We start from the raw sequence: 53,578 nt of genomic DNA on the forward strand, positions 1-53,578 counted from the left end.
ACGGTCGCCGACGGCCCCGGCGGCGGCCTCGTCGGCGCAGCGCTCCAGGGCGTATTCGAGCGGGGCACGCAGGGCGCGGAGCGCGGGGTGGCAGTGCGCGGCGAGTTCGGCGGCGGCGAGGAAGAGGTGGTGACGGCCGCGCAGATGGGCGCGCTCGTGCGCGAACAGGGCCTCGCGCTCGGCCGGTTCGAGGGCGCGGAGCATGCCGGTGGTGACGACGATGCGGCCGGGTCGGCCGGGCAGCGCGTAGGCGTCCGGGCACGCGTCCCGCAGTACGGCGAGCTCGCCGGTACCGGGGGCGAGGCGGCGGTGGGCGGCGCGCAGCTCCGCGACCTGGCGGCGGGCGGTGCGGATCAGGGCGACGCCGGAAAGGGCGAGCAGTACGGTGGCCGCGCAGGCGGCGGGGAGCGCGATCGCGGCGGGCACCTCGCGCAGCGGCGTCACCAGGTTGCCCAGGGACGCGACGAACCGCAGCCGCAGCGCCCCGGCCAGGGCCAGCAGCCCGAGCGCGGCCGTCGAGCAGGCGGCCAGACCGGTGGAGGCGGCGGCGAGCAGCCAGGCGGCCGGGCGGGGCGGCAGCGCCTCGGCGAGCCGCCGTGCGACCGGCACGGCCAGGAACGGCACAAGCAGCGGAATCCACACCGCGAAGATCATCCCCGTTCACCGCCCGACCGCGCCCGGTCCGAAGCCCCGCGCCGACTCGATGACGAACCCGATTCGCGGGCACCCTCCATCGCCTCGGCCGCCTCCCCGTCGAGCAGGGTGCGCAGCAGTTGCTCGTCCTCGTCGCTGAGCTGGGAGACGAAGCGGGCCAGGACCGTCGAGCGGTCCTCCTCCTTCGCGAGCTCCGTGTGCATCCGGCGGGCGGTCAGGCCCGGCGAGTCCTCGGTCGGGGTGTAGGCGTAGCCGCGGCCGGAGCGGTTCCGGGTGACGGCGCCCTTCTCGTACAGCCGGGTGAGGATCGTCGTCACCGTGGTGCGGGCGAGGCTGCCGCCGAGCGCTCCCTGGACCTCTCCGGGCGTGAGCGGCCCGTCGGCGGCCCAGAGTGCGGCCAGCACGCCCGCCTCCAGCTCTCCGGCCGGGCGCCGTGCGTCACCGCCCTCGCGACCTGCGAACCCTCCGGTCCCGTCCATGACCCCCATGGGAACGTTCCTCCTGCATCATTCGTCTACAGTTCCGTAGACCGTCTACAACACTGTAGTCAGTCGGGCCCGCGCCACTCATGGCCCGCAGACCATTATGGGAGGGCCCACCGCCATGGCCGTACCCCTGTTCACCGCCGCCCCGCAGGCCGTGAACGTTCTCGACGCCGGCTCCCTGCTGTCGGCGTTCGGCGCGATCGGCATCGCCGTCGTGCTGTTCGCCGAGACCGGGATGCTCGTCGGCTTCTTCCTGCCCGGCGACTCGCTGCTGTTCACGGCCGGGCTGCTGTGCGTCCCGGGCAAGGACGGACCGGTGTCGCTGTCGCTGCCGCAGGTCCTGATCGCCGCGGTCGCCGGCGCCCTGATCGGGGCACAGGCCGGGTTCTGGATCGGCCGCCGGGGCGGTCGCGCGCTGCTCACCCGCAGCAGGTCGAAGAAGCTGCACGAGGGCGCGGACCGCGCCGAGGAGCTGCTCGCCAAGTACGGCCATGCGAAGGCGATCGTGCTGGCCCGCTTCGTGCCCATCGTCCGTACCGTGCTCAATCCGCTCGCGGGCGCGCTCGGCGTCCCGACCAGGGTCTTCACGCTCTGGCAGGTGGCGGGCGGCACGGTGTGGACGGTCGGCCTGGTGCTCGGCGGCTACGCGCTGGGCTCCTCCATCCCGAACGTCGACCGCTATCTGCTGCCGCTCGTCGCGCTGGTGGTCGCCGTCTCTCTCACCCCGATCGCCCTGGAAATTCTGCGCGCCCGCCGCGCTCGCACCACCGAGGACGCCAGCTGATGCACTTCGACAACGGCCTGTACACCTGGATCACCGAGCGGGCGCAGGACGCCCCGGGCTGGGTCGACACCACCATCCGCCTCTGGTCGGACTACGGTCTGGGGCTCTTCGCGGTCCTGATGGTCCTCGTCTGGTGGCGCGCCCGGCGCGACGGCGGCGCCCGGCTCGCGATGGCGCTCGCGGCCCCGCTCGTGGTGGTCGCGGCGTACGTCGCCAACGATGTGTTCAAGATGATCGTCCATGAGCAGCGGCCATGTCAGACTCTGCACGTGGTGACCGTCGAGGCCTGTCCGCCCCTTGGCGACTGGTCCTTCCCCAGCAACCACGCCGCGATCGCGGCCGCCGCCGCCGTGGCCGTGCTGCTCGCCGACCGGGCGCTGGCCTGGATCGCGGTGCCCGCAGCCCTGCTGATGGCCGCCTCCCGGGTCTGGATCGGTGCGCACTACCCGCACGACATCGCCGTGGGCCTCGTCGTGGGCGCGGTGGTCGCGCTGGTGCTCACACTGCTGGCCCGCCGGGCCGTGCCGCTCGTGGAGCGCCTGGGCGAGACCAAGCTTCGGCCGCTCGTGGCGGCCCGGTGACCAGGGCCCGGCGCGTCGGCGCGGCGGTCTGCCTGCTTCTGTTCGTCGTACTCGCGGTGGTCGTCGCGGTACGGGACGGGGCACCGCTGCCCGGCGACCGGGCCACCCACACCTGGTCGGTGGACCACCGGCCACCGGTCGCGCTCGCCGTGTTCCGCGCGATCACGTCCACCGGCTCCGGGGCGCTCCCCTATCTCCTGGTCGTGGGCGCCGGGCTGCTGGCCGGGCGCGACGCCCGCCAGCGGCTCTGCGCGGCCGCCGGGGCGCTCGCGGTCCTCGCCCTCGGCCAGGCCGTACGGCATGGACTGATGGCGGCCATCGCCCGCCCCCGGCCCAGCGTGGCCGACTGGGCCACCCACACCCACCCCTCCGGCTACTCGTTCCCCTCCGGCCACGCCACCACCGCCGCGCTGACGGCCGGTCTGGTGGCCGCCGCCATCCTCTCCCGCTCGCGCTCCACGGGCGCGCGCCTGGCCGTCGCGCTGGTCCTGGTGTGGGGCGCGGCGGTCGGGCTCTCCCGGGTCTACCTCGGGGTGCACTGGCTGAGCGACGTGGTCGCGGGCTGGCTGTTCGCCGCCGCGTGGCTGGCGCTCGGCGCGTGGGTGGGGGCGCCGCACGTACGGGCGGAGACACCGCACAAGGACCCGGTGCCGGGCGGCTGACCGGCCTCGACTGATCCGCACCGCCGCCCCCGGACCGACCTGCCCCGGACGCGCCTCAGCACGCCGCCATGCACACCGCGCAGTAGCGGTCGGCGTCGGTCAGGTCCGGGTCCGGCGGGGTCGCCGCGTCCGGGCGGCCGAGCTCGCGGCCGCACATCGTCTTCGGCTCATCGGTGCTCATCACATGCCAGAGCAACGCGGCCCGGCCCGCCGCCCCGCCCCCGGCGGGGTCCGGCTCGGCTCTCATCTCGTGCACAACAGGGTCCCTTCGGGGTGGGCGACAGAGCGGTCGGGCAAGCGGAACAACAGGGTTCAGGCCGACTTGAAGAACGCGTTCCAGCCGCCCCCAGGCGCCTGCCCGACCTCCAGCGAGCGCAGCTTGTCCAGGACCACGGGGTGCTGGACGTCGAGCCAGTCCACGAACTGCCGGAACGACACCAGACGTACGTCCTTCTTCCCGGCCATCGTCTTCAGCGCCTCCTCGACGGCGTCCATGTAGATCCCGCCGTTCCATTCCTCGAAGTGGTTGCCGATGTAGAGGGGCGCGCGGTTGGTCTCGTACGCGCGCTGGAACCCGGCGAGGTACGACCGGGTCGCCTGCTCGCGCCAGCCCGGGTAGTTCGAGGGCATGCCCCGGGTGGTGTTCTTCGACTGGTTGGCGAGGATGTTGTAGTCCATCGACAGGACCTCGAAGGAGTGGCCGGGGAACGGCATGCCCTGGAGCGGCAGATCCCAGACGCCCTCCTTCTTGACCGGCCACTTCTGGCTGCCGCCGGGCGAGGAGGCGTCGTAACGCCAGCCCAGCTGCCGGGCGACGGGCAGCAGGTTGTCCTGGCCGAGCAGGCACGGGGTGCGGCCGCCGATCAGTTCCCTGCGGTAGTCGAAGGGCAGCGGTTCGAGGTCGTGCCAGCCGGTGTTGGTGCGCCACTGGGTGACGAAGGAGACGGCCTGCTCGACCTCGCTGCGCCACTGGGCGGGCGTCCAGTTGGCCACCGAGCCGGATCCGGCGCAGAAATGGCCGTTGAAGTGCGTCCCGATCTCATGTCCGTCGTACCAGGCCTCGCGTACGCATTTCAACGTCTCGCGCAGATGCGCGTCGGTCAGATATCCGATATCGGAGGCGCCGACCGGGTTGTTCGGCGGCCGGTACAGCGACTTGCGCGATTCGGGCAGGAGATACAGCCCGGAGAGGAAGAACGTCATCGAGGCACCGTGGTCGCGGGCGAGTTCCAGGAAACGCGGAAAGAGGCCGTTGCCGACTTCCCCGGCACCATCCCAGGAGAAGATCACGAACTGCGGCGGAGTCTCGCCCGGTTCCAGCGGAATCGGCTTGTCGGGCTGGTGCGGCTGGCGTCCCGTATCGGCTGTCGAACCGTCACCGATCAGTCTGACCTGCTGCTTTACCGGCGCATTAGGTGCGGCCGGATGACCCGGCCCCTTTCCCGTCCCCAGTGGTCGCCCGGAGTTCATCGCGCCTTCCGTGCCGCATCCGGCGACCGTGGCCGCGGCCGCGGCGCCAAGTCCGGCCCCGAGCAGTCCCCTTCGGCTGATCTCGCGCATCGTGTCTCCCGTCAGTCGTCCCGCGGACTCTTGATGTGTAGACCGGAGACTTCCGAATTAACCCGATAACCGATAACCGCCTCAGCGTACGACTTGTTCAACGCCGTTCCCCGCAACAACAGCGCGGCCGCACCTGATTTCTCCCGTACGTCCCCGTGAATTGCCCCGAAGTCGGCCGGGATGACGCGTGGTGGTGACGGCCGGGCCCGCGCACCGGGAGGATGTGCTCCATGCAGGAGACTTCGCACACGGGCTCCGGGCGGGCCGCGACCGCCCTCCGGCTCTCGTTCCGGACCGGGGACCTCGACGAGGCCCGGCAGGCGATCGGTGAGACGTACTACGCGAACTCCATCGACGTACTGGACCGGAAGCACTCGCTGGACGTCGCGTTCGACGTCGTGCAGCTGGGCGCGCTGACCGTGGGAGACATCCGCTGCGGCACCGATATCCGCATCCGCTTCGGCGACTTGGGCGCCTACCACGTCGACATACCGGTCTCCGGGCAGCTGACCTGGCGTCAGGGAACCGGGGGTTCCGCCACGGCGACCCCCGCTCGCGCGGCCGTCTTCCAGCCGCAGGGCGACACATCTCTGGACCGCTGGAACCGGGACTGCCGACTGCACGCCGTCAAGGTCGGCCAGCAGGACCTGCTGCGCCATCTGGAGATCCTGCTGGACAGATCGGTGCCCGCCGGGATGCGGCTGGCCCCCGAACTCGACATCAGCCAGGGCCTCGGCCGCAGCTGGGCGCGGCTCGTACGCCTGGTCGTCGAGGAGCTGGCGGACGAGCACGGCGCGCTCAGCCATCCGCTCATGGCGGCCCAGCTCCAGGACTCCCTGCTCACCGGTCTGCTCCTGGCCACCGGGCACCGCTACCGCGAAGAGCTCGACAAGCCCGTACGGACCCGGCTGCCGGGGCCGGTCAAACGGGTGGTGGACGCGATCCACGACCGCCCCGAGCACCCGTTCACCACGACCGAGCTGGCCGCCGTCGCCCAGGTCGGCGCACGCTGGCTCCAGGAGGGCTTCCGCCGTCACCTCGGTATGTCCCCGATGGCCTATCTGCGCGATGTCCGGATGACCCGGGTCAACCAGGAGCTGCGCCAGGGCTCGCCCTGCCAACTGACCGTGGGGGAAGTCGCGTACCGCTGGGGCTTCACACATCTCGGCCGCTTCGCCGACAGGTATCGCACGCGCTTCGGGGAGCTCCCCTCGCAGACGCTCGGCTCCCCCTGACCGCCCGCCGCACGCACCCCGCCGACTGCGCGAAACGGCCACGCATCGCGGATCGGCCCCCGAAGATCCCGGCGGTACGTTTTCACCACCGTGCCCAGGACCCCGGCACGGCGTCGGCATCGTCGTCGGCGGCAGCACGCGGGCTGCCCCTGGACCGGATCAGCTCCCCCCGCTGAGCCAGGGGCAGTCCGCGGTCGTCTCCACGGCGCGAACCCGGTCCGGCAACTCCCGTACGCCCCGAGCCGCATGCCGTGCAAAACACTGAAGGCCGCCCTCGCATCTCTGCGAAAGCGGCCCTCCGACCTGCGTGAAACGCTGGTCGGGACGACAGGATTTGAACCTGCGACCCCTTGACCCCCAGTCAAGTGCGCTACCAAGCTGCGCCACGTCCCGGTGCCCGTCTGACCTGGGGTTTCCCCTGGCCGGTCGTGCATGAGAACCATACCGCACTTGACGCGGTGTTCCGGTACGGGGAGCGACGGCGGGGGACAATGGGCCCATGGAGACTTCTTCGCGCCGGGACCGGGACGCCGAGGGGCGGGCGCGCAACGCGCGGCCCAGGGACGGTCTGGGCCGCCCGCTGCCGTACGGGGCGCCCGGGGTCGAGCGCCAGCCCGAGGGCGTCGCGCGCACCCCGGACGAGACGGTGCGGGAGGCACAGCGCCTGCTCGACGCGGGGATGCCGTTCCACGCGCACGAGGTGTTCGAGGACGCGTGGAAGTCGGGGCCGGAGAGCGAGCGCGAGCTGTGGCGAGGCCTTGCCCAGCTCGCCGTCGGGCTCACCCATGCCGCGCGCGGCAACGCGAAGGGCGGCGCCGCGCTGCTCGCCCGGGGCGCGGACTCGCTGGGGCGGTATGTGGGGATACCGCTGTACGGGATCGATCTGACCGGGCTGATGACGTGGGCGCACGACCTCACCGACCGGCTGCCCGGACCGGTGGACGCGGCGACCGAGGCACCCCGGCTCACGCGCTGACGACAGCGCCCCGGCAAACGGCGTCACCCACTGACCGCACCTGCGAGCGGCCTCACTCGCTGACCAGCACCACTTCCAGCGTGCGCGGGCCGTGGACGCCCTCCACCCGGTCCAGTTCGATGTCGCTCGTCGCGGACGGGCCGGAGATCCAGGTCAGCGGGCGCGTCGGGTCGAGCCGGGCCATCGCCTGCGGGACCGACGCCACGACCTGGTCCGGTACCCGTACGACGCAGATGTGGTGGTCGGGGACGAGCGTGATCCGGCGTCGGCCCTGGTCCGGGCCGCCGTCCAGCACGATCGTGCCGGTCTCGGCGATCGCGAGGGCGCAGCCGGTCACCACGCTGTCCACCTCGTCGAGTTCGGCCGGCGTCAGCACGGCCCGGTCGTGGATGCGTACGAGGTCGGCCGCGCGCAGCCAGTACGGAGGCAGCGCGGGCGGCACCAGGACCGTGGCCGATCCCCGCTCGGCGAGCAGCCGCATGAGCAGCATCGGCAGTTCGTCGTCGTCCGTGCGGTGCACGATCGCCCGGTAGTCGGCCAGGTTCTCGTGCAGCAGGTCGACCATGGCCCCGGGGTCGTCCGGGGTGTGGCTCGCGAGGTAGTCGCGGCTGGGTTCGGGGGCCTCGCGGGCGTCGGCCACGGCCGTGCGGACGCGGGCCAGGATGCGGTCGCGGGAGTTCATCGGCTGCGCTTCTTCCACCAGTCGCGAAACGATTCCTCGGGCATCTCGGGCAGGGCGCGGCTCTCGGTCCACGCTCCGGCGCCGGGCGGGTTCTTCGGATGGAGCCGACGGGTCCGCGTCGCCGCCCGCTCGGCCGCCGCCATCACCGCCGGCCGGTCCATGGCCCAGCTCGCCGCCTTCATGGCCGCCTTCTCCAGGCGGTGCCCCTTGCCGCCCTGCTCCGCCACCCGCTCGCGCAGATGCACCAGCACCTCGGGGATGTCGATGGCGACCGGGCACACCTCGTAGCAGGCGCCGCACAGGGACGAGGCGTACGGCAGCGAGGCGTCGATCTCGCTGGTGGTGCCCCGGAGTTGGGGGCTGAGGATGGCGCCGATGGGGCCGGGGTAGACCGAGCCGTACGCATGGCCGCCGGCCCGTTCGTACACCGGGCAGACGTTGAGGCAGGCCGAGCAGCGGATGCAGCGCAGCGCCTGGCGGCCCACCTCGTCGGCGAGGGTGTCGGTGCGGCCGTTGTCGAGCAGGACGAGGTGGAAGGCCGAGGGTCCGTCGCCGTCCGTGGTGCCGGTCCACATGCTCGTGTACGGGTTCATGCGCTCGGCCGTGGAGGAGCGCGGCAGCGTCTGGAGGAAGACCTCCAGGTCCTGCCAGGTGGGAACCACCTTCTCGATGCCGACGACCGAGATCAGCGTCTCGGGCAGGGTGAGACACATCCGGCCGTTGCCCTCGGACTCCAGGACGACGAGGGTGCCGGTCTCGGCGACCATGAAGTTGGCGCCGGAGACGGCGACGTTGGCGCGCAGGAACTTCTCGCGCAGATGCAGCCGGGCCGCCTCGGCCAGCTCGGCGGGCGTGTCGCCGAGCCCGTCCGGGGCCGGTTTCCCCCAACTGCCCATCTGCGAGCGGAAGATGTCGCGGATCTCGCCCCGGTTGCGGTGGATGGCGGGCACCAGGATGTGGGACGGGCGGTCGTCGCCGAGCTGCACGATGAGTTCGGCGAGGTCCGTCTCGTACGCGGTGATGCCCTCGGCGGCGAGTGCTTCGTTGAGGCCGATCTCCTGGGTGGCCATCGACTTGACCTTGACCACCTCGCGCTCGCCGGTGGCCTTCACCAGGTCGGCGACGATGCGGTTGGCCTCAGTGGCGTCGGCGGCCCAGTGGACGGTGCCCCCGGCGCGTACGACGGACTCCTCCAACTGCACGAGGTAGCGGTCGAGATGGCGCAGGGTGTGGTCCTTGATCTGTTTTCCGGCCTCGCGCAGCTGCTGCCAGTCGGCGAGTTCGGCGACCGCTTTGGTGCGTTTGTCGCGGATGGTGTGGGTGGCGTGCCGGAGGTTGGCGCGCAGGGTGGTGTCGTGGACCGCGCCCTTGGCCGCCACCGGGAAGGACGGCATACCGACGAACGTGCCGCTCATACGCGGGGCTCCGCTTCCGTACTGGCCAGGATCTCGGCGAGGTGCAGGGCCCGCAGGGGGCTGTCCTGGCGGCGCAGGATGCCGCCGAGGTGCATGAGGCAGGAGCTGTCGGCGCCGCACAGCACCTCGGCGCCGGTCCTGAGCGCGCTGTCCACCTTGTCGGTGCCCATCGCGGCCGAGACGTCCGGGTTCTTGAGGGCGAAGGTGCCTCCGAAGCCGCAGCACTCCTCGGCGCCGGGCAGTTCGCGCAGCTCAAGCCCCTTGACCGCCTCCAGCAGCTTGCGCGGCCGCTCCCCCAACCCCAGCATCCGCAAACCGTGGCAGGACGGGTGATAGGTGACGGTGTGCGGGAAGTACGCGCCGACGTCCGTGACGCCGAGGACGTCGACCAGGAACTCGGACAGCTCGTACACGCGTGGCACGAGCGATCCGGCGATCTCCCCGAGCTCCGTGCCCCGGCCCTCGGCGGCCGCTTTCCGCGCGATCCGGGGGTAGTTGTCGCGGACCATCGCCGCGCACGAGCCGGACGGGGTGACCACATGGTCGTACCCGTCGAACACCGCGCCCATCCGCCGCACCAGCGGTTCGGTCTCGCGGCGGTAGCCGGTGTTGAACTGGGCCTGTCCGCAGCACGTCTGGCCGGGCGGGAAGTCGACCTCGACGCCCAGGCGTTCGAGGAGTCTCACCGTCGCGATGCCCGTGGCCGGGTACACCGCGTCATTGACGCAGGTGACGAAGAGTGCGACACGCATGGTCGGAGGATAGGCGGTGGCTGTCGGCCACGATAGGGCTCGCTGTTCTGCGTGGCGTACGGATGCGGCAGACTCGGGACCGTGAGAAAGATCTATGTCATCGGCATCGGGGCGGGCGACCCCGACTATCTGACGCTCCAGGCCGTCAAGGCGCTGAACAAGGCGGATGCCTTCTTCATCATGGAGAAGGGCGAGGAGAAGTCCGATCTGACGCGGCTGCGCCGGGACATCCTCGACGCGCACGTCACCGGTCGCCCGTATCGCCTCGTCGAGGCGCGCGACCCCGAGCGCGACCGCAAGACATCGGACTACTCGCCCGCCGTCGACGACTGGCGGCGCCGCCGGGCCGACCTGTACGAGCGGTTCATCGTCGACGACCTGGCCGAGGGCGAGTGCGGCGCGTTCCTTGTGTGGGGCGATCCGATGCTCTACGACTCCACGCTCGGCATCCTGGAGGAGATCCTGGAGCGCGGCGCGGTGACGTTCACATACGAGGTGGTGCCGGGCATCAGCAGCGTCTCGGCGCTCCTCGCCAAGCACCGCACGGGCCTGAACCGGGTGGCCCGGCCCGTGCAGATCACCACCGGGCGGCGGCTCGCGGAGGGCTGGCCGGACGCGGTCGACGACGTGGTGGTGATGCTGGACGCCCGCCAGGCCTTCACCCGCCATCTCGACCAGGAGCTCTACATCTACTGGGGCGCGTACGTCGGCACGCCGGACGAGATCCTGGTGCAGGGGCGCCTCGCCGAGGTGTCCGACCGCATCGAGGAACTGCGGGCCCAGGCGCGCGAGCGCAAGGGGTGGATCATGGACACGTATCTGCTGCGGCGCGACTGAGCAGGGCCAGCACCCCGTCCACATCGGCTGCCGTACACACCCCCGCCGGTGGCTCCGGTCGCCGCACCACCACGACCGGCAGGCCGAGTTCGCGAGCGGCGGTGAGCTTGGCGGCGGTGGCGGGGCCGCCGCTGTCCTTGGTGACGACGACGTCGATGCGGTGAGTACGCAGTAGCCCGCGCTCGCCGTCGAGGGTGAACGGGCCCCGGTCCAGGAGCAGTTCGCAGCTGCGGGGCGTCGGGGGCTCGGGGGTTTCGACGGAGCGGACGAGGAACCACAAGGCGTCGGTCTCCGCGAACGCCGCGAGGCCCAGGCGGCCCGTGGTGAGGAAGACGCGGGTGCCGAGCGTCGGGAGCAGGGCGGCGGCCTCCTCCAGGGTGCCCGCGGTGTGCCAGCGATCGCCGGGGCCGGGTGTCCAGCCCGGGCGGCGCAGGGCGATGAGCTCGACGCCGGTGGCGCGGGCCGCTTCGGCGGCGTTCGCGCTGATGCGCTCGGCGAAGGGGTGGGTGGCGTCGACGACGGCGGTCACCTGATGCTCGCGGATCCAGCGCGCGAGCCCTTCGGCGCCGCCGAACCCGCCGATGCGCACCTCGCCCGCCGGCGTCCGCGGTGCGGCGACGCGTCCGGCGAGCGACGCGGTGACGCGGACTCCCCCGCCGTCGACGAGCCGTGCGGCGAGCTCCCGCGCTTCGGCGGTGCCGGCGAGGACGAGGACGTGGGGGGCGGGCATGGGGCGAGGATAATCGCTGCTCACGGGCGGTGTTCCGTCACCATGTGAGGTGCAGCGCCTCCGGGGAGCGGTGGATCATCGTCGGCCGCATCGTCACCGGCACGTCCGGCGCGAGCCGGAGCCCCGGCAGCCGCGTCGTCAGCAGCTCCACCGTGACCCGCAGCTGTTCACGGGCCAGCTGGGCGCCGGGGCAGCCGTGGACGCCGTGGCCGAAGGAGAGATGGCGGGACGGCTGGCGGGTGATGTCGAAGACGTCGGGGCGTTCATGGCGTCGCGTGTCGCGGTTGGCGGAGCCGAACGCCACGAACACGACAGCGCCGGTGGGCAGTTCGGTGCCGGAAAGCAGCACCGGGCGGGTGGTGATCCGGCGGAATCCCTGGAGCGCCGTGTCGTAGCGCAGCGCCTCCTCGATCGCCGCAGGGATCAACTCCGGCTTCTCGCAGAGCAGTTCCCACTGCGCGCGATGACGCAGCAGATGCAGCACCGTCGTACCGATCTGCGCGGTCGTGGTGAGATGCCCGGCGAGGAGGAAGTTCTGGAGGTGCGCGACCAGTTCATGGCGCTCCTCCAGGGTCAGCTCGCCGCTGTCGGGCGTCGACAGCGCCGTCAGCAGGCCCGTGCACAGGTCGTCGCGCGGGCGCACCCGCCGTGCGCGTACGTAGGCGTCGAGCAGTTGCTGCATCGTCACCACGTCGCGCGCGGCCGCTATCTGGTCCGCCTCGTCCATCGGGCGGAACAGCAGCTCCTCGACCCGGTGGCCGCCGTGCACCGCGACCGGCACGTCCACCGGGTCGAGCCCGATCAGGCGTCCGATCACGTCCCCGGGCAGCACCCTCGCGTACCGCGCCATCAGCTCGACCCGGCCGTGCGCCTCGAAGGACTCGACGAGCTCGGTCGCGCGCTCGGTGAGGTACGGGACGACGGCGGCGACCCGCGCGGGCGAGAGGCCGTGGACGTGGGGGGCGCGCAGCCGCTGGTGCTGGGGGCCGTCCGAGGTGACCACGACCGGGCGGCCGCCGAAGCCCATGCCGAGCTCCGCGAGGACGGCGGGGCCCGGGATCACGTCCGGGCGCAGTGCGTTGGCCGAGGAGAACGCCTCGGGCCTGCGCAGCACCTCCCGTACGTCGGCGTCGCGGGCGACCAGCCAGGCGTCCAGTTCGGGGACGAAGGTCAGCCCCTCGGCCTGCCGGGCGCGCGCGTAGTGCGGATAGGGGTCGCGCTGGAGCGCGTCGAGCCGTGCGTGCTCATGCCTGTCCACAAGCTCATCGTGTACGAAGCACCGCCGTCACGGAAGAGCACCGGTGGGCCTGACCCACTGTGCCCGGTGCGGAGCAGTGGGCCTGACCCGCTGTGCCCGCTGCGGAGCGCGGCCGCCGGGCCCGGGGAAGAGGGTCCGGCGGCCGCACCGCGCGCGTCAGGCTCCGGGGTCGAGCACCCGGATGAGCCGGGTGACCGCCTGGACCATCGCCTGTCGCCCGACCGTGAGATAGCTGCGGGCGTCCACCGCCTCCGGGTTGGCGGCGAGATACGCGCGGATCGCGTCGGTCATGGCGACGTTCAGCGCCGTACCGATATTGATTTTGGCCATGCCACCGGTGACCGCCGCCGCGAGTTCGTCGTCGGGGACGCCGGAGGAGCCGTGCAGGACCAGCGGGACGTGCAGGGCCGCGTCGAGCCGGGACAGCAGGGCGTGGTCGAGCGAGGCCGTGCGGGTGGTCATCGCGTGTGTGTTGCCGATGGCGACGGCCAGCGCGTCGACCCCCGACTCGGCGACGAAGGCCCGCGCCTCCTCGGGGTCGGTACGGGCGCCCGCCGCGTGCGCGTCCAGCGGCGGCGCGCCGTTCTTGCCGCCGACCTCGCCCAACTCGGCCTCGATCCACAGCCCTTGAGTGTGCGCCCAATCGGCGGCGGCGCGCGTGGCGGCGAGGTTCTGCTCGTACGGCAGGTGCGCCCCGTCGTACATCACCGAGCTGAACCCGGCGTCGGCGGCCTGACGCAGCAGGTCGTCGCGCTTGACGTGGTCGAGGTGGAGCGCCACGGGAACGGCGGCGGCCTCGGCGGCGGTGACGGCCGCCCGGGCGAGCGGCAGCACCCGCCCGTAGCGGAACTTCACCGCGTTCTCGCTGATCTGCAGCACGACCGGCGAGTTCGCGGCCTCGGCCCCGGCGATGACGGCTTCGGCGTGTTCGAGGGTGATGATGTTGAACGCGGCGATTGCGCTGCGCTTGGCGGCGGCTTCGGTGACCAGGGCCCCGGTCTGGGCGAGTGGCATCGTGCTTCCCCTGTTTCTCTGCTCAGGAACCGTCGAGGATCACCGAGCGCGTCAGGTGGCGCGGGCGGTCCGGGTCCAGGCCTCGGGCTGCGGCTACCGCGACCGCCAGGCGCTGGGCTCGTACGAGTTCGGCGAGCGGGTCGAGGTGTCCGGCCACCCACTGGGCGCCGGTCGCCCGCACCTGCTCGGCGAGCCCGTCCGGCGCCTCGCCGAACATCCAGGTCGCGGTGGTGTGCGTGGAGATGCTGATCGGACCGTGGCGGTACTCCATGGCCGGATACGCCTCGGTCCACGACAGCGACGCCTCGCGCATCTTGAGCGCGGCCTCCTGGGCGAGCCCGACCGTCCAACCGCGCCCCAGGAACGTGAACTGGTCTCGGCCGACGAGCCCTTCGGGCAGCGGCTCGGCCAGCGCGGTGCGCGCGTCGGCGACGGCCTGCTCGGTGTGGAGGCCGAGGTGGGCGCGGAGCAGCGTGAGCGCGGTGGTGGCGAAGCGCGTCTGGACGACGGACTCCTCGTCCGCGAACTCCAGCACCACCACGTCGTCGGCCGCCCGCATCACCGGGGTCTCCGGGTCGGCGGTGACGGCGGTCGTACGGGCCTTGCCGCGCACCCGGTCGAGCAGTTCGAGCACCTCGGTGGTGGTGCCGGAGCGGGTGAGCGCGACGACCCGGTCGTACGTACGGCCCAGCGGGTACTCGGACGCGGCGAACGCGTCGGTCTCGCCCTGACCTGCGGATTCGCGCAGCGTGGCGGCGGCCTGGGCCATGAACAGCGAGGTGCCGCAGCCGACGATCGCCACCCGCTCGCCCGGCGCGGGCAGGGCGTCCTTGCGGTGCACCGCCGCCTCGGCGGCGCGCTTCCAGCACTCGGGCTGGCTGCTGAGTTCGTTCTCGACATGGCTCATGCCGGGCCCCCAGACTCTGGATGCGTGTTTGTGCAAAATATAGCTAGCTTTCGAGCACAATCAAGCATCTAGAGGTGGGCTAAAGTCATCACGGACGGTGACGACGGCGAGATGTGCGAGAGAGAAGAGGTTTCGGATGTCGCGCGACGCCCGCTGGCAGGCGCTTCTCGAACTGCTCGTGGAGCAGGGCCGCCTCGATGTGGAGGAGGCGGCGACCGCGCTCGGCGTGTCCGCCGCGACCATCCGGCGCGACTTCGACCAGCTCGCCGAGCAGCAGATGCTCGTCCGCACGCGGGGCGGCGCGGTCGTCCACGGCGTGTCGTACGAGCTGCCGCTGCGCTACAAGACGGCGCGTCAGGCCTCCGAGAAGCAGCGCATCGCGAAGGCCGTCGCGGATCTGATCGCGCCGGGCGAGGCGGTCGGGCTCACCGGCGGCACCACGACGACGGAGGTCGCGCGGGCGCTCGCCGTCCGCCCCGAACTCGCCACGGGGTCACCGGCGTTGACGATCGTCACCAACGCGCTGAACATCGCGAACGAGCTCGCGGTGCGGCCGCAGTTCAAGATCGTGGTGACGGGTGGGGTGGCCCGCCCCCAGTCGTACGAGCTCACCGGGCCGCTGGCCGGGGGTGTGCTGAACCAGATCACGATGGATGTGGCCGTGCTCGGGGTCGGCGCGTTCGATGTGGCGCATGGGGCGACTGCGCATGACGAGGATGAGGCCGGTATTAATCGGCTGCTCTGCGAGCGGGCTGAGCGGGTTGTTGTCGCCGCGGATTCAACGAAGTTGGGGCGGCGTACGTTCGCCCGGATCTGCTCGACGGAGCAGGTTGGCACGTTGGTGACCGACACGGGGGTCTCCGAGGAGACGGTTGCACGGTTCACCGACGCCGGTGTTGTGGTGTTGGCCGTTTAGCTGCGGACCGTGCGTGGCTGGTCGCGCAGTTCCCCGCGCCCCTAAATGCCCTGGCAACACGCAACTTGACGGGTCATCAGGTCAAGCCCAGCGCCGGGAGCAGTACCGCCTCCAGGAACTCCACCAGCGCGTCCTCGTCCTCGAAGCGGTCCTCGAAGAGGCGCTCCACTCTCAGGACGCCCATGAAGGCGGGGGCGATGCAAGCGGTCGCGCGGTTGTCCGCCGCCACTTCGCCGCGTTCCACGCCCCGGCGCACCATCGCGTCCAGCGCGGCGATCTCCGGGTTGAGGACGGTTTCGCGCAGGGCCTCGCGCAGGTCGGGGTGCATGACGTACGCCTGGCCGACCGCTTCCATCAGGGCGGTGTCACGGCCCTTGCCGCGTGACGCGGCGCGGGCCGCCTCGCGGAGGTCGCCCGCGAGCGTGCCGGTGTCGATCCCGGTGAAGAACGAACAGCGGCTGCGGCCGAGCGCGGCCGTGACCAGGACCGGCTTGGACTTCCACTGACGGTAGAGCGTGGCCTTGCCGCACTTGGTGCGCGCGGCCACGCCCTCCATGGTCACGGCGTCGTAGCCGCCTTCGCGCAGCAGGTCGAGCACCGCCTCGTACAGCTCCAGCTCCCTCTCGGGGCTGATCTTGCTGCGGCGTGCGGCGGCCGTCGCGGCCTGCGTCGACATCGCGTCCCTCCGGTGCGTGGGGCAGTGCTCCTGCACGTACGAGAGTAGGCCCCGCTCAACCGAGACGCAAACGTATCGAGACGTTTGCGTCTCGATGAAATCCGATCTAGCCTTCCTACGTTTGCTTCCGTTGTTTGCTTCCGCTTTCACGCTCGATCTCGTCTCAGAGGGGCCGGAGAATGGCTGCCGGTATACGTCCAGGGACCCGGCGTCCCACCGGACCGGAGACGACCGGTACCTCCCGGCCGCCCCTGGTGCGCGAGCTGCTGCTCGTGACCGTGCTGTTTGTCGTGTACAAGTTCGGCCGCCAGCTGGCCAACGGCCACGAGGACAGCGCCTTCCGCAACGCCGACCGCGTCTGGGACTGGGAGCGCGCGCTCCATCTGCCCGGCGAGTCCTCGGTGCAGCAGCTCCTGCTCCACAACGACGACCTGATCCGCGTCGCCAACACCTTCTACGCGACCGTCCACTTCCCCGCGACGATCGCCTTCCTGATCTGGCTGTACGTACGCCGGCCCGCCCACTACCTCTGGTCGCGCCGGGTCCTGGCGCTGGTGACCACGGCCGCGCTCGCGCTGCACATCCTGGTGCCGCTGGCGCCGCCCCGGATGCTGGCGGCGGCCGGCCTGGTCGACACCGCGCAGGTGTACGGGCCGTCGGTGTACGCGTCGACGCCGGACACCGACACCATGGCCAACCAGTTCGCGGCGATGCCCTCGCTGCACTTCGGGTGGGCGCTGATGGTGGCGATCGGGCTGATCGCGGCGACCCGGAGCCGCTGGCGGTGGCTGTGGCTGCTGCACCCGCTGCTCACCCTGCTGGTGATCGTCGGCACCGCCAACCACTACTGGCTGGACGCGATCGTCGCGACCGCGCTGCTCGGTGCGGCGCTGTACTTCGTGCCCCGTCCGAAGCTTGCGCAGCGCTCCACCGTCGTCCGTGTACAGCGGGCCCCCTCGCCCCGGCCGGCCGAGCCCGCCGTGGCCCCCCAGACCGCCCGTGCCCCGGAATCTGCCCTGACCTCCGGGCGCACGGGCGCCTCCCCTGAGCCTGAACCCCAGCTCGCGGAGGCGCTGCGATGAACGAGTCCGCGGTTCTCGCCATCGTCCTCTCGCTCGCCTCGGCCGCCGGGTACGCGCTGGCCGCCGTCGGCCAGTCGCGGCTCGCCTCGGCGAACGCGGGCGGCTCGATCCTCACCCTGCTCGCCCGGCCGCAGTGGTGGTGGGCCGTCGGGCTCAATGCGGGCGGCGCGCTGATGCACGTCGCCGCACTGCACTACGGCCCGCTCACCCTGGTCCAGCCGCTGGGCGCGCTCACCCTGGTCGCGGCGCTGCCGATCGGCGCGTACTACGAGCGGCGCCGGGTGACCCGTCGGGAGTGGCGCGGCGCGGCCTGGACGCTCGCGGGCCTCACGGGCCTGATCGCGGTGACCGGGCCCGCGACGCCCGGGGACGCGTTGAGTCTGCGCGAGAGTCTTTCCGTCGCGGCGGCCACCATGCTCCTGATCGGCGTGGCCTCCCGTTCCGGCGCGGCGCGCGGCGGCCTCGGCCACGCCACCGCGTCCGGGGTCGCCTCGGGCGTGGCCTCCGCGCTCACCCAGACCGTCACCGCCTCGCTCGCCCGTGAACTCCCGGGCGGCCCGCTGGCCTGGTGGCAGACGACGCTGATCGCCGCGCTGGTGGCGACGTTCGCGGTGGGCGGGCTGCTGCTCTCGCAGGCCGCGTTCCGGGGCGGGCTCGCCGCCCCGCTCGCGGTGGTCAACCTCGCCAACCCGGCGGCCGCCGCCGTGATCGGCGTGGCCCTGCTCGGCGAGCGTTTCCACGGCGGTGCGCTGGGCTGGCTCACGGCGGCGGCAGCTGCGGCGGTCGCCGCACGCGGTGTGCTCATGCTGACGGGCGCGCAGCCTGCGGAGGCGGTCGTCCCGTCACCGCGCACCCCGGAAGCCGAGCGCATCCCGGAGCCCACCCGCACCCCGGACCCCGTCCTCGCACCGGAACCCGCCAGCGCGCCTGCCTGAACTCAGCCCGCGCGCCCGCCCGTTCACGTCACCACCCGTCTTCCCGTACGCGTACGTACACACCTGCCCGTACGCGGACGACTCAGCCCGTCAGCCACCTGAGCAGCGCCGTAGTAACCACCGCGCCGACGAGCGTCAGCGGCAGCGGAGCCCGATACGCGCGCAGGCCGACCGCGACCGCCAACCCCCCGAGCGCGGTGGCGTCGACGTCCTTCCAACCTGGGCCCGCCACCTGTACGACCACGAACCCGGCGAGCAGCGCGGGTGCGAGGAGGGTGAGCGCCGAGCGGGTGCGGAGCGGGAGTTCACGTCCGCCGAACAGGGCCGGGCCCACCGCCTTGAGCGCGAAACCGAGCACCGCGACCGCGCCGATCGCCGTCCAGACCGTCATCGCCGTCATCGCACGGCCTCCTTCGTGGTGCGCAGGGCGAGCAGCGCGGCCGCCGCCGCGCCGATCAGGGACGGGCCGGTCGGCAGTACGAGGAGCAGCGACCCGGCGACGGCCCCGCCGAGGGTCGCGGGCAGTCGGCCCGCGCGGTCCCGGCGTACCTCGTCGAAGAGCAGCACCACGAACAGCGCGGGCGTGAGCACGTCGAGGCCCAGCGTGTGCAGGAGTTCGGGGTCGGGCGCGACGGCGACGCCGAGCGCGGTGCCGACCACCCACGCGGGCCACTGGACGGCGGTCGCGCCGAGGAGGAACGACCGGTCGAACCGGCCGCCGCCGAGATGCGCGGCCGCCCAGGAACCGTCGACTACCGCCTGCCCCTCCAACGCCCGGCGCAGCGGCCCGCCGCGCAGATCCCGGGCGACGGCTATCCCCATCGGCACGTATCGCACATTGACGAGAGCCGCCGCGACCACGGCCGCCGCCACTCCCCCGCCCGCCCCGAGCGTCGCCGCGAGCGCGAACTGTGCGGAGCCCGAGAAGACGACCAGCGAGCAGACGACCGGGGCGACCGGACCCCAGCCCTGTGCCTGGCTGATCGCCCCGAAGCTGATGGCCAGCAGGAACGCGGCCGCCGCGAGTCCCGCACCCGCCCTGAGCCCGGCGAGGAAGCGTTCGCGCGGTATCTCGTCGGCCCTGCCCGCAAGTTGACTGCCCATACGCGCACTCTAACAACCAAACAGCTTTTAACTCGTTATGTTTTTCACCTGCCGCCTAAGATGGAGCCGTGAGCGACAAGCAGCCCTCCTTCGTCGGCGGCCACCCGGCCCTCGACTTCGCCAACACCGTCGCCTGGCGCACCGACGAGACCCGCCGCGTCGACCGGGTGCCCGGGGGTGCGGCCGACTGGGAACGCTGGGCCGTCATGGCGGGGCTGCTCGATCCGGACACGGACACCCAACACCCGTCAAATGACGGCGAGTTGGATGCTCTCCTCGACCTGCGCGGCGCGCTCCAAGCCGTCCTGGACGCCTTCGCCGACGGGGAGCCGCCGCCCGCCCCCGCTTGGGAGACGCTGCGCCGAGCGATTCTGCGGGCCCGCGAAGCAGCCGCGCTGCCGCGTGCGCTGCCACTGCGCTGGGAACCGGGCGCGCGCGATCTGACCGATCTGCGGCACGCCCTCGCCCTGCGCGCCGAGGAACTGCTCGGCGGCGACGGTCTGTCGCGGGTGCGCCGCTGCGCGGGACCCGGCTGCGGCTGGTTCTTCCTCGACCGTACGCGCGGCGGCACCCGCCGCTGGTGCAGCTCCGGCGACTGCGGCAACCGCGACCGCGCCCGCCGCCACTACGCCCGCACCCACCAGGCGTAAACCCGTACGCGAAGGGCCGCACCGGAGACATCCGGTGCGGCCCGACCGTCGTACCGCTTACGCGACTCAGCCCAGCGTGACCGTCAGGCCCCGCGCGGTGGAGACGGACGCCGTCCTGACCTCCGTCACCCCCGTCGCCGCGTCGAAGAACCAGCCCGAGCCCGCCGCCGCGAGCTCCTGCGCGGAGCCGTAGCGGTGGAGCCGGTCACCGCGCACGGCGACCGCGCCGGGGGCCGACTTCGTGTGGACCGTGAAGCGGTAGGCGCGCGTGGCGGGCTTCCCGGTGTAACTGCCCACACTCGGGCCGACGTTGATGACCGAGCCGTGTCCCGTCGCGTGCACCTCGACCCGCTGGGTGGCCGCCGAGCCCTGGGCGAACTGCCGGGTCACGCCGTCGTCCTCGTACAGCGTGTACGCGGACTTCCCCGCCTGCGGGTAGATGTCGTAGTCCAGCTCGCCCTTGTCCCGGGTCTGCCAGGACACCGTGCCCTTGGGCCACATCGGCACGATCGACCCGCCCTTCACGAAGAGCGGCAGGGTGTCGAGCGGCGCCTTGTAGCCGTTGATGGTGGTCGGGCCCTGATAGGTCCTGCCGGTCCAGTAGTCCGTCCAGGTGCCCTTGGGCAGATAGATCCCGTCCCGTACAGCCGTGTCGCTGTAGACCGGCGCCACCAGGAAGTCGGGGCCCGCCAGGAACTCGTACTTGGCGTTCGGGCCGAGCGCCTGCGGGTCGTCCGGGTACTCCAGGGAGAGCGGCCGGACCGCGCCGACGCCGGTCTTCGTCGCGTCCTTCGAGAGTCCGTACATGTACGGGATCAACCGCTCCTTGAGCTGGAGGTACTTGCGGTTGATGGAGGTGTACGGCTCGCCGTCCAGCCAGGGCTGCTGGTCGTGCGGCTTCTTGGTGGTGAGGTCGCTCGCCCAGCCGTCCATGGTCATGATGGCGGGCAGGAACGCCTTCCACTGGAGGTCGCGGGTGTACATCTTCGGGTCGTGGGCGAAGATGCTGCCGACGTCGCCGGTGTTGTAGGCGATGCCGGAGAGCGTGGCGCCCGCGTATGTCGGGATCTGCCAGCGGATGTAGTCCCAGCTCAGCTTCTGGTCGCCGCTCCACAGGACGCCGCAGCGCTGGGCGCCCGACCAGGAGACCGGCAGCCAGACGAAGCCGCGCGCGTCGCTGTTGTCCTCGATGCCGGCCTTGGCCTGGTCGCAGGCGTTCAGCGCGAAGCCGTAGCCGTTGCCGACCCAGGCGACGTCGAGCTTGGCGACCCGCTGGCCCGCCTTGACCTGCTCGGCGAGCTTGTCGAGGCCGTCCTGGGTCCACAGGCCCAGCTGGGCGTTGTGCGCCTGGAGGCCCTTGCCGGTCTCGGCGAGGTTCTCGTAGCCGCAGCCGTACCCGTCGTTGACGAGCATCCAGCCGAGCGGCATCTGGTTCTGCGTATAGCCGTCGGCGACCTTCAGCGCGTCGAGGGTGTGCCGCTCGCCGCGGTTGGCGTTGTGCAGATAGCAGTCGGAGTCGCCCGGTTCGAGCCCGTACACCGGCGGCATGAACGGCTTGCCGACCAGCGAGGTGTACTTGCCGATGACCGACTTCACGTCACCGGTGAAGTAGTAGGCGTCCAGGCGCCGTTCCTGCTGGCCGGTGCGGACGTGGGGGCCGAAGTCGTACACGCCGGGCGTGAAGGTGTTGCGGAAGACGCCGTAGCCCGCCGAGGAGATGTAGAACGGCTGGGAGTTGTTGTAACCGCCCTCGTTCCAGTTGGTGTTGTTGCCGACGTTCATGACCTGGTCGCGGTGCGAGAAACTGCCGTTCTGCTCGCCGCCGCCGAAGAACTGCTCGTTCGCGCCCCGGGTCAGACTCTGTCGCAGTCCGCCGGTGGTCCAGCGCAGCGGGTCGGCCTCCTGCCAGATGGCGGTGCGGTTGTCCGCCTTGTAGAGGCCGAACCGCAGGGGCTTCTTGTAGACGCGCAGCACGCTCCCCTTGGTGCGGATGCCGTAATAGGCGCCCGCGTCGAAGGAGTGGGTGTTCCGGTTCGGCTTCGGCTGCTGGTGGATCATGTGGCTGCCGGGCGGGTCCGCGAGGACGCCGTCGGGGGACGCCTGCAACCTCAGCGTGTCATCGGCGAAGAAGTCCGCGCGGGCCTTGAGCGCACCGGCCGCGATCTCGTACGTACCGTTCCCGCCACTGAACGACGTGAGGTTCCCGGCGTCGCTCGCCTCGGGCAGATACGCCTTGCCGGTAAAGGAGTTGTTGTGCACGTCGTACGGGACGACGACCACGTGGTACGTGCCCGACGCCTTCGGGATCACGGTCGCCTCGGGGTCGGCGGTCCCGGCGCTCTCGGCGACCTTCTTGCCCGTCGAGTCGTAGATGTAGAGGTCGAAGTCGTCGGTGGGCGTCTGCCATTGGATGGAGACGGGGACGCCGCCCTCCGGGTTGTCGTCCCACTCACCGGCCGGCGGGTTCACGGTCAGGTCGAAGCGGTCGCAGACCGCGTTGGTGGGGTCCTCGGCGGCCGTCCCGCACTTGTCGGGCGAGCCGACCGTGCCCTTCGGGTAGACGGGGCTCTGCCAGGTGACGCTCTTGGAGGTGCCGTCGAGGGTGCCGGCGGGCGGGGTGGCGGTGGGGGCGCCCGGGGACGCCGAGGCGGCGGGGACGGTCAGGGCGGTGAGGGTGAGCGCGGCCGCCGCGAGCACGGCGGCGGCCACTCTCCCCTGGCGGTGTCGAAGATTCCGCAAGGAGTGTTCTCCGTTCGTACCGAGCTGCTTTTGAACAACTGGTGGGAAGTGCATGCGCGTTCATGCTTGGAACGGTGGAGTTTCGAGCATAAAGATTCATTACGCGGCCGGTACATGTCAACGGCTTCGCAGATACCGGACGGGTAAAACCAGGCCTCGCACTCGCCCCCAGTCCTCGATTTCGTCATCTTGACGATATGCAGGAGTCTCCAATATCGTCGACATGACGAAAACGAGAAGGGTCCTCCCATGGCCGACATCACCCGGCGCCTCGGCTGGCGCCATCTGCGCTCCGCGCCCACCGCCCACATCCGCCACCACAGGGGCGGCAAGCTGATCCACGACGGGACCGGGCTGAGCTTCCGGTTCCGGCCGCTGACCGCCGCGATCTCCGAAGTACCGGTCGACGACCGGGAGTTGGCGATGGCGTTCCACGCCCGTACGGCCGACTTCCAGGACGTCACCGTGCAGGCGACCGTCACGTACCGGATCAGCGACCCGGCCGTCGCTGCCGCGCGGCTCGACTTCTCGATCGACCCGGACAGCGGCGTCTGGCGCGGCGCCCCGCTGGAGCAGCTGTCCACGCTGCTCACCGAGACCGCACAGCAGCACGCGCTCGACGTACTGGCCCGCACCTCGCTGGCGGCGGCCCTGGTCGACGGGGTCGCCTCGGTGCGCGAGCGGATCTCGGCCGGGCTCGCGGCCGAGCCCCGGCTGCCCGCCACCGGTATCGAGGTGGTGGCGGTCCGGGTCGTCGCGATCCGGCCGGAGCCCGAGGTGGAGCGCGCGCTGCGTACCCCGGCGCGCGAGCAGATCCAGCAGGAGGCCGACCGGGCGACGTACGAGCGCCGGGCCGTGGCCGTGGAGCGGGAGCGGACCATCGCCGAGAACGAGCTGGCCAGCCGCATCGAACTGGCCCGTCGCGAGGAGCAGTTGGTCGAGCAGCGCGGCACCAACGCCCGCCGCGAGGCCGAGGAGAACGCGGCCGCCGACGGTGTACGCGCCGAGGCCGAGGCCACCCGTACGGTCCGGCTCGCCCAGGCCGAGGCGAAGGCCGAACGGGAGAAGGGCGAGGCACGGGCCCAGGCGCAGGCCGCCTGGCTGCGGGTACACAGCGAGGCCGACCCCGCGACCCTCAGCGCGCTCACCACGGCCCGGCTCGCCGAGAACCTGCCCCGCATCGACAGCCTCACCGTCTCCCCCGACGTCCTCACCGGCCTGCTCGCCAAGCTGGGCCGCGCGGACGGGGAGCCGAGGTGAGCCTCGCGCCGCGCGCGGTCCTGGTCCACCGCACCACGGAGTACGAGGAGTTGCTGGCCCGGCACGGCACCCACGGCCAGGCCGCGTTCTTCCTCTCCTCGCGCGGGCGCTCCATCGACGAGGTGGCCGAGCGCCACCAGCGCGCCCGGCGGGCGCTCGCCGAGGTCGCGGCGGCGGTGCCGCTGAAGTGGCGCCAGTCTCGGGTGGAGCGGAGGGATCTGGACCGGTTCCTGTTCGCCCCCGAGGACGTGGTCGTCGTGGTCGGGCAGGACGGGCTGGTCGCCAACGCGGCCAAGTACCTGAGCGGCCAGCCCGTGGTGGGCATCGACACCGATCCGGGCCGCAACCCGGGCGTCCTGGTCCGCCACCGCCCCGGCGACGCGGCGAAGTTGCTGGAGGCGGCGCTCTCCTCGTCCGGCGCCGATGAACTCACCATGGTGGAGGCGGTCGCGGACGACACCCAGCGGCTGCTCGCGCTCAACGAGATCTATCTGGGCCCGCCCGGCCACCAGACCGCCCGCTACCGCCTCGGCCCCGACGACCAGGCCGCCGTATCCGAGCCCCAGGCGTCCTCGGGTCTGCTCGTCGGCACCGGCACGGGCGCCACGGGCTGGCTGCGCTCGCTGTGGCAGCAGCGCGGCAGCGGCCTGGCGCTGCCGGGACCGGCCGATCCCCGGCTCGTCTGGTTCGTACGGGAGGCGTGGCCCTCCCCCACGACAGGAACGTCCTTGGTGGAAGGGGTACTTGACGGGTCCGAGCGTCTGCGGGTCACCGTCGAGTCGGACCGGCTCGTCGCGTTCGGGGACGGAATGGAGGCGGATTCCTTGGAGTTGACGTGGGGTCAGACGATTCGGGTGGGGCGCGCGGACACGGCGCTGCGGCTGATCGGCTGACCTGCGCCAAGGTCGACTGGGCCCCTTCGAGTCCACCGCGTACGCCCCGGAGTGAGCCCTCTCACACCACTGTGACGGACAATCAATAACGTTGACCCTGTACGAAGCGACAAATACGCTTCATGCATGTTCGTCACGGGGTAAGATCGCCGCTCTTCATGAGCGGCGGGGAAATGATCGCCACCGTCACACGGCGGTCCATCGTCTGAATCGCTCTCCACCGGCGCTGCCGGAACTTCCCGTCAAGCGTCGGCGGAGTCCCACGATTCCTGCACGAAGCACGGGGGAAGCACGTTGAAAGTTCGTCTGCTCGGATCACTGGAAATCACCGACGGCCACCTCACGTTCCGGATTCCCGGCGAGAAGTTACGCGCGATCGTGGCCGCACTGGCCCTTTCGCCGGGCCGGCCCGTCTCACGTCACGATCTCATCGACGAGCTGTGGGGCGAGGACCTGCCCCGCAACGCCGAGAACTCGCTCCAGGGCCATGTCGCCCGACTGCGCCGCATCATCGAGTCCCGCACGGGGCGCGACGGGCCGCGCGGGCTCATCCAGACGTCCAGCTTCGGCTATGCGCTCTCACTGCCCGAACGGGACGTCGACGCCTCACAGTTCACCGCTCTGGTGCGGCAGGCCACCACCGCGCGCCGGGCCTCGCCCGAGCGGGCGGTCCGCCTGCTCACCGAGGCCCTGGCACTGTGGCGCGGTCCCGCGCTCCTCGACACCGGCCAGGGCATGATCAGCCGACTCGCGTACACCCGGCTCACCGAGGTCCGGCTGATGGCGTACGAGCATCTCTTCGACGCCGAACTCGACCTGGGACTTCACCGCGAGGTGATCACCGAACTGCAGCAGCTGCACGCGCAGTATCCGCTGCGCGAACGGTTCTGCGAGCAACTGATCACCGCCCTGTACCGGTCGGGCCGACAGGCCGAAGCCCTGGACGCGTACCACCGCACCCGGCAGCGGCTCTCGCACAGCCTCGGCCTGGAACCGGGGGACGCGCTGCGCGCCCGGTTCCAGGACATCCTGCGCCGGGAGCCCGCCACCCTCTGAACCGGACGTCGCCCTGGCTTCGGTCAGGGCGACCTGGTCAACCGCAGCAGCTGCCGGATCGCCCCGGCGCTCGCCCGGCCGTGGCAGGCGAGATAGCCGGGCTGTACCAGATGCGGGTCCCAGATCCGCTGGTAGGCGTGGTGCGCGGCGGTCGGGTACAGCCGCTCGCCGCGTTCGGCGAGGAGCCGCAACGCCCGCGCCGTCGCCGGATGCGCGGACCCCACCTCGTACTGCGCGCAGAGTCCGGCCAGCGGGGTGAATCCCAGGTGCAGCCACTGCCTGTCCTCCTCGGCGAAGACCCGTACGGCGGCCAGGTTGACCGCCTCAAGAGCGCCCTGCGGCGCGCCCGGCGTCCGGTGGGCGAGGTGGTGCAGCAGGCCGGGGCGGGTGCCGAAGACCGGTGCGTACGCGATGTACGCGACCACCTCGTCCCCGATCCGCCCGGCGAACAGGCGCAGTGCGGACCACCTCTCGTTGAGCGCGCCGATCTCGCCCGTCCCGGCGGCGATGTCCTCGTACGCCACCTCCGCCACTTCGAGCCCCGCGAGCCGCGCCTGTGACACGGCGCGGCGCAGTTCGGCGAGCCGGGGGTCGCCGAGCCGGAATTCCGGCAGGTAGACCGAATAGGACGAGCCCGACTGGTTCACGGTGAATCCGCAGCGGGCGAAGAGTTCCGCCTCGGGGCGCCGCAGCCGGGTGGCGATGATCTTTCGGCGGCGCTCCTCGGCGAATTCCACGAACGCGCCGAGCAGCAATTCCTGATCTTCGTCCGGCGCGATCACTCCGCCGGGCTGGTGCAGATACCCGCCGACGGCCCGATAGGGAACCACTCCCCGCGTCCCCGTCACGGTGAAGTACTCGTATCCCTCGCCCAACCCGAGAAACGCGCTCGGGTTCTCGCCGTATTCTCGTAATGCCGTCACTGTCGTGTCGCCGCTGTCGACGGCGAGAGTGCGGACGCTCATGGACATCTCCCCCTGTTGTCCATCTGCTGTCCGCACAGCGTCGCAGCCGCGGATCTCAAAGCCCTGACATGCTCGTCTCAGTCCCGTCTCAGCCGACTGTCAGGCGCTCGCGGGACCCTGGGGAGCGAGGTGTTCCGCGAGGGTGCGGACGACGGCGGCGGCGGCCACCGCGTGGCCGCGGCTGTTGAGGCGGCCGAGCTGCGGGCCCCACAGGGTGCGCGGGTCGCCGGTCTCCTTCTGCTTCATCAGGTCGATGTGCAGGGCTCCATGACGGAGTGTCACTATCGTCAGGCGTTCCGCGAGCAGCCGCTGGCGGGAGCGCACCCGGTCCCGCTGGGCGGCCGCCACCTGGCCGGAGGCGGACCAGTCGAACGGGCTGACCACGACCGTGTGGCGGCAGCCCGTCTCCTTCAACGAGGCCACGATTCGGCTGAGTTCGGTCTCCAGCACATCGGCGTCGAACCCCCGCGCCCGTACGTCGGGACCGCCGCAGACGATCAGGGCGAGGTCGGCCCGGAAGGCGAGGGCCTGGGCCAGCTGACGGGAGCGCACCTCGGCCAGGACGAGTTCGCGGCGCGCCTGCACCAGCAGACAGGCGAGTCCGGGGCGCGCCTCGCGCAGCGCCCGGGCCACCCGGTCGGGCCAGACGCGGGGCCGGTAGCCGGGGGCGACGGCGGCCCGGGGCAGCCTGCCCTCCTGCCCGCTGAGCACGACCGCCCGCCGCCACGGGAGGTCGCCGAGCAGGGTCCGGGCCTCGCCCGGTCGCAGACAGCGCGGATCGTCGTCCTCCATCGTCCGGCCCAGCCTTTCGCTCGCCCCCGCACGGCCGTCGTAGTCACCTCCGACCGGAACGTCAACCACCGCTAAGGTGCGGGCAGTTGTGCGGGGAACGGATCGGGCCATCGCGCTCCGGCGCGTCCCAGTGGCACCGGCGGGCACTGGCGACGCCCGTGGACAAGACGCACGTCTCAGTGACGTCTCAGTGGGGTCTCAGCGACCGCCGCGAGGATCCATCCGTACGACGATACGGGGAGAGGTACCCGAAGAGGTCCAACGGGGGTTCCGGACGTGGTCCGGACCGGGCGAGCACGGCCCGCGCAGGTTCGAATCCTGTCCTCTCCGCCACAGCACAGTTCCACCGAGCGCGCCGAGGTGTCCGCCGATGCGTCCATCCCCCCAGTCCGTTCTGGTGGTGGCGAATCCAGCCGCGGGAACGCACGCGCGGGAGATGGCGCACGAGGTCGCGCGGCGGATCGCGGGGGCCGGTACGCCGGTCGAGCTGGCTGTGACCGAGCGGCCGGGCCATGCCCGCCAGCTCGCCCGTGCGGCGGGCGGGGCGGGCGGCCCGGCCGTGCTGGTGTCGGTCGGCGGCGACGGCACCGCCCACGAGATCATGACCGGGCTGCTCGCCGGGGCGGCCGCGCGGCGCGCCGCCCTGCTCGTGCTCCCCGGCGGCGCCGCCAACACCTTCTACCGCGAGCTCTGGTCCGACCGGCCGTGGCCCGCCGCGCTGGACGCCGCGCTGTCCACGCCGCATGTACGCCGCGTCGATGTGGCCAAGATCGCCGAGACCGGTGAACTGGCCCTGCTCGGCGCCTCGTCGGGGCTCGCCGCGCAGGCGCTCACCAGCGTGCGCGACTTGGCCAGCGCGCGCCGGGGGCGCTATGAGACATCGGTGGCGCGGACGATGATCGCGTTCCGGCCGTACGCGGGCCGGGTCAGCGTCGACGGTGTCGTCGTCCAGTCCGGGGCGACCGTCTCGGTGCTGGTGGGCGGCGGACGCCGACGCGGCGGGCAGTTCATGCCGCTGCCGTGCTCGGTACTGGACGACGGGCTGCTCGACATCTGCGTCACGGGTGCCGAACTCCCGCTGCGGGACATGCTGCGCCTGCTGCGCGACGGCAGCCATGTCGGCCGGGACGGGGTGGTGTACGCGCGCGGGCGCCGGGTGGTGGTGGAACGCACGGACGGCCAGCCGCTGTTCTTCGAGCACGACGGCGATCTGCTGTACACGGGCGCGGCGCGCTACACGCTGGACGTGGTGCCGCGCGCGCTGCCGGTGCTCACGCCGTAGTCCGAGGCGTCGGCCGTCCCCCCTGCTCCCCCTTCGACCTCCTCCGGCTCCGGCAGCGTCCGCGCCAGCCACCACGCCAGCGCACACAGCACCGTGAGCGGGGCGAGCGCCGCCCCCAGGCCGATCTCCTCGCCGAGTGCGCCGATCCCGGGGCTGGCCACGCCTCCGACGCTGACCGCGAGCCCGAGCGTGACCCCGGCCGCCGTGCCGACCCGGCTCGGCAGATAGTCCTGACCCAGCGTCACCTGGAGCGAGAACGGCACGTACAGCAGGGCCGCCGTGAGCGCCGCGAAGACGAAAACCGCCGGTCCGGGCACCAGCACCACGCCCGCGACGGCGGGGACGGACGCGGCGTACGCACCTCGCACCGTCCGCACCCGCCCCCACCGCGCGGCCAACCGCCCGCACAAGACCGTCCCCAGGGCACCGCCCGCGTACAGCGTGAACAGCGCGGCCGACCCGGTCGCGGGCCCCCCGCCAACACGCTGCTGCGCGTACAGCCCGATGAAGGCACTCAGGCCGACGTACACGATCGAGCGGCACACCACGATCGCCGAAAGGCGCGCGAAAGCAGGCCAGTTGTCGCTTCCGGCGGACCGCGCGGCGGCGGAGCGGCCCTCGGCCGCGTGGCGTGCGAGGCGGCGGACCGCCGTCATCGTCAGCAGCACCCCGGCCGCCGAGGGCACCGCCAGCCATGGTGTCGCGCCGAGTCCGCCCGCCGAGAGCACCGGGCCGACGGCGAGCGGCGCGAGCGCGAAGCCGATGGTGCCGCCCAGCGAGTACCAGCCCATCGCGACATGGCTGCCCCGCGCGGCGACACGGGCGAGCCGGGCCGACTCCGGGTGGTAGGCGGCGACACCGATGCCGGAGAGCGCGACGGCGAGCCAGGTGAGGACGTACGAGTCGCCGAGCCCGGCGAGCGCGATGCCGACGCCCGCGCACAGGCTGCTCACGGGGATCAGCCAGGGCATCGTCCAGCGATCGGTGAGCACACCGAACAGGGGCTGCACGACCGAGGAGAGCAGGGTCGCGGCGAGGACGATGCCGGAGGCCGCCGGGTAGCCGTACGCGCGGTCGGCCACCAGGAACGGGACGAGCGCGGGCACCGCGCCCTGGTAGAAGTCGACGGTGGCGTGGCCGAGGGCGAGCACGGCGGTGGCGGGCGGTTTCCGGGCGGAGCCCCGAAGCGATGAGGTGGTCACCCGTCGATCATCGAAGCGCCACCCCCTGGCGGGCTTCCGATAAAGTGCCAAGCTGTGCCGATTATCCGCCACGGTCCGCCGCACTTCCCCACCACCACCAAGTTCCTCGCGCCCGGCGCCGGGGTCGCGCCGCACCGGCACGAGGTGCACCAGATCGTCTACGCGGGCCGGGGTGTGCTCTCGGTGACCACGGACGCGGGGAGCTGGGTCGCCCCGGCCACCCGGGCGATCTGGGTGCCCGCCGGGACGCCGCACGAGCACCGGGCGTACGGTGAGACCGACCTGCACACCGTCGGCGTCCCCGTCGACCGACGTCCGCCGGGTCTTGACCGGCCCGCCGTGCTCGCGGTCGGGCCGCTGCTGCGCGAGCTGATCATCGCGTACAGCGCACCGGGGCCGACGGACACGCCCGAGGCGCGGCGGATGCTCGCGGTGCTGCTCGACCAGTTGCGCCGGGCGCCCGAGCAGGCACTGCATCTGCCGACGGCCCGCGATCCGCGTCTCGCGGCGGTCTGCGCGATCCTGCGGGACGACCCCGCCGACGCCCGGCCGCTCGCCGAGCTCGGGGCCACGGCGGGCGCGAGTGCCCGCACGCTCACCCGGCTGTTCCGCGCCGAGCTGGGGATGACGTTCCCGCAGTGGCGCACGCAACTGCGCCTGCACCACGCCTTGGTGCTGCTCGCCGGGGACGCGTCGGTCACCTCGGTCGCCCAGCGCTGCGGCTGGTCGTCGACGAGCGCGTTCATCGACGTCTTCCGCCGCGCGTTCGGCCACACGCCAGGCGCCGCCCGGACGGACAACGGGAGCGTGTACCGCACGGGTTTACCCCGTGACCCATCGGACGGTTGACGCCGTACCGCCCGGCCGTTGGCACCATGTCGTACGGGAACGGCCCACGGGACCGGGAGTCACGGGGGTGCCCCCGGTCCCACCGAGGCCCACCCCCACCCCACCCGGTCGAAAGCAGTCATCGCCCGACGTGAACGCGCCATTGCCGATCACTGCGCCGCAACGGCCGTCCGCCGCAACGGGTTCACGGGCATCATTCGGCCCACCGATCGTCCGTCACCGTTGCCGGAGGTGCCCGTGATACGGAAATTCCTGAGCAGGCCGAGGCGCCCCGCGCACGGCGGTCCGAGCGCCGACGAGCTCGCCCTGTGGCGCGAAGCGGCCGATTTCATCCGGCTGCACCGCGCGGAGGAGCCGGACCTCGGGGCGCCGGAGCCCCGCCTGGCGGAGATACGGGACGCGATCCGCGCGACCGGCACCTATCGACACACCACCGAGGAGCTGACGTTCGGCGCCCGCGTCGCCTGGCGCAACAGCAACCGCTGCATCGGCCGGCTCTACTGGCGCTCGCTGCGCGTGCGCGATCAGCGCCATCTCACCGACGCCGAGCCGATCGCCGCCTCCTGCGCCGAGCATCTGCGCCAGGCCACCAACGACGGCCGTATCCGCCCTCTGATCACCGTCTTCGCCCCGGACGCGCCCGACCGCCCGGGCCCGCGCATCTGGAACGAACAGCTCATCCGGTACGCGGGCTACCGCGTCACCGACGGCCGGGTGGTCGGCGATCCGCGCAACGCCGGGCTCACCGAGCTGGCGCTGCGGATCGGCTGGGCGGGCGGGCCGCATACCGCCTTCGATGTGCTGCCGCTGATCGTGGAGGGCGTCGACGACAAGCCGCGCGCCTTCGAACTGCCCGAGGACGCGGTCCTGGAGGTGCCGCTGGACCACCCCGACGACGCGTGGAGCGAGGAGTGGGGGCTGCGCTGGCACGCCGTGCCGGCGATCTCCGGGATGTGCCTGGAGATCGGCGGCATCCACTACCCGGCCGCGCCCTTCAACGGCTGGTACATGGGGACGGAGATCGGCGCCCGCAACCTCGCCGACACCGACCGCTACAACCTGCTCCCGCGCATCGCCCGCCGCCTGGGCCTCGACACCGCCGACGAGCGCTCGCTGTGGAAGGACCGCGCGCTGGTCGAGCTGAACCGGGCCGTCCTGCACTCCTTCGACCGGGCGGGCGTCACCATGGCCGACCACCACGCGGAGTCAAGGCGTTTCGTACGGCACTTGGAGCGCGAGGAGCACAAGGGCCGTGCCGTGCCCGCCGACTGGTCCTGGATCGTGCCGCCGATGTCGGGCGCGACGACGCCGGTCTTCCACCGCACCTACGACGCCGCGGAGTTGCGCCCCGCGTTCGCCCACCACCCCGAAGCGGCGGCCCGGGCGCGCGGCGAATCGATTCGGCGGATGCCGTGAACACGCACGTACGTAGGCGGGGCTAGTGGCGCCCGCGTACAGCGGGGTCCCGTGGGGGGCTGATATCCCGTGGTACTCGCGGCTGGGGACGCGCGGGGCGAAGGGCCCGATCCCGGTGGTGCGATCGGCCGGAACGGCCCCCGCCGGACGGCGGGGGCGCCCCGGATCCAGCTGGGCGGCGCACGACAGGTCGCGCGTCGGGGGCCGATGGCACGGGAAGGGCTGCCTGCCAGATTGCAGTACTTGCACATCACGTGCAAGAGGATGCGGGCGCACAGAATTATGACGCAGCGTCAAATATGCGCTGCACCAAGGGAATTGCATATGAGGGGGCTCGCGTCAGGCACGGCCCCCGCAGCGTCGCCTACTCGTCCGCGACCGCGAGTCGTTGCATAAGTTCACGGAGCACATCCCGCTCCGCCACCGACAGGGGCTGCAGGAAGGACTCGTGGACCTTGACCATCAGGTCCCCGGCGTCCCGCAAGCACAGGGTGCCGCGGTCGGTCAGATAGAGCGCGAACGTCCGGCGATCGGCGCCTCTGCGGCGCTCCAGGAGGTCCTTGCGCTCAAGGTCGTCGACGAGCCCGACGATGGTCGTCCGGTCGATCCGCAGGCTCTGCCCGACCATGCGCTGGTTGATCCCGGGCTCGGAGTGCACCACGTTCAGTACCCCGAACTGGCGCAGGGTGATGTCCAGATGGACCAGCGCCTGCTCGGCCTGTTCGGTGAAACGCTGGCCCGCCTTGCGGAGAAGGAAGCCGTGCCAGCTTTGCAACCCCTGGAACAACGGCGATGTCCCACTGTTCGGTTCCCTCTTCGCCACCACTTTTTTGGTTCACCCTCCAGTGGTGACGGTCCATCATGAAGGCCGCGCAGCGGGCCCCTTGACTCTCCAGTCACCGGTCGGCCATGCTCCCGAACTGACAGAACGCTGATTGTCACTGTAGCAGACAATCTATCTTGCTCGAATCTGAGCGTTTCTGTGTTTGCGCATCTGTATGACCTACGGGGGAACCATGGTCAGCGTCATCGAGTTCATAGATCCGGTCGAGCACTGTCCCGGCTTCCTTGCGTACGACGCCACCGACTGCCGCCTCGCGGCGGGCGGCTGCCGTATGCAGGCCGGGCTCACCGCCGAAACCCTCCAGACCCTCGCGGGACGCATGACGCTCAAGCAGCGCGTGCTCGGGGTCAACGTCGACGGTGCCAAGTGCGGCATCGCCTACGACCCGCACGGACCGCACCGCGAAGCCGTCCTGCGGCGCTTCGTCGCCTTCCTCGCCGACGAGCTGACCACTCGCTTCAGCATGGGCTGCGACATGGGCACCCGGTTCGAGGAGCTGGACCGGATCGCCGCCGAGCTGGGCATCGGCTCCGCGAAGATCGCCGTACGGCGCGCACAGCGGATCAGTGACCAGGAGTTCCGCGCCCGGATGGGCTTGCTCGCCACCCCGGTGGGGCTGCTCACGCTCGGCCAGCGCCGGGCCGGTCAGGCGCTGGCCCACAGCGCGCTCGCCGCCACCGCGCACACCAAACGCCGCAACCACCAGGTCACCGTCGCCCTCCAGGGGTTCGGCAACCTCGGCCGCGCGGCCGCGATGGCCTTCCTCGACGCGGGCGTACGGGTCACGGTCGTCGCCGACGAGTACGGCTGCGCGGTCGACCCGCGCGGAATCGACCTCGCGCGCATGCTCACCATCGACCAGGGCCGCTCCGTGCAGAGCCTGCTCGCCGAGCCGATGCGGCTGCCGCGCGAGGCCCTGTTCGAGCTCCCCGCCGATGTACTCGTGCTCGCGGGCGGCGAGGACGCGATCACGCCCGCGCAGGCGGCGGTGCTGCCGGTGCCGATCGTCGCGGTGGGCGCCAACTGCGGTCTGAGCCCGACCGCCGAGCAACTGCTCCTCGACCGGGGCGTCCTGGTCGTCCCCGACTTCATCGGCGGCATCGGTGGGTCGGCCTCGATGGAGGCGCTGTTCGGGCCCCGTAAGACACCGACGGCGCCGGAGGTCCTGGACACCATCGGGGCGATGATGCGCGAGCTCGTCGGCGACATCCTCTGCGGAGCCCGCGACCGCAAGCTGAGCCCCCGTCAGGTGGCCACCGGTATTGCGGAGTCGGCGATCGTCTCGCCCGGCGAGAGGCCCTACGGCGCAAGTCCCTACCGTCCGTCGGGCCCGGGACCCCGGGGCGACCGGACGCGTTCCGTCCGTACCTCGCCGCACTCCGAGAGGCGACCGTCATGACCACCGCACCCGCGCCCGACAGCCCGCCCGCGCAGCCCGCGCCCCACTCGTCCGAGTGCGCCCACTCACGCAGCCACATCACCGACTCGCGGTTCTACGGCCACCGGTACAGCACGGAAGCCAGCCATCGCATCTTCTGTGACCGATGTCGATACCAACGATGGCTCGACGTCGAAGCGGCGCTCGCCCTCAGTCAGGGCGAGCTGGGCATCATCCCGGCGGCCGCCGCCCGGATGATCGCCGAGGCCGCCGATGTGGACCGGCTCGACCTGCCCGCCATCCGGGCCGAGATCCGCCGCACCAGCCACTCGCTCGTCGCGTTCCTGCGCGTCTTCCAGGCGTCGTGCGAGGGCGGCGCCGGCGAGTACGTCCACTACGGCGCCACCACCCAGGACATCCAGGACACCGCGCAGATCCTCGAAATCCGGGACGTCCTCGATGAGTTGGAGACGCTGCTGCGGGCTCTCGCCGGGCAGCTGGCCGATCTGGCCGAGGCCAACGCCTCCACCGTCGCGCTGGGCCGCACCCACGCCCAGCCCGCGCTGCCGATGGGCTTCGGGGTCAAGATCGCCGGGTGGCTCGACGAGACGCTGCGGCATCTGGAGCGCATCGAGCAGCTGCGTCCGCGCGTCCTTGCGGCCCAGCTCTTCGGCGGGGTCGGCACCATGGCGGGCTTCGGCGACAAGGCGCTGCCGCTGCTCGACGCGTTCGCCGCCCGGCTCGGCCTCGCGGCTCCGGCCGTCGGCTGGCATGTCTCGCGCGACCGGATCGTGGAGTTCGTGTCGTGCGCCGCGATGGTGGCCGGGACGATGGGCCGCATCGGGGACGAGGTGCGCACGCTGTCCCGCCCCGAGTTCGGCGAGCTGGAGATCGGCTGGCGGCACGGGCAGGTCGGCAGCAGCACCATGCCGCACAAGCGCAACCCCGAGGCGTGCGAACAGGCCGTCGTGATGGCCCGGTTGGCGGCCGCTCAGATGGCCAACGCGCTGGCCTGCATGGGCGGCGACCACGAACGCGACTCGCGGACCCTGCGTATCGAGTGGGCCTGTGTGCCCGATGTCTCGCACTACGCCCTCTCCGCGTGCGAGATCGTCCGCCACCTCGTCGGCGGTCTCGCGGTGCGGCCGGAGCGCATCGCCGCCAATGTGGCGGCGGTCGCCGAACAGATCGCCACCGAGAAGCTGATGCTGGCGCTCGGCAAGCACATCGGGAAGCAGACCGCCCACGAGTACGTGTACGAACTCGTCCAGGCGGCCCGCGAGAACGGTTCCTCCATGCGCGAGATGACCGGCCGCGACGGGCTCGCGGGCGCGCCGCTGGACGCGGCCGCGCTCGATGAGATCTTCGACCCGGCGAGCTACCTCGGCCAGTCGGCCGCGCTGACCGGCCGGGCGGTGGCCAAGGCGCGGGCCGTGCTCGCACAGCCCGGCGGGTCGGACGGCGTTTCGGACATACAGGCGGACGGCGGCGACGCGCGATGAGCGCCGCGCCCGCCGCCGCCGACCAGGACGCCGGGGAGATATCCGGGGCGCGGGAGATCGTCTTCCCCCGCCCGCTCTACGCCAGCCTGGTGGCCCACGCCGTACGGAAGTTCACCGGCCATTACCTCGCGGGCGAGACCGAGGAGCGCAAGGCGTTCGGGATGGTGGCGGGTCGCCCGACCCGCGACGGTCTCCACGTCGGCTCGGTCTTCCCGCTGATCGTCAACCTCCGCCACGACAAAGGCCACCGGGCCCGCATGGACGAGGTCGTCGAGGAGCACGCCATCCCGTCCGAGACGCCGATGGACCAGCGCGGCTGGATCGCCGATCCGCGCGAGCTGATGGCCATCGACGACGCCTGCGACGACGCCGGCTGGGTGCTCTTCGGCAACTACCACACCCACCGCGTGCCCTGGCCGCACGATCCGGTCCGCGACACCTGCACCCATCTGGACCGGGTGCTGGCCGCCGAGTCGGGCCAGTGGACGCTCATCCTCTCCGTCGTCGATCTGCACCGCCCGGTCCTGCGGGCGTTCTTCGAGGGCGACAACGACCGCGAGGCCGTGATCCGCGTCGTCCCGCCGCTGCCCGGGATGCGGGCGCCGGGGGCGTGACGCCCTCCGCCGCGCCCCGTCCCACCCGTTCCACGCTGTCCGTCACTCCATAAAGAGGTCGTCATGGATCGCACCCAGGCTTACAACGACGTCATCCGCTTCCACGGCCACGAATGCCCCGGCGCCGCGTTCGGCGTGCGGGTCGCCGAGGCCGCTCTCACCGCCCTCGCCCCCAAGGACCCGGCCACGCCCCTGGTGCTGGTCTCCGAGACCGACGCCTGTGCGGTCGACGCACTCCAGGTGCTGACCGGCTGTACGTACGGCAAGCGCAACCTGATCCACGAGGACGCGGGCCGCAATGTGTTCACGCTGTGGGAGCGCGACGGCTCCAGTGGTGTGCGGATCCGGGCGAAGGCCGACAGCATCGTCTTCCGCACCGAGGAGATCTGGGCGCTGTCCACCCGTATCGACGACGGCACGGCGACGCTGGAGGACGAGGCGGCGTTCGCGCGGCTGCAGGGCGAGCGGATCGCCGGGCTGCTGAGCGTGGCCGACGACGACATCCTGGGCGTCGAGCGGGTCGAGAAGCCGGCGCCGGGCGTCAAGCACCTCGCCCGTACCGACCTCTGCGTCGACTGCGGCGAGCCCACCAGCGTCGAGACGCTGCACGACCACCGGGGCCGGATGGTCTGCCCCGCGTGCCATCTCGCCGCGCACGGCGGTGTGCTGCCCGAGGGCCACGGCGACCACGGGCACCACCCGCAGAGCCACAAGCACCACCACGAGCACAAGCACTGAAACCGATGCCGAATCAGTGCGGGCGCACGGAAGGAGCCTCGGGGCCGTGACAGTGTTCGTGATCGGCGCGGCCGGGCCACTGGGGCAGTCGGTGGTCCGTGCGCTGCGGGAGCGTGACGTGGAAGTGGCCGTCCTGGCCGGGGAGCCCGAACGGGTCCCGGCCGGGCCGGGCGTGCGGGTGGTCCCCGGGGATCTCGGCGACCCGGACACGGTGCGGGCGGGGGCGGAGGGCTGCGAGAGCCTGTTCCTGTCCTCCGCCTGCCGGGTGGAGTGCCAGAACGCGGCGGTCGGCGTGGCCGCCGACGTCGGGGCGCGCCTGGTGAAGATGTCGCCGTGGCCCGCCGCCGTACGGGAGGACAGCCCGGCGCCGGGGGCCCGGCACCACTGGATCACCGAGCAGTACCTGGCCAAGCGGGGACTGCCGTACACGATCCTGTCGCCCAGCTATCCGATGCAGGAGCTGATCCGGCACTACGCGCCGGACGTGCGAGGGCGCGGGGTACTGGTCGACCCGGCGGGCGGCCGGGGTGTCGGGTTCGTCGACGAGCACGACGTCGCCGAGGTGGCGGCGCGGGTGCTGGTCGAGCCGGGCCACGAGGGGCGCACGTACGCGCTCACCGGGCCTGCCGCGCCCACGTTCGGCGAAATCGCCGACATGTTAGGCCAGTTGACGTCGGCCCGGGTGGTGGCCGAGGAGCTGGCGGGCGCGGATCTGGCGGCGTGGCTGGCGCGCGAGCACCGGCCGTGGGAGGCCGAACTCGCCTCGCTCTTCCAACTGTTCAGGGAGGGCGCCGCGGAGGCGGTGACCGACGACGTACGAAGTGTCATCGGCCAGGAGCCGCACCCGCTCGCCGACTTCCTCAAGGCGCACCTCCATCAGTTCCTGCCGGATGCCGGGGGATGAAGCCATGTCCACCACCGGGCGATACGCCGAACGGACCGTCGTAGCCGACGACTTCCTCGCCGCGGGCTTCGCCGCGCGCGCCACGGTGGCCGCCGGGCGGCTGCTGCTCGACCTACGGACGCAGCACGAGGACGGCCTCGCGCCCGGCGGCGCCAAGATGGCCCAGCTCGGGCGCACATGGTCGGGCCTGCTGCTGCGCAACCGCATCCGGGCCCGCTATCCACGGGACGGCGTGCTCACCGGACCGGACGAGCGGGCGCCGGACGAGCTGCGCGGGCGCCGGGTGTGGCTGGTGGAGCCGTTGGACGCGGCCGAGGAGTACCACGGGCCGGGCGATCCGCACTGGTCGGTGCGGCTGGCTCTGTGGGAGCGGGAGCGGGGGGTGGTCGCGGCGGCCGTCGCGGTTCCGGCGCTGTGCGAGGTGGTGTGCACGGCGGACCGGGAGGCCGGATGGCGCCGTCCGTCGCGGGCGCCCGGGCCGCGCCCCCGGGTGGTGGTCGACACCCGGCACCCGGCCGCGTTCGCACGTACGGTCGTGCGGCAGATCGGGGCCGAGCTGATCCCGATGGGGTCGGCCGGGGCGAAGACGGTGGCGGTGATCCAGGGCGACGCCGACGCGTACATCCACTCCCGCAGTGCCTGGGAGTGGGGCGACCAGGCACTGTTCCGGGTGGCGGAGGCGGCCGGGTTGCAGGTCACCTCGGTGGCGGACGCGCATCCGTCGAGGCGCCCGCAGGGCCCTGAGCGGGGCGCGGGACTCGCCGTGATCTGCCGTCCGTGGCTCACCCGTACGCTCCTCACCGCTTTCGGCGCCCATGGGATCCGCCCGGCCGGCGCCGTACCGGGACAGCGCAAGGGCGCCCGGGCCCGCCCCTGAAGCACCGGGTGAGGCGCCCGCGCGCCGAGCTCCCCACTGACGCGCGGGCAGTCTTGACGCCCCTTCCCGCACTCAACATACTGCCAACAATCAGCACCTCTGACAATCAGCCAACTGTTCTACGGCCACCGCGTGTTGAGACGCCGGGTCGCCGATCGCCGCAGAGAACGGACAGGACCGAACCGAGATGGCCGACGACTTCAGTTCCGTGTTCGAGCCCCCACTTGACCAGTCCCCCGACATCGACGACCTCGTCCGCGCCACCATGGAGTGGCACTTCTCGCCGCTGACCGGCAGCCCGTACTGGGTGGAGCGCGCCAAGGGCTTCTCCTTCGACCCGCGCACCGACGTCCAGAGCCTCGCGGATCTGCGGCTGTTCGCGGACGTCCCGGTCGACTGGAGCCGGATACAGGCCGATCAGCTGGTGCCGCGCGGGAGTGCGCCCGGGGTGCGGTACGGGATCTACGAGTCGGGCGGCGCCACCGGTTCGCCCAAGCGGATCGTGGACGCCGGTTCGCGGCGGCGCAATGTGGAGTGGCAGAGCCGGATGCTGGACGAGCAGGGATTCCCCTCCGGCGACGGCAACTGGCTGCACATCGGCCCGACCGGCCCGCACGTCATGGCCAAGAACATCTCCACGCTCAGCGAACTGCGCGGCCAGCTCTGCTACTTCGTCGACCTGGACCCGCGCTGGGTGCGCCGCTGTGTCGCCGAGGGACGCCAGAGCGAGTTCCGGCGCTATGTCGACCACATCCTGGACCAGGTCAAGGACGTGCTCACCACACAGGACATCCGCTGTATCTCCAGCACCCCGCGCATCCTGGAGACGATCAGCGCGCGCGAGGACGTCTACAGCCTGCTGCGCCGGAGCGTGCGCGGGATGATCTGGGGCGGCACCAGCATGGACGGCGAGACCCTGCGCCTTTTGCAGGAGGAGCTGTTTCCCGAGGCCAGGATGGCGGGCGCGTACGGCAACACGATGATGGGCGTGGCCCCGCAGCGCACCCCCCGGCCCGACGACAAGGCGCCGTGCGTCTTCCGCCCGTTCCACCCGTACACCGTCGTCGAACTCGTCGACCCCGAGCAGACCGACCGGATCGTCGCCGAGGACGAGGAGGGCCGGGTCGTCATCACCGTGCTGACCCGGGACTACTTCACCCCGCCCACCCTGGAGCGCGACCTGGCCACCCGGCGCGCCTCGGTCGACGGCTTCCCGGGCATCGAGGTCTCCGGGGTCCGCCCGTACGAGTCGGCCACGACGTCCGTGGTCGAGGGGGTGTACTGATGACCGAGGATCTCGATGCCAAGGATCTGTACGAGATCCCGCTGATCCGCGCGGGAGTGGCCCGACAGTCGTCCGAACGCGCCGAACTCGCGGGCGTGGACGGCACGTTGCTGGCGACAGTCCATCTCGCACCGCCACTGCTCGCCCGGCTCACGGTCGCTGACGCGCGAGCCGGCGAGGAGCGCACACCGACGCCGGAGCAACTGGCTAACGCGGGCCGCCTCTTCGAGACCGCGACCCTCAACGGGCTCTCACCGCAAGGCTATTGCGAGCTTCAGGCGCGGGTCGCGGGGGTGCCCATCGCGGTGGCCCGGCACTCGCTGCGGGACGTCGCGGAGACGTTCGCCAACGTGGGCGCGCGGTTCCTGGCCGAGCGCCCGGCCGGGGCGGGCGGGATGCCCGCGTCCGGGGAGATCGGCGCGGTGTGGACGCGGCGCGGGGACGTGCTCGCGGTGATCGCCCCCAGCAACAACCCCGGTACGCACACCCAGTGGCTCACCGCGCTGGCCTGCGGGTACCGGCTGGTGGTGCGGCCGGGGACGCGGGATCCGTTCACCCCGGCGCGGATGATCGCCGCGTTGCTGGAGGCCGGGGTCGCGCCGCACTACCTGTCGCTGCTTCCCGGCAGCCATGCCACGGGGGACGCGCTGGTCGAGGCCGCCGATCTGAGCATGGTGTACGGGGGCGACGCGGCGGCGCGGCGCTACGGCGAGGACCGCCGGGTGATCCTGCGCGGCCCCGGTCGCTCCAAACTGCTGCACACCGGCGAGATCACCGAGCAGACGGTCGACGTGATCTGCTCGTCGGTGGGTTACGACGCAGGGATGCGCTGCACCAACGCGACAGCCGTGTTCACCGACGCCGACCCGGCTGCGCTCGCGGCAGCCGTGGCCGAGCGGCTGGCCCAACTGACCGCGGCACCGCCCCAGTCCCCGGACGCCCAGGTGCCCGTACTGCCGCTGGGCGAGGCACGTGCGCTGCGCACCCAGCTGGCGGGCAGCCTCGCGGGGGCGGTCGACGTGGCCGCGCCGCTCTACCCGGACGGGCCGGTGGCCGACCTCGGGGACGGGTCCGGCGCGCTGCGCCCGGCGGTGCTGCTCTGCGACCGCTCCGACCACCCCGGCTCCCGCATCGAGCTGTCGTTCCCGTGCGTATGGATCCTGCCGTGGCGGCGCGCCGAGGGCTTCACCCCGCTGAAGGACACGCTCGCGCTGACGATCCTCGGCGGCGACGAGGAGCTGGCGCGCGAGGCGCTGCGCGAGCGCTCGATCCGCAAGGTCCTGCTCGGCCCCATCCCTACGTACACCGCGGGCCGGACCAGTCCGCACGACGGCTATCTGAGCCATGACCTGATGGAGGCCCGGGCCTTCGGGACCACGGCCTGACCACGACAGCCCGACACGCGGCAACGACCTCTGGGGAGTGTGGAGATGACTCGAACCGTCCTGGTGACCGGTGGCGGCACCGGCATCGGCAAGGCGATAGCCGCGGCCTTCCTGGCCGACGGCGACCATGTCGTCATCAGCGGCCGCCGCGAGGACGTGCTGCGGCAGGCCGCCGAGGAGCTGGGCGGCAAGGTGACCGCGCTGGCGTGCGACGCCACCGACCCCGAGCAGTTGGAGCGGCTGGGCGAACGGCTGCCGGACACCCTGCACGTACTCGTCAACAACGCCGGCGGCAACCGGGAGTTCGACGCCCCGCCGCCCGGCGATCTGCGCTCGCTCGCCGAGCGGTGGCGGGCCAACCTGGACGCCAATCTGCTCGGCGCGGTGCTCACGACGGCCGCCGTCGACAAGCAACTGGTCTCCGGCGGGGCCGTGGTGAACATCAGCTCGTTCGCGGCGGACCGGGGAGCGGGCTCGTACGGCGCCGCGAAGGCGGCCATGAACAGCTGGAACATCTTCGTCGCCCGCCAGCTCGGGCCGCGCGGGGTGACCTCCAACGTGGTCGCGCCCGGCTACGTCGACAACACGGAGTTCTTCCGCGACCGGCGCTCGCACCAGTTCCACGACGCCCGGGTCGCGGAGACCATGGTGGGCCGGGCCGGACGGCCCGAGGACATGGCGGAGGTCGTCCGGTTCCTGGCGTCGCCCGCCGCCCGGCACATCACCGGTCAGGTCGTCCGCGTCGACGGCGGAGTGATACCCACCCGCTGATCGGGAATCCGGTGCGGGCGGGCCACCCGGCGAGCCCGTACCGGCGCTCTACGATGGGCCCATGAGCGCGAGCAAGCAGATGTCAGATGCGCACACCCCGCACCCGCGCACCGCTGGCGACACCGAGCGCCTGGATGTCGCCGTCGGGGTGCTCACCTTGCTCGCGGACCGCACCCGCCTCGCCCTGCTCAAGGAACTCGGCAACGGCGACGCCGATGTCACCACCCTCACCGATGCCTGCGGCGCCGCCCGCCCCTCGGTGAGCCAGCACCTGGCCAAACTCCGCCTCGCCGGTCTCGTCGCGACCCGCAAGGACGGCCGCCGGGTCGTCTACTCGCTGCGCCACGGACATCTGCGCCGCCTGGTCGACGAGGCCCTGAACGTCGCGGACCACCAGCTCAGCGCCCTTCCGCCACACGACTGACGCGAACCTCTTCGGTATCACCGGGAGCCGATCTCCGCCGAACATGTGCATAGGTACGCACGCATTGGTTACGATGGAAGTCCCAGCACCTTCTCGCGCCCCGGGACGGGTCCCATGCTGTCCGTACTGCGCAACCGCACCTACCGCCACCTGTTCACCGCGCAGGTCGTCGCGCTCATCGGCACCGGCCTCGCCACGGTCGCGCTCAGCCTGCTCGCGTACGACATGGCGGGCAGCCGCGCCTCGGCCGTGCTCGGCACCGCGCTGGCGATCAAGATGGTGGCGTACGTGGGCGTCGCCCCCGTCGTCGGCGCCTGCGCGCACCGGATCCCGCGCCGGGCGCTGCTGGTGGCGACGGACCTGACCCGCGCGGGCGTCGCCCTCACGCTCCCGTTCGTCTCGCAGGTGTGGCAGGTCTACGCGCTGATCTTCCTGCTCCAGGCCGCCTCGGCCGCGTTCACCCCGGTCTTCCAGGCGACCATCCCCGAGATCCTGCCCGCCGAGCGCGACTACACCCACGCCCTGTCCCTGTCCCGGCTCGCCTACGACCTGGAGAGCCTGCTCAGCCCGGCCCTCGCGGCAGCGCTCCTCACGCTGGTCTCCTACAACTGGCTGTTCGCGGGCACGACTCTCGGCTTCCTGGGCTCGGCCACGCTGGTGGTCTCGGCCGTGCTCCCCCGGGCGACACCGGTCACCCGCAGCGGAAGCGCGTACGCCAAGGCCGCGTTCGGGGCCCGGCTGTTCTGGGCGAGCCCCCGGCTGCGGGCGCTGCTCGCGCTCGACCTGGCGGTGGCCGCTGCGGGCGCGATGGTGTTCGTGAACACGGTCGTGATGGTGCGGGGCCACTTCCGCGAGGGCGCGGGCGCGGTGTCGCTGGCGCTGGGCGCGTACGGAACGGGCTCGATGGTGGCCGCGCTGCTGCTCCCCCGGTTGCTCTCGCGGGTGAGCGAGCGCGCGGTGATGCTCCCGGCGGCGTTCGCCCTGCCGGTGGTACTGGTCGCGGTGGCCGCCACCACTCTTGCGCCGCGCGGGAGTTGGACGTGGGCGGGGGCGCTGGCCACCTGGGCGGCGATCGGCGCGGCGGGCTCGGCGGTGCTCACGCCGGGCGGGCGGCTGATCCGTCGGTGTGCCACGACCGCCGACCTCCCGGCCGCGTTCGCCGCCCAGTTCTCGCTCTCGCACGGCTGCTGGCTGCTGACGTATCCGCTCGCGGGGTGGCTGGCGGCGGGCGCCGGCCTGCCGGTGACGGCGACGGTCCTGAGCGCGGTCTCGCTCGCGGCGGCGGGGGTGGCGGCGGTTGTGTGGCCGCGCGAGGTGGCGGCGAGCGAGCGTCATGTCGGAGCCGGACGCCCGTCTACGGCGCTCAGCCGGTGACCCGTCACCTACCCTTCTGTGCACGCTGCTTGACGATGTAGTCGACGGCATCCCGTACGGTCCGCATACCTCCGATCTCCGTGTCGGGAATGCTCAGCGCGAACTGCTCCTCGGCGGCGACGGCCACCTCCACCATCGACAGCGAGTCGATGTCCAGATCCGCGACGAAGTCCGCCCCCATCTGTACGTCCTCGACGGCGACCCCCGTCACTTCGTTGATGATGTCCGCCAGGACCTCAAGCACCTCCCCGCGCCGGTCGGACCCGTCGTCGGCCCGCTCGGCGCGCTCCCCCGCCCGCGCCGCCACATCGATCAACCGCTGGTCGGGGTGGTTGAGGAACGACTGCAGGATGAACCAGAACGCGTCCGGGTCCATCCGGCGCAGTTCGGCCAACGCCTCGTCGACCACCGGACTGTCGCGTGTCTCGTGCCAGATCACCACCGGCGCGAGCACCCGCGCGGGCATCGCGGGCCGGTCGCGCAGCACCCTGCACAGCGCTTCGAGGAGATCCGCGAGCGGGTCCAGCGCCAGCGGTTCTTCGTGCTCGTACGGGACGAACTCGGCGGCCAGCCGGGACTCTCGCTGTAGACCCAGAGGCAGGAAGAGCCCCAGCGCCTCGTGGTCGTGACTGATCCGGCCGTACGCGGCGAGATGCGTGACCACACGGCTGACCGCGACCAGCGTGGGGCCGGCGAGGTCGATGTGCGGGACGAGGTCGCCGAGCCCGGCGAGCGCCAGCATCTCGGCGCGGCCGTCCGGCGAGCCGAGGAGCGGCACGGCGGCCAGGAGCGTGACGAGCCGCTGGCGCTCCTCCACGGACAACTCGACCCTCGCTGCTCCCCCACGGACGGCGCGGAATTTCCCCATGGTGCCAGCGCGCGGGCGCCCCCGCGCGTGGTCCGGCACTGTCCGTAGCGAAAACGGGACCGCCCCGGCCGGGAAGACCGGCCGGGGCGGAACAGGTGAGCTACGGCGAAGCCTTCTCGCCGTCCTCGGTCGCGGGGACCGAGAGGTCAGGCGAGGGTGGCGATCGCCTGGTTGAAGGTCGCCGACGGGCGCATGACCGCCGCCGCCTTCGCCGGGTCGGGCTGGTAGTAGCCGCCGATGTCGGCCGGCGAGCCCTGCACCGCGATCAGCTCGTCGACGATGGTCTGCTCCTGCTCGGCCAGCGTCTTGGCGAGCGGCGCGAACGCCTCGGCGAGCTGCGCGTCCTCGGTCTGCTTGGCCAGCTCCTGGGCCCAGTACATCGCCAGGAAGAAGTGGCTGCCGCGGTTGTCGATGCCGCCGACGCGACGGGTCGGGGACTTGTCCTCGTTGAGGAAGGTCGCCGTGCCGCGGTCGAGGGTGTCGGCGAGCACCTGGGCGCGCGCGTTGCCCGTGGTGGTCGCGAGGTGCTCGAAGCTGGCCGCGAGCGCGAAGAACTCGCCCAGGCTGTCCCAGCGCAGGTAGTTCTCCTTGACGAGCTGCTGGACGTGCTTCGGCGCGGAGCCGCCGGCGCCCGTCTCGAACAGGCCGCCGCCCGCCATCAGCGGGACGACCGACAGCATCTTGGCGCTGGTGCCCAGCTCCAGGATCGGGAACAGGTCGGTGAGGTAGTCGCGCAGCACGTTGCCGGTGACCGAGATGGTGTTCAGGCCCTTGCGGATGCGCTCCACCGAGAGCTTGGTGGCCTCGACCGGGGACAGGACGCGGATGTCCAGGCCCTCGGTGTCGTGCTCCGGCAGGTACTGCTGGACCTTGGCGATCAGGTTGGCGTCGTGCGCGCGGGTCTCGTCCAGCCAGAAGACGGCCGGGTCGCCGGTCGCGCGGGCGCGGGTGACGGCGAGCTTCACCCAGTCCTTGATCGGGGCGTCCTTGGTCTGGCAGGCGCGGAAGATGTCACCGGCGGCGACGGCCTGCTCCAGGACGACGTTGCCGTCCTGGTCGACGAGGCGGACCGTGCCCGGGGCCGCGATCTCGAAGGTCTTGTCGTGGCTGCCGTACTCCTCGGCCTTCTGCGCCATGAGGCCGACGTTCGGGACCGAGCCCATGGTCGACGGGTCGAAGGCGCCGTGGGCGCGGCAGTCGTCGATGACGACCTGGTACACGCCGGAGTAGCTGCTGTCCGGGAGGACCGCGAGGGTGTCGGCCTCCTGGCCGTCCGGGCCCCACATGTGGCCGGAGGTGCGGATCATGGCCGGCATGGAGGCGTCGACGATGACGTCCGAGGGGACGTGCAGGTTGGTGATGCCCTTGTCGGAGTCGACCATCGCCAGCTCCGGGCCCTCGGCGAGCTCGGCCTCGAAGGACGCCTTGATCGCGTCGCCCTCGGGCAGCGCGGCCAGGCCGTTGAAGATGCCGCCGAGACCGTCGTTCGGGCTCAGACCGGCCGCGGCCAGCTGGGCGCCGTAGGCGGCGAACGTCTTCGGGAAGAAGGCGCGCACCACGTGACCGAAGACGATCGGGTCCGAGACCTTCATCATCGTGGCCTTGAGGTGCACCGAGAACAGCACGCCCTCGGCCTTGGCGCGGGCGATCTGCGCCGCGAGGAACTGGTTCAGGGCGGCCACGTGCATCACGGACGCGTCGACGACCTCGCCCGCGAGGACGGGTACCGACTCGCGCAGCACCGTGGTGGAGCCGTCCTCGCCCGCCAGCTCGATGCGCAGCGAGCCCGCCTGGGAGAGCACCGCGGACTTCTCGGTGGAGCGGAAGTCGTCGGCGCCCATGGTGGCGACGTTGGTCTTGGACTCGGGGGTCCAGGCGCCCATGCGGTGCGGGTGCGTCTTCGCGTAGTTCTTGACCGAGGCGGGGGCGCGGCGGTCGGAGTTGCCCTCGCGCAGCACCGGGTTCACGGCGCTGCCCTTGACCTTGTCGTAGCGGGCGCGGATGTCGCGCTCCTCGTCCGACTTCGGGTCGTCCGGGTAGTCCGGCAACGCGTAGCCCTGGCCCTGCAGCTCGACGATCGCGGCCTTCAGCTGCGGGATCGAGGCCGAGACGTTCGGCAGCTTGATGATGTTCGCCTCGGGCGTCTTCGCGAGTTCACCGAGCTCGGCGAGGGCGTCGGGGATGCGCTGGCCCTCCAGCAGGAACTCGGGGAAGAGGGCGATGATGCGCCCGGCCAGCGAGATGTCCCGCGTCTCCACAGTGACCCCGGCCGTCGAGGCATACGCCTGGACCACAGGCAGGAACGAGTACGTCGCCAGCGCGGGCGCCTCGTCAGTGTGGGTGTAGATGATGGTCGAGTCAGTCACCGGGTGCTCCACTCCACGTATGCAACATTGCTCGACATCAAGATATCTCGTGACGGGCCACTGCCGGACAGGGCCCTGCCGCCGGGCGGGATCCGCGCGAGACCTGGCGCGATCAAGCCGAGGAGCTGGCGGGATCGGCGTCGGAAAACACGGAAAGCCGCCTTCTCCGATGGAGAAGACGGCTTCCGACCTGCGAAAACGCTGGTCGGGACGACAGGATTTGAACCTGCGACCCCTTGACCCCCAGTCAAGTGCGCTACCAAGCTGCGCCACGTCCCGATGCCCGTCTGACCTGGGGTTTTCCCTGGGCCGAACGTGCACGAGAACAATACCGCACTTCGACCGGTGGTCACGAACGCCTTTCGCGGGCCGCCCCTGTCGGCCTCTCTCAGCGGCGCTGGCCCGCCGCGAAATAGGCCGCGAGCTCCGGGTCCAGAGGCTCCACCCGGCGGGGCGTGCCGCCGTCGCGCAGCGACATGGTCGCCTGGTAGCCCGCCGCCACCGCCATCCGGGCGGCCACCGGGGAGGTGTCGGTGGTGCCGCCCTCGCGGACGAAGCGCAGGAACTCGTCCATCAGGAGCGGGTCCGCGCCGCCGTGCCCCGAGTCGTCCGCCGCGGCCGGGACCTCGTGGGTCTCGTCGGGCTCCTCGCGGTAGTGGGAGCGCCGGGCGTTCCAGACCTTGACCCGGCTGCCGGGGCCGTCGCCGAAGTTCTCCAGGCGCCCGGCGTCCCCGATGACCGTGTAGTTGCGCCAGTAGTCGGGGGTGAAGTGGCACTGCTGGTAGGCGGCGAGCACACCGTTGTCGAGGCGCATGTTCAGGAGCGAGACGTCCTCGATGTCGATCACGGGGTTCAGGGCCCGCTGGGTGTGCGGCGGCCAGTGGCCGTCCTTGGTGTACCAGTCGGCCGCCTTGGGCTCGCCGGGCGCGCGGCGGTGCGGGTTGTCGCCGTAGACCATGAGGTCGCCCATGGCCTGCACGTCGCGCGCGTAGCCGCCGGCCAGCCAGTGCAGTACGTCGATGTCGTGCGCGGCCTTCTGGAGCAGCAGCCCGGTGGTGTACTCGCGCTGGGCGTGCCAGTCCTTGAAGTACCAGTCGCCGCCGTAGCCGACGAAGTGGCGGATCCACACCGTCTTGACCTGGCCGACCGCGCCGCGCTCGATCAGGTCCCGCATCAGTCGGATCACCGGCATGTGGCGCATGTTGTGGCCGACGTACAAGCGGCTCCCGGTCTCGTACGCGGTGCGCAGGATCGCGTCGCAGCGCTCGACCGAGATGTCCAGGGGCTTCTCCACGAAGACGGGCTTGGAGCCGCGCATGGCCTCGCGGGCGAGGTCGGCGTGGGTGTGGTCGGGGGTGAGGATGAGCAGGGCGTCGATGTCGGGGTCCTCGACGACCTTGCGGTGATCGCCGGTGATCGCCGCGTCGGGGAAGGCCTCGGCGGCGGCCGCGCGGGCGCGCGGGTCGGGGTCGGCGAGCGCGGTGAGCCGGGAGCCGCGGCCCGGCCGGTGGGCCACATGCGCGAGGCTGCCGCGCAGGCCGTAGCCGAGGGCGCCGATACGGAGGTCGGTCATGGTCAACTTCCTTGCTGTCCGAGTGGGTTGGCCCGGCCGGTGCCCGGGTTGTCCGCTGCCCGATGGTGCCAGCGGCGCCCGAGCCGGCACCGCACGCCGGGCAAGCACCTGGGACGACTATTTCGCGCCGCTGCCACCGGCCGTCACTCCAACGCGCCGTACCCTGGCGGGCGTTCATCTCCGCATATCGAAACGATCAGGTTCGCACACCGTCGTACCCTGGATCCTGGCGGCGCGGGCGCGTCCCAGTCCGTTCGGGACCGCTGTCCGATCGGGTTCGCGGGGTGCTCCTGGATGCCGTCGATGTGTACATCCGGGACCGAAAGCTGTCCCTCAGTGCCAGATACCCACGAAACCTTTGCCGTTGGCATGTGGCAAAAAGTTGAGTCCGGGGAATGCCAACCGAGTGGAACCGAGGAGGCCAACCTCACACAACACACCAGTAGTCAAACGTCAACACGCCGCGTTTCGGCCAAAGTTGACAATCGCATTGAAGCGCCACCGGATGATCCACAGCATGATGAGGTCGGCCTCTTCGGGACGGGGACCACTGCCGATGCACCACCTGCCCGAACACCCATACGGGCAGGCGTTTCGCGGAGGAGGGCTCGCCATGGACGGATACTTCAGCAGCCGCCTGCACCACCAACTGAGGGAACAGGTGCGGCTGTTCGCCGAGTACGAGGTCCGGCCCCGGATAGCGGCGATGGAGGCGGCGCGCTCGGTCCAGTACGACCTGTCACGGCTCATCGCCCGGCAGGGCTGGATCGGAGCCACCGTGAGTCCGTCGTACGGCGGCATGGGCGTCGGGCACCTCGGAAAGACCATCATCATCGAGGAGTTGTCCCGGGTCAGCGGGGCCATGGGCGCCATGGCACAGGCCTCCCAGCTGGGGGTGGCGAAAATAGTCCACTTCGGCAGCGAGGAGCAGAAGAAGCAGTGGCTTCCAGCCATCGCCGCGGGCGACTGCCTGCCGACGATCGCGGTGACCGAGCCCGAGTCCGGCGGCCATGTGCTCGGGATGAGCGCCAGCGCGGTGCGCGACGGCGACGACTACATCCTCAACGGCCGCAAGGTGTACGTGGGAAACAGCCATGTCGGCGATCTGCACGGCGTGGTGGTCCGCACCGGACCGGGCTCCGGGGGGCTGACCGCCTTCCTGGTCGAGGCCGACCGGCCGGGGTGCACGGCCGGGATCCAGCGCGACACGATGGGACTGCACGGCTTCAGCTTCGGCGAGCTGTACTTCGACAACTGCCGGGTCCCGGTGGAGAGCCGCCTCGGCGAGGAGGGCGACGGACTGGCCGTGGCCTACTCCTCCAGCGTGCTCTACGGCCGCGCCAATCTGACGGCCGTCTCGCTCGGCATCCACCGCGCGATCCTGGAGGAGACCACCAGGTTCTGCTCGGAACGCATCCGCTACGGCAAGCCGCTGCATGAACTGACCAACGTCAAGATCAAGTTGGGCCAGTTGCAGTCCCGGCTGATGACGGCCCGGCTCGCCGCCTATCACGCGGTGCATCTGCTGGACCAGGGGCTGCCGTGCGACGCCGAGCTGATGAACGCCAAGGTGGTCAACGTCGAGTCGACCCTCGACTCGGCACGCAGCGCCATGGAGATCCACGCGGCGGCCGGACTGTTCACCGACCGCCCGATCGAACGCTATCTGCGCGACGCGCACCACATCTTCGCCCCGGCCGGCACCTCGGACGTACAGCTGCTCAGGCTGGCGGAGGTGGCCCTGGGCACCACGAAGGGCCAGTGGTCACAGCGGCTCTCCGAGCTCGTACGCATGGAAGAGCTCGCGGCGGCCCACTGACCGCGAGAACCGGCGAGGACGGCGGTCAGAAACCGCCGTCCTCCCGGCGGTGGATCTGCTCGATGAGCTCCGCCGCCATGGACTTGATCGTCTCCAGACCGGCCCGGCCCCACGGCCGGGGCTCGGTGTCGACCACGCAGATGGTGCCGAGCGCGATCCCCGTACGGTCGATCAGCGGGGCGCCGAGGTAGGAGCGGATACCGATCTCGTCGACGACCGGGTTGCCGGCGAACCGGGGGTAGTCGCAGACGTCCTCCAAGACGAGTGCCTTGCGGCGGACCACCACATGCGGGCAGTACCCGTGGTCGCGCGCCATGAACCGGCTCACCCCGCCCGCCGAGGCCGCCGCGTTCAGATCGGCGGTGGAGTGCGCACCCTCGGGGGTGTGCAGCCCGGCGAAGAACTGCTGGTTCTCGTCGATGAAGTTGACCATCGAATAAGGCGCCGCGGTGACCTCGGCGAGTTTATGGGCGAACTCGTCGAACGCCGGATCCGGCTGCTCCCCCATGCCGAGCTGACGCAGCCGCTGCACACGCACGGGCGCCTCCCGGTCGATCGGGGTGAGCAGCAGATGGCCGGTCGGGTCGTACGTCATGTGTGGGCTCCATGGCTGGTGGCGGCCGGGAAAGTGGCCAGCAGATGCTGGACCAGGGTGACCAGGGTCCCGATTCCGGAGCTGCCGATACGGGCGTCGCACAGGACGACGGGAACCTCGGGTTTGAGGTCTATGGCGGAGCGCACCTCGTCCGGCGTGTAGCGGTAGGCCCCGTCGAACTCGTTGACGGCGACGAGGAATCCGATGCCGCGCCGTTCGAAGAAGTCGACCGCCGAGAAGCAGTCCTCCAGGCGGCGGGTGTCCGCGAGGATCACCGCGCCGAGCGCGCCCTCGGACAGTTCGTCCCACATGAACCAGAAACGCTCCTGCCCGGGCGTGCCGAACAGGTACAGGACGTGCCGGTCGTCGAGGGAGATGCGACCGAAGTCCATGGCGACCGTCGTGGTGGTCTTGGACTCCACGCCTTCGAGGCTGTCGTGCGCCACGCTGACCGTGGTGAGCAGCTCCTCGGTGGACAGCGGTTCGATCTCGCTGACCGCGCCCACGAAGGTCGTCTTGCCGACTCCGAACCCGCCGGCGACAAGGATCTTCAGCGCGGTGGGGAAGAGATCCACGTCAGAGCCGTCGTCGTAGGCCATCGAGCACTGCCTCCAGCAGAGATCGGTCGGTGGGGGTGTGGTGGAAGCGGGGCGCGCGGGCCGTCACCGCACCGCACTCCACCAGGTCGGACAGCAGGACTTTGGTGACGACCGCGGGCAGCCGCAGATGGGCCGCGATCTCCGCCACCGAGGTCGGCCCCTCGCACAGCCCGAGCGCCTGGGAGTGCTCGGGCCCGAGCTGTGTCCGGGGCGGTGTCCCGGTCGCCATCACCTGGGAGAGCAGATCCAGGGTGGCGGTCGGCCGGGTGCGGCCGTTGCTCACGGTGTACGGGCGGATCAACCGCCCGGCGTCGTCGTCGAGCCATGGTCCGTCCTGCGGGGCCGGCACGCTCAGTGCCTCGTGCCGCTCGGCGTTCCGGCGCCTTGCCGGGCCGGCGTCACGAGGTACGGCCTTACGCTCTTGACCAGCATCGCCATCTCGTATCCGAGCACCGCCGCGTCCGCCTCGCGGCCGGCGAGCACGGCGAGACAGGTGCCCGAGCCCGCCGTGGAGACGAAGAGCAGGGTGGAGTCGAGCTCCACGACGACCTGGCGCACCTCGCCCCCGTCGCCGAAGCGCGCCCCCGCGCTGCGGCCCAGCGAGTAGAGCCCGGAGGCGAGGGCGGCCATATGGTCGGCGCTGTCGACGTCGAGCCCGTGCACGGACTTCACCAGCCCGTCGGAGGAGAGCAGAACCGCGTTGCGTGTATACGGCACACGCTGGACCAGTCCGCTGAGCAGCCAGTCGAGATCCGAGACGTGTCCGGTCGGCGCATCGCTCGCCATGGTGCATCTACTCCTTGGAGTGTTCGGCGTCAGTTTCTGCCTGGGGGTGGTGTAACGGGGTCGAAAGGTGGGGCGACTGCGGTGCTGCTGAGTGGTCGGGCGGGGCCGGCTGCGACTCGGCGAGGCCGATGCCCCGCTGGAAAGCCGCCATCAACCCCGGGTCGTGCAGGGCGTGTTCGTCTTCCTTGCGTACGGCCGGGGCGTCCCGCAACTGGGGTACGAGGTGCTCCTGGCTGCGGCGCCGGGGCAGATCCGGACGGCCGGCCGCGGCGCGTACCGTACCGCTCGTCAGGGGTATCGGAGGCTGCGTCGGCGTCTCGCCCGGCGCGCGGTGGACGCCGGGGACGGCGGCCGCCGGGTTGGGCCGGTCCTCGTGGGAGGCACGCACCGGCAGCGGTGCGGTGCCGCTCGTGGAGACGGTCTCGCCGTGCTGGGGCTGGCGGGGCAGGGACGGGAGCGGGGTGCCGTGCGCGGGCGTGCGGTGCGCCTTGGGCGCGGGCGTGGGCGCCGGCGCGGTGGCCGGGAGG

Annotated in this window: 54 protein-coding genes, 3 tRNA genes and 2 pseudogenes; 29 read left to right on the plus strand and 30 right to left on the minus strand. The window is 71.7% G+C overall.

Annotated features, from left to right (window positions below; translation table 11 throughout):
- Both BG418_RS37095 and BG418_RS37100 read right to left on the minus strand, forming a co-directional pair.
- Positions 1-654, minus strand: a 654-nt coding sequence (locus BG418_RS37095) for a M56 family metallopeptidase (protein ID WP_188278476.1), incomplete at its 3' end; no start/stop codon positions are given.
- Entirely contained in the window at positions 651-1,133 is a 483-nt protein-coding gene (locus BG418_RS37100) for a BlaI/MecI/CopY family transcriptional regulator (protein ID WP_188278477.1), read from the minus strand. The genes BG418_RS37095 and BG418_RS37100, both read right to left, overlap by 4 nt.
- 124 nt (positions 1,134-1,257) lie before the next feature.
- On the opposite strand from BG418_RS37100, the gene BG418_RS37105 reads away from it, so the two are divergent.
- Genes BG418_RS37105 through BG418_RS37115 form a run of 3 tightly spaced genes read left to right on the plus strand, consistent with a single transcriptional unit; the run spans position 1,258 to position 3,166 of the window.
- Entirely contained in the window at positions 1,258-1,923 is a 666-nt protein-coding gene (locus tag BG418_RS37105) for a DedA family protein (protein ID WP_188278478.1), read from the plus strand.
- Positions 1,923-2,504, plus strand: coding sequence for a phosphatase PAP2 family protein (locus tag BG418_RS37110; RefSeq protein WP_188278479.1), 582 nt, complete (start codon positions 1,923-1,925; stop codon positions 2,502-2,504). Before BG418_RS37105 ends, BG418_RS37110 begins: the two co-directional genes overlap by 1 nt.
- Positions 2,501-3,166: a phosphatase PAP2 family protein gene (locus BG418_RS37115; RefSeq protein ID WP_188278480.1), complete on the plus strand. Its 666-nt coding sequence runs from the start codon at positions 2,501-2,503 to the stop codon at positions 3,164-3,166. Before BG418_RS37110 ends, BG418_RS37115 begins: the two co-directional genes overlap by 4 nt.
- Before the next feature lie 55 nt (positions 3,167-3,221).
- Here BG418_RS37115 and BG418_RS37120 read toward each other — a convergent pair whose 3' ends face one another.
- Positions 3,222-3,422 (minus strand): hypothetical protein, encoded by a 201-nt coding sequence (locus BG418_RS37120; protein WP_188278481.1) that lies wholly within the window; start codon positions 3,420-3,422, stop codon positions 3,222-3,224.
- A 56-nt stretch (positions 3,423-3,478) separates the two neighbouring features.
- On the minus strand, positions 3,479-4,726 hold the full coding sequence (locus BG418_RS37125) for a twin-arginine translocation signal domain-containing protein (RefSeq protein ID WP_188278482.1): 1,248 nt from the start codon (positions 4,724-4,726) through the stop codon (positions 3,479-3,481).
- A gap of 230 nt (positions 4,727-4,956) precedes the next feature.
- Here BG418_RS37125 and BG418_RS37130 point away from each other — a divergent pair, with 230 nt between their 5' ends.
- The gene (locus BG418_RS37130; protein WP_188278483.1) at positions 4,957-5,961 is read left to right on the plus strand and encodes an AraC family transcriptional regulator; all 1,005 of its coding nucleotides are present in this window, start codon (positions 4,957-4,959) and stop codon (positions 5,959-5,961) included.
- 316 nt (positions 5,962-6,277) lie between these two features.
- Here the strand turns inward: BG418_RS37130 and BG418_RS37135 are convergent.
- Positions 6,278-6,354, minus strand: a tRNA-Pro gene (locus BG418_RS37135).
- A 106-nt stretch (positions 6,355-6,460) separates the two neighbouring features.
- Between BG418_RS37135 and BG418_RS37140 the strand changes: the two genes are divergently transcribed.
- Positions 6,461-6,937: a DUF309 domain-containing protein gene (locus BG418_RS37140; RefSeq protein ID WP_188278484.1), complete on the plus strand. Its 477-nt coding sequence runs from the start codon at positions 6,461-6,463 to the stop codon at positions 6,935-6,937.
- 52 nt (positions 6,938-6,989) lie between these two features.
- Here the strand turns inward: BG418_RS37140 and BG418_RS37145 are convergent, their stop codons facing one another.
- Genes BG418_RS37145 through BG418_RS37155 form a run of 3 tightly spaced genes read right to left on the minus strand, consistent with a single transcriptional unit; the run spans position 6,990 to position 9,786 of the window.
- A complete protein-coding gene (locus tag BG418_RS37145; protein ID WP_188278485.1) occupies positions 6,990-7,619 on the minus strand; it encodes a lactate utilization protein C in 630 nt (209 codons plus the stop codon).
- The gene (locus BG418_RS37150; RefSeq protein ID WP_188278486.1) at positions 7,616-9,034 is read right to left on the minus strand and encodes a LutB/LldF family L-lactate oxidation iron-sulfur protein; all 1,419 of its coding nucleotides are present in this window, start codon (positions 9,032-9,034) and stop codon (positions 7,616-7,618) included. The genes BG418_RS37145 and BG418_RS37150 overlap by 4 nt, the downstream gene beginning before the upstream one ends.
- Entirely contained in the window at positions 9,031-9,786 is a 756-nt protein-coding gene (locus BG418_RS37155; RefSeq protein ID WP_188278487.1) for a (Fe-S)-binding protein, read from the minus strand. Before BG418_RS37155 ends, BG418_RS37150 begins: the two co-directional genes overlap by 4 nt.
- 81 nt (positions 9,787-9,867) lie before the next feature.
- Here BG418_RS37155 and cobF point away from each other — a divergent pair, with 81 nt between their 5' ends.
- The gene (gene cobF, locus BG418_RS37160) at positions 9,868-10,623 is read left to right on the plus strand and encodes a precorrin-6A synthase (deacetylating) (protein ID WP_188278488.1); all 756 of its coding nucleotides are present in this window, start codon (positions 9,868-9,870) and stop codon (positions 10,621-10,623) included.
- Here cobF and BG418_RS37165 read toward each other — a convergent pair.
- The 4 genes from BG418_RS37165 to BG418_RS37180 all read right to left on the minus strand — a co-directional run bounded on the left by BG418_RS37165 (position 10,592) and on the right by BG418_RS37180 (position 14,532).
- Positions 10,592-11,353: a cobalt-precorrin-6A reductase gene (locus BG418_RS37165; RefSeq protein ID WP_188278489.1), complete on the minus strand. Its 762-nt coding sequence runs from the start codon at positions 11,351-11,353 to the stop codon at positions 10,592-10,594. The two genes, cobF and BG418_RS37165, sit on opposite strands and share 32 nt — an antisense overlap.
- A 37-nt stretch (positions 11,354-11,390) precedes the next feature.
- Positions 11,391-12,611 carry a cytochrome P450 gene (locus BG418_RS37170; RefSeq protein WP_188278490.1) on the minus strand — a complete coding sequence of 407 codons (1,221 nt, stop codon included), beginning with the start codon at positions 12,609-12,611 and terminating at the stop codon, positions 11,391-11,393.
- Between the two features lie 156 nt (positions 12,612-12,767).
- The gene (locus BG418_RS37175; protein ID WP_188278491.1) at positions 12,768-13,625 is read right to left on the minus strand and encodes a class II fructose-bisphosphate aldolase; all 858 of its coding nucleotides are present in this window, start codon (positions 13,623-13,625) and stop codon (positions 12,768-12,770) included.
- Between the two features lie 22 nt (positions 13,626-13,647).
- A complete protein-coding gene (locus BG418_RS37180) occupies positions 13,648-14,532 on the minus strand; it encodes an SIS domain-containing protein (RefSeq protein WP_188278492.1) in 885 nt (294 codons plus the stop codon).
- A gap of 136 nt (positions 14,533-14,668) precedes the next feature.
- Here BG418_RS37180 and BG418_RS37185 point away from each other — a divergent pair, with 136 nt between their 5' ends.
- Positions 14,669-15,448, plus strand: coding sequence for a DeoR/GlpR family DNA-binding transcription regulator (locus BG418_RS37185; RefSeq protein WP_188278493.1), 780 nt, complete (start codon positions 14,669-14,671; stop codon positions 15,446-15,448).
- Between the two features lie 76 nt (positions 15,449-15,524).
- Here BG418_RS37185 and BG418_RS37190 read toward each other — a convergent pair whose 3' ends face one another.
- On the minus strand, positions 15,525-16,124 hold the full coding sequence (locus BG418_RS37190) for a TetR/AcrR family transcriptional regulator (RefSeq protein WP_188278494.1): 600 nt from the start codon (positions 16,122-16,124) through the stop codon (positions 15,525-15,527).
- A gap of 179 nt (positions 16,125-16,303) precedes the next feature.
- Here BG418_RS37190 and BG418_RS37195 point away from each other — a divergent pair, with 179 nt between their 5' ends.
- Complete coding sequence (locus BG418_RS37195) at positions 16,304-17,206, plus strand: phosphatase PAP2 family protein (protein WP_188278495.1); 903 nt, start codon at positions 16,304-16,306, stop codon at positions 17,204-17,206.
- Complete coding sequence (locus BG418_RS37200) at positions 17,203-18,141, plus strand: DMT family transporter (RefSeq protein ID WP_188278496.1); 939 nt, start codon at positions 17,203-17,205, stop codon at positions 18,139-18,141. The genes BG418_RS37195 and BG418_RS37200 overlap by 4 nt, the downstream gene beginning before the upstream one ends.
- 82 nt (positions 18,142-18,223) lie before the next feature.
- On the opposite strand, the gene BG418_RS37205 is transcribed toward BG418_RS37200, so the two are convergent.
- Positions 18,224-18,541, minus strand: a complete 318-nt coding sequence (locus BG418_RS37205; RefSeq protein WP_223185991.1) for an AzlD domain-containing protein — start codon at positions 18,539-18,541, stop codon at positions 18,224-18,226.
- A complete protein-coding gene (locus BG418_RS37210) occupies positions 18,538-19,245 on the minus strand; it encodes an AzlC family ABC transporter permease (protein WP_188278497.1) in 708 nt (235 codons plus the stop codon). Before BG418_RS37210 ends, BG418_RS37205 begins: the two co-directional genes overlap by 4 nt.
- A 68-nt stretch (positions 19,246-19,313) precedes the next feature.
- On the opposite strand from BG418_RS37210, the gene BG418_RS41035 reads away from it, so the two are divergent.
- The gene (locus BG418_RS41035) at positions 19,314-19,895 is read left to right on the plus strand and encodes a CGNR zinc finger domain-containing protein (protein WP_317453881.1); all 582 of its coding nucleotides are present in this window, start codon (positions 19,314-19,316) and stop codon (positions 19,893-19,895) included.
- 66 nt (positions 19,896-19,961) lie between these two features.
- Here BG418_RS41035 and BG418_RS37220 read toward each other — a convergent pair whose 3' ends face one another.
- Positions 19,962-22,634 (minus strand): TIM-barrel domain-containing protein, encoded by a 2,673-nt coding sequence (locus BG418_RS37220; protein ID WP_317453882.1) that lies wholly within the window; start codon positions 22,632-22,634, stop codon positions 19,962-19,964.
- A 249-nt stretch (positions 22,635-22,883) separates the two neighbouring features.
- Here BG418_RS37220 and BG418_RS37225 point away from each other — a divergent pair, with 249 nt between their 5' ends.
- The 3 genes from BG418_RS37225 (at position 22,884) to BG418_RS37235 (ending at position 25,843) form a co-directional block, all read left to right on the plus strand.
- Positions 22,884-23,894: an SPFH domain-containing protein gene (locus BG418_RS37225; RefSeq protein WP_188278498.1), complete on the plus strand. Its 1,011-nt coding sequence runs from the start codon at positions 22,884-22,886 to the stop codon at positions 23,892-23,894.
- On the plus strand, positions 23,891-24,787 hold the full coding sequence (locus BG418_RS37230) for a hypothetical protein (RefSeq protein ID WP_188278499.1): 897 nt from the start codon (positions 23,891-23,893) through the stop codon (positions 24,785-24,787). Before BG418_RS37225 ends, BG418_RS37230 begins: the two co-directional genes overlap by 4 nt.
- A 294-nt stretch (positions 24,788-25,081) precedes the next feature.
- Entirely contained in the window at positions 25,082-25,843 is a 762-nt protein-coding gene (locus tag BG418_RS37235; protein WP_188278500.1) for an AfsR/SARP family transcriptional regulator, read from the plus strand.
- A 23-nt stretch (positions 25,844-25,866) separates the two neighbouring features.
- Here BG418_RS37235 and BG418_RS37240 read toward each other — a convergent pair whose 3' ends face one another.
- Both BG418_RS37240 and BG418_RS37245 read right to left on the minus strand, forming a co-directional pair.
- Positions 25,867-26,808: a DUF2156 domain-containing protein gene (locus BG418_RS37240; protein ID WP_188278501.1), complete on the minus strand. Its 942-nt coding sequence runs from the start codon at positions 26,806-26,808 to the stop codon at positions 25,867-25,869.
- A 99-nt stretch (positions 26,809-26,907) separates the two neighbouring features.
- Positions 26,908-27,600 carry an SGNH/GDSL hydrolase family protein gene (locus BG418_RS37245; RefSeq protein ID WP_188278502.1) on the minus strand — a complete coding sequence of 231 codons (693 nt, stop codon included), beginning with the start codon at positions 27,598-27,600 and terminating at the stop codon, positions 26,908-26,910.
- A 238-nt stretch (positions 27,601-27,838) separates the two neighbouring features.
- On the opposite strand from BG418_RS37245, the gene BG418_RS37250 reads away from it, so the two are divergent.
- Positions 27,839-27,933, plus strand: a tRNA-OTHER gene (locus BG418_RS37250).
- A gap of 37 nt (positions 27,934-27,970) precedes the next feature.
- A complete protein-coding gene (locus tag BG418_RS37255; RefSeq protein ID WP_188278503.1) occupies positions 27,971-28,882 on the plus strand; it encodes a diacylglycerol kinase family protein in 912 nt (303 codons plus the stop codon).
- On the opposite strand, the gene BG418_RS37260 is transcribed toward BG418_RS37255, so the two are convergent.
- Positions 28,834-30,084: an MFS transporter gene (locus BG418_RS37260; protein ID WP_317453883.1), complete on the minus strand. Its 1,251-nt coding sequence runs from the start codon at positions 30,082-30,084 to the stop codon at positions 28,834-28,836. The two genes, BG418_RS37255 and BG418_RS37260, sit on opposite strands and share 49 nt — an antisense overlap.
- Positions 30,085-30,138: 54 nt before the next feature.
- Between BG418_RS37260 and BG418_RS37265 the strand changes: the two genes are divergently transcribed.
- Together BG418_RS37265 and BG418_RS37270 are read left to right on the plus strand one after the other, a co-directional pair.
- Positions 30,139-30,933 carry a helix-turn-helix transcriptional regulator gene (locus tag BG418_RS37265; RefSeq protein ID WP_188278504.1) on the plus strand — a complete coding sequence of 265 codons (795 nt, stop codon included), beginning with the start codon at positions 30,139-30,141 and terminating at the stop codon, positions 30,931-30,933.
- A gap of 306 nt (positions 30,934-31,239) precedes the next feature.
- Complete coding sequence (locus BG418_RS37270; protein ID WP_223185998.1) at positions 31,240-32,349, plus strand: nitric oxide synthase oxygenase; 1,110 nt, start codon at positions 31,240-31,242, stop codon at positions 32,347-32,349.
- Between the two features lie 364 nt (positions 32,350-32,713).
- On the opposite strand, the gene BG418_RS37275 is transcribed toward BG418_RS37270, so the two are convergent.
- Complete coding sequence (locus BG418_RS37275) at positions 32,714-33,172, minus strand: MarR family transcriptional regulator (protein WP_317453884.1); 459 nt, start codon at positions 33,170-33,172, stop codon at positions 32,714-32,716.
- Between the two features lie 193 nt (positions 33,173-33,365).
- On the opposite strand from BG418_RS37275, the gene BG418_RS37280 reads away from it, so the two are divergent.
- From BG418_RS37280 to BG418_RS37330, 11 genes are all read left to right on the plus strand, one after another.
- A complete protein-coding gene (locus BG418_RS37280) occupies positions 33,366-34,592 on the plus strand; it encodes a Glu/Leu/Phe/Val dehydrogenase (protein WP_188278506.1) in 1,227 nt (408 codons plus the stop codon).
- Positions 34,589-36,073, plus strand: a complete 1,485-nt coding sequence (locus BG418_RS37285) for an adenylosuccinate lyase family protein (protein WP_188278507.1) — start codon at positions 34,589-34,591, stop codon at positions 36,071-36,073. Before BG418_RS37280 ends, BG418_RS37285 begins: the two co-directional genes overlap by 4 nt.
- Positions 36,070-36,687 carry a hypothetical protein gene (locus BG418_RS37290; protein WP_188278508.1) on the plus strand — a complete coding sequence of 206 codons (618 nt, stop codon included), beginning with the start codon at positions 36,070-36,072 and terminating at the stop codon, positions 36,685-36,687. The genes BG418_RS37285 and BG418_RS37290 overlap by 4 nt, the downstream gene beginning before the upstream one ends.
- Positions 36,688-36,750: 63 nt before the next feature.
- Positions 36,751-37,425 (plus strand): FmdE family protein, encoded by a 675-nt coding sequence (locus tag BG418_RS40340; RefSeq protein ID WP_223185992.1) that lies wholly within the window; start codon positions 36,751-36,753, stop codon positions 37,423-37,425.
- A gap of 46 nt (positions 37,426-37,471) precedes the next feature.
- Positions 37,472-38,329, plus strand: coding sequence for an NAD(P)H-binding protein (locus BG418_RS37300; RefSeq protein ID WP_188278509.1), 858 nt, complete (start codon positions 37,472-37,474; stop codon positions 38,327-38,329).
- Between the two features lie 4 nt (positions 38,330-38,333).
- Positions 38,334-39,206 carry an inositol monophosphatase family protein gene (locus BG418_RS37305; protein WP_188278510.1) on the plus strand — a complete coding sequence of 291 codons (873 nt, stop codon included), beginning with the start codon at positions 38,334-38,336 and terminating at the stop codon, positions 39,204-39,206.
- Positions 39,207-39,393: 187 nt separating this feature from the next.
- Positions 39,394-40,491: a phenazine biosynthesis protein gene (locus BG418_RS37310; RefSeq protein ID WP_188278511.1), complete on the plus strand. Its 1,098-nt coding sequence runs from the start codon at positions 39,394-39,396 to the stop codon at positions 40,489-40,491.
- Positions 40,491-41,876, plus strand: a complete 1,386-nt coding sequence (locus tag BG418_RS37315; protein WP_188278512.1) for an aldehyde dehydrogenase family protein — start codon at positions 40,491-40,493, stop codon at positions 41,874-41,876. The genes BG418_RS37310 and BG418_RS37315 overlap by 1 nt, the downstream gene beginning before the upstream one ends.
- A 45-nt stretch (positions 41,877-41,921) precedes the next feature.
- A complete protein-coding gene (locus BG418_RS37320) occupies positions 41,922-42,647 on the plus strand; it encodes an SDR family NAD(P)-dependent oxidoreductase (protein ID WP_188278513.1) in 726 nt (241 codons plus the stop codon).
- A 61-nt stretch (positions 42,648-42,708) separates the two neighbouring features.
- A complete protein-coding gene (locus BG418_RS37325; RefSeq protein WP_188278514.1) occupies positions 42,709-43,071 on the plus strand; it encodes a helix-turn-helix transcriptional regulator in 363 nt (120 codons plus the stop codon).
- Positions 43,072-43,185: 114 nt separating this feature from the next.
- A complete protein-coding gene (locus tag BG418_RS37330) occupies positions 43,186-44,445 on the plus strand; it encodes an MFS transporter (protein WP_188278515.1) in 1,260 nt (419 codons plus the stop codon).
- 4 nt (positions 44,446-44,449) lie between these two features.
- On the opposite strand, the gene BG418_RS40345 is transcribed toward BG418_RS37330, so the two are convergent.
- The 5 genes and pseudogenes from BG418_RS40345 to BG418_RS37350 all read right to left on the minus strand — a co-directional run bounded on the left by BG418_RS40345 (position 44,450) and on the right by BG418_RS37350 (position 49,252).
- Positions 44,450-44,752 (minus strand): acyl carrier protein, encoded by a 303-nt coding sequence (locus BG418_RS40345; RefSeq protein WP_317453885.1) that lies wholly within the window; start codon positions 44,750-44,752, stop codon positions 44,450-44,452.
- Positions 44,753-45,055: 303 nt separating this feature from the next.
- A pseudogene (locus BG418_RS40350) lies at positions 45,056-45,313 on the minus strand (hypothetical protein); the annotation flags it as partial.
- Positions 45,314-45,459: 146 nt separating this feature from the next.
- Positions 45,460-47,679, minus strand: coding sequence for an NADP-dependent isocitrate dehydrogenase (locus BG418_RS37340; protein ID WP_188278516.1), 2,220 nt, complete (start codon positions 47,677-47,679; stop codon positions 45,460-45,462).
- 202 nt (positions 47,680-47,881) lie between these two features.
- Positions 47,882-47,958: transfer RNA gene (locus BG418_RS37345), tRNA-Pro, on the minus strand.
- Positions 47,959-48,067: 109 nt separating this feature from the next.
- Complete coding sequence (locus BG418_RS37350; protein ID WP_188278517.1) at positions 48,068-49,252, minus strand: Gfo/Idh/MocA family protein; 1,185 nt, start codon at positions 49,250-49,252, stop codon at positions 48,068-48,070.
- Positions 49,253-49,865: 613 nt separating this feature from the next.
- On the opposite strand from BG418_RS37350, the gene BG418_RS37355 reads away from it, so the two are divergent.
- Entirely contained in the window at positions 49,866-51,071 is a 1,206-nt protein-coding gene (locus BG418_RS37355) for an acyl-CoA dehydrogenase family protein (protein ID WP_188278518.1), read from the plus strand.
- 25 nt (positions 51,072-51,096) lie between these two features.
- Here BG418_RS37355 and BG418_RS37360 read toward each other — a convergent pair whose 3' ends face one another.
- The 5 genes and pseudogenes from BG418_RS37360 to BG418_RS37380 all read right to left on the minus strand — a co-directional run.
- Positions 51,097-51,666 carry a GAF domain-containing protein gene (locus BG418_RS37360; protein ID WP_188278519.1) on the minus strand — a complete coding sequence of 190 codons (570 nt, stop codon included), beginning with the start codon at positions 51,664-51,666 and terminating at the stop codon, positions 51,097-51,099.
- Entirely contained in the window at positions 51,663-52,265 is a 603-nt protein-coding gene (locus BG418_RS37365; RefSeq protein WP_188278520.1) for an ATP/GTP-binding protein, read from the minus strand. The genes BG418_RS37360 and BG418_RS37365 overlap by 4 nt, the downstream gene beginning before the upstream one ends.
- On the minus strand, positions 52,243-52,614 hold the full coding sequence (locus tag BG418_RS37370; protein ID WP_188278521.1) for a DUF742 domain-containing protein: 372 nt from the start codon (positions 52,612-52,614) through the stop codon (positions 52,243-52,245). The genes BG418_RS37365 and BG418_RS37370 overlap by 23 nt, the downstream gene beginning before the upstream one ends.
- A 2-nt stretch (positions 52,615-52,616) precedes the next feature.
- On the minus strand, positions 52,617-53,051 hold the full coding sequence (locus tag BG418_RS37375; protein WP_101391062.1) for a roadblock/LC7 domain-containing protein: 435 nt from the start codon (positions 53,049-53,051) through the stop codon (positions 52,617-52,619).
- Between the two features lie 7 nt (positions 53,052-53,058).
- Positions 53,059-53,578, minus strand: a pseudogene (locus BG418_RS37380) (hypothetical protein); the annotation flags it as partial.

It is taken from the genome of Streptomyces sp. CBMA152 (assembly GCF_014596475.1).
In the GTDB taxonomy this organism is placed as follows: Bacteria; Actinomycetota; Actinomycetes; order Streptomycetales; family Streptomycetaceae; genus Streptomyces.

Coding starts and splice junctions, on each gene's coding strand:
- BG418_RS37225 (WP_188278498.1), top strand. CDS start 22,884: ATGGCCGACATCACCCGGCGCCTCGGCTGGCGCCATCTGCGCTCCGCG.
- BG418_RS37190 (WP_188278494.1), bottom strand. CDS start 16,124: ATGTCGACGCAGGCCGCGACGGCCGCCGCACGCCGCAGCAAGATCAGC.
- BG418_RS37290 (WP_188278508.1), top strand. CDS start 36,070: ATGAGCGCCGCGCCCGCCGCCGCCGACCAGGACGCCGGGGAGATATCC.
- BG418_RS37100 (WP_188278477.1), bottom strand. CDS start 1,133: ATGGACGGGACCGGAGGGTTCGCAGGTCGCGAGGGCGGTGACGCACGG.
- BG418_RS37255 (WP_188278503.1), top strand. CDS start 27,971: ATGCGTCCATCCCCCCAGTCCGTTCTGGTGGTGGCGAATCCAGCCGCG.
- BG418_RS37320 (WP_188278513.1), top strand. CDS start 41,922: ATGACTCGAACCGTCCTGGTGACCGGTGGCGGCACCGGCATCGGCAAG.
- BG418_RS37330 (WP_188278515.1), top strand. CDS start 43,186: ATGCTGTCCGTACTGCGCAACCGCACCTACCGCCACCTGTTCACCGCG.
- BG418_RS37375 (WP_101391062.1), bottom strand. CDS start 53,051: ATGGCGAGCGATGCGCCGACCGGACACGTCTCGGATCTCGACTGGCTG.
- BG418_RS37200 (WP_188278496.1), top strand. CDS start 17,203: ATGAACGAGTCCGCGGTTCTCGCCATCGTCCTCTCGCTCGCCTCGGCC.
- BG418_RS37360 (WP_188278519.1), bottom strand. CDS start 51,666: ATGACGTACGACCCGACCGGCCATCTGCTGCTCACCCCGATCGACCGG.
- BG418_RS37125 (WP_188278482.1), bottom strand. CDS start 4,726: ATGCGCGAGATCAGCCGAAGGGGACTGCTCGGGGCCGGACTTGGCGCC.
- BG418_RS37325 (WP_188278514.1), top strand. CDS start 42,709: ATGAGCGCGAGCAAGCAGATGTCAGATGCGCACACCCCGCACCCGCGC.
- BG418_RS37305 (WP_188278510.1), top strand. CDS start 38,334: ATGTCCACCACCGGGCGATACGCCGAACGGACCGTCGTAGCCGACGAC.
- BG418_RS40340 (WP_223185992.1), top strand. CDS start 36,751: ATGGATCGCACCCAGGCTTACAACGACGTCATCCGCTTCCACGGCCAC.
- BG418_RS37195 (WP_188278495.1), top strand. CDS start 16,304: ATGGCTGCCGGTATACGTCCAGGGACCCGGCGTCCCACCGGACCGGAG.
- BG418_RS37355 (WP_188278518.1), top strand. CDS start 49,866: ATGGACGGATACTTCAGCAGCCGCCTGCACCACCAACTGAGGGAACAG.
- BG418_RS37280 (WP_188278506.1), top strand. CDS start 33,366: ATGGTCAGCGTCATCGAGTTCATAGATCCGGTCGAGCACTGTCCCGGC.
- BG418_RS37350 (WP_188278517.1), bottom strand. CDS start 49,252: ATGACCGACCTCCGTATCGGCGCCCTCGGCTACGGCCTGCGCGGCAGC.
- BG418_RS37185 (WP_188278493.1), top strand. CDS start 14,669: ATGTCGCGCGACGCCCGCTGGCAGGCGCTTCTCGAACTGCTCGTGGAG.
- BG418_RS37180 (WP_188278492.1), bottom strand. CDS start 14,532: ATGAGCCATGTCGAGAACGAACTCAGCAGCCAGCCCGAGTGCTGGAAG.
- BG418_RS37130 (WP_188278483.1), top strand. CDS start 4,957: ATGCAGGAGACTTCGCACACGGGCTCCGGGCGGGCCGCGACCGCCCTC.
- BG418_RS37165 (WP_188278489.1), bottom strand. CDS start 11,353: ATGCCCGCCCCCCACGTCCTCGTCCTCGCCGGCACCGCCGAAGCGCGG.
- BG418_RS37105 (WP_188278478.1), top strand. CDS start 1,258: ATGGCCGTACCCCTGTTCACCGCCGCCCCGCAGGCCGTGAACGTTCTC.
- BG418_RS37310 (WP_188278511.1), top strand. CDS start 39,394: ATGGCCGACGACTTCAGTTCCGTGTTCGAGCCCCCACTTGACCAGTCC.
- BG418_RS37145 (WP_188278485.1), bottom strand. CDS start 7,619: ATGAACTCCCGCGACCGCATCCTGGCCCGCGTCCGCACGGCCGTGGCC.
- BG418_RS37205 (WP_223185991.1), bottom strand. CDS start 18,541: ATGACGGCGATGACGGTCTGGACGGCGATCGGCGCGGTCGCGGTGCTC.
- BG418_RS37110 (WP_188278479.1), top strand. CDS start 1,923: ATGCACTTCGACAACGGCCTGTACACCTGGATCACCGAGCGGGCGCAG.
- BG418_RS37210 (WP_188278497.1), bottom strand. CDS start 19,245: ATGGGCAGTCAACTTGCGGGCAGGGCCGACGAGATACCGCGCGAACGC.
- BG418_RS37155 (WP_188278487.1), bottom strand. CDS start 9,786: ATGCGTGTCGCACTCTTCGTCACCTGCGTCAATGACGCGGTGTACCCG.
- BG418_RS37175 (WP_188278491.1), bottom strand. CDS start 13,625: ATGCCACTCGCCCAGACCGGGGCCCTGGTCACCGAAGCCGCCGCCAAG.
- BG418_RS37140 (WP_188278484.1), top strand. CDS start 6,461: ATGGAGACTTCTTCGCGCCGGGACCGGGACGCCGAGGGGCGGGCGCGC.
- BG418_RS37315 (WP_188278512.1), top strand. CDS start 40,491: ATGACCGAGGATCTCGATGCCAAGGATCTGTACGAGATCCCGCTGATC.
- BG418_RS37285 (WP_188278507.1), top strand. CDS start 34,589: ATGACCACCGCACCCGCGCCCGACAGCCCGCCCGCGCAGCCCGCGCCC.
- BG418_RS37365 (WP_188278520.1), bottom strand. CDS start 52,265: ATGGCCTACGACGACGGCTCTGACGTGGATCTCTTCCCCACCGCGCTG.
- BG418_RS37240 (WP_188278501.1), bottom strand. CDS start 26,808: ATGAGCGTCCGCACTCTCGCCGTCGACAGCGGCGACACGACAGTGACG.
- BG418_RS37150 (WP_188278486.1), bottom strand. CDS start 9,034: ATGAGCGGCACGTTCGTCGGTATGCCGTCCTTCCCGGTGGCGGCCAAG.
- BG418_RS37245 (WP_188278502.1), bottom strand. CDS start 27,600: ATGGAGGACGACGATCCGCGCTGTCTGCGACCGGGCGAGGCCCGGACC.